This is a genomic window from Enterococcus sp. JM9B (assembly GCF_009933265.1).
In the GTDB taxonomy this organism is placed as follows: Bacteria; Bacillota; Bacilli; order Lactobacillales; family Enterococcaceae; genus Enterococcus_C; species Enterococcus_C songbeiensis.
The window spans coordinates 1-57,671 of record NZ_MAEK01000003.1 but is presented as its reverse complement, the minus strand read 5'-3'; the positions used below and the strand labels follow the sequence as shown (position 1 = coordinate 57,671).

Here is a 57,671-nt window from a genome sequence, read left to right as displayed (position 1 = left end):
TATCGAGAAGAGGTCTAAAATGAAGAAAATTGCATTATTTCCCGGAAGTTTTGATCCGTTTACTAATGGTCATTTAGAAACCATTGAACGGGGCGCCAAACTTTTTGATGAACTGATCATCGGCATTTTTGTCAACACGAATAAAAAAAGTTTTTTTACATCAGAGGAACGAAAACGACTGATTGAAAAAAGCGTTGCTCACTTAGAAAATGTTCGAGTCATTGCTCAGGAAACAGAATTGACAGTTGTGACGGCAAAAAAATTAGGGGCCAACTTTTTATTGCGTGGGGTTCGAAGTGTGAAAGATTACGAATATGAAAAAGATATTCAGATGATGAACCACCATCTTGCACCAGAAATCGAAACGGTCTTTTTATTGGCCAGTCCGGAATACAGTCACGTTAGCTCCAGTCTTTTAAAAGAGGTTTTGCATTTTGGTGGCGATGTTCAAAAATATTTTCCACCAAATGTATACCAAGAAATTGTAAAGAAGCGTGATTCTAGTGAAAAATAAAGTATCGTTAAAACGACTCCTCCTGTTGTTGGCTGCCTTAATCCTTGCCGCCTGTGCAATTATTCCTACATCGTATTATGTGGAAGCGCCGGGAGCTACGATTGATTTGAAGGAATTGATTACTGTCAATGGTAAAGAAGACGAGGCATCTGGTTCCTTTTCCTTAACCTCAGTAGGAATTCGACAAGCCACAGTTTTTCGGATGATTAAAGCCAAGCTTACAGATTTTGAAGATTTGGTCAGTGAAAAGGAATTGCTTGGGGGAGCCACAGATGATGAGTACAATCGAATTCAAGCTTTTTATATGGAATCCTCACAAAATACTGCAATCGAACAGGCTTTAAAATTAGCAGACAAAGACTATACGATGAGCTATAAAGGTGTTTATGTATTGGGTGTCGAAAAAAATTCCGATTTTTACGGAAAAATTGGAATCGGTGATACGGTTACGGCAGCGGATGGTCAGTCGTTTAAAAGCAGTGAAGAATTTATGAAATATGTTCAAAATCAAAAAATCGGACAAAAAATGCAGGTTACCTATTTGCAGGATGGCAAAGAAAAAACAGCAGAAGGAAAACTGATGAAGTTACCCACGACTGGTAAACCAGGAATTGGTATCACGTTGACAGATCATACCGAAGTTTCCAGTCAGGAAAAAATCAACTTTGATTTAGACAATATCGGAGGGCCTTCCGCTGGCTTAATGTTCACTTTGGAAATTTATGAACAATTGACAGATAAAAATCTGCGACAAGGAAAAGAAATCGCCGGAACCGGCACCATCAGCACTACAGGAGAAGTTGGTCGTATTGGTGGGATTGATAAAAAAGTTGCCAGTGCCAGCAAGAGCGGTGCCGAAATCTTTTTTGCACCGGATGATGATGTATCAGATGAGCCAAAACTAAAATCAAACTATGAAGAAGCTAAAGCAGCGGCTAAAAAACTGAAGACAAAAATGAAAATCGTTCCAGTGAAAAATGTTCAGGATGCCTTGGATTATTTGGAATCTTTGGCTGACTAACTTTTTAGCGGAAAAAGACACGTGGACTGCAGAATATGCTATAATTTTTTTGAAGGAGAGTGAATCGTTTGGAAATCCAAAGACAAAAACCTGTCGTGGAAGCGTATCATTATGATCAACGTGTTCCTGACAAAGAATATCAAACTGAATTAAAGGTGGGCTTTGCCCCATTGGAAGCAAGTGAACCGAATTATCCTAAGACCAACAGTATTTTGGGTGCAAGATTGGAATTTCGTCTTGTGTTTGATGCCTTTATTCTTGCAGGAAGAGTAAGTCAAATCAATCATGTGATCAACCGTCAAATCAAAGCACAAGAAGATGTCACAAAAGCAGAAATCGATGAATTGGTCGCTCCTTTGTTTGATATCGTGAAGCGCTTGACCTACGAAGTAACGGAGATTACAACGGATGAACCGGGTATCAAATTGAATTTTAAATCAGAACCTGAAACGGAACAGTAGGGGGAAAGAAAAATGTTTAGTACAGAAATGCAGATTATGCTGTATGTAACAGATGTCGATGCTTCGGTAAAATTTTGGGAAGCCTTGGATTTTGTTGTTGTTGATCGCCAAGAAGTTGATGGAACAGCAGTAGTTGAAATTGCCTCTTCTGAAAATGCGCAAGCGCGGTTTGTGTTGTATGATCGAGAATTCATTATGCAGCATTCACCGGAAGTTGCTTCCAACACACCGTCAATTATGTTTTTTGCCAAAGACGTTCTTTCATTGTATAAAAAAATGCAGGGATTAGGTGTCACAGTAGGCGAAATGGTTCAACTCGAAGAACGATTAGTCTTTAACTTTGCTGACAATGATGAAAATTATTATGCTGTCAGTGAACTAAACTAAAAAATGAAAAAGGAGCTGTTCACAAGGAACGGGTCCTTTTTCATTTTTTAGAAAATCCTGCTTGGTCCGTTGCAATCGCACCAGTCGCTACGGCTTCTTTTAATTCTTTTGTCACACGTTGGAATGTCTGTTTTAGTCGATTCACGCAATTCCTCGCTTCCATTCTTCTTTTAGTATACCTGTTTATCAAGGAAAGAGAATGTTCCGCAATGATTTTTACTTTTTGTTAAGAACCGATAAAACTAAAAATGGGTAATTTTTTTACTATTTTTGCGAATTTGTTATACTAAAGAAAAAGAAAGAAGCGATGAAGATGAAACCTTACGTGTTTGCCATCAGCGATATTCATGGAGAATATGATTTATTTGTTAAAGAAGTGGCAAATTTTGACCCGACATTGCATCAGTTGGTGCTGATTGGGGATTTGAACGACCGAGGACCTCATTCTAAGGAGTGCTTCTTATTAGGGAAAGAACTGGTTGAAAAATATGGAGCCATTTATTTGCGGGGGAATCACGAAGAATATTTTTTGCAATTTTTGGTTCACCCAGAAGATTGGTTTCAAGCGTATCTTCGAAATGGTGGCAAAGAAACGATGGAAAGTCTGCTGCATAAAGGCGCCACGGAGGAATATTCTCCTACCGAGATTGCGATGATGATTCGCAGCCGCTACTCAGAATTAGTTGCTTTTTTAATCGAGCGTCCTTTGTATTATGAGTGGAAAAAGTATATTTTTGTACATGCCGGTGTCGATTTAACAAAAAAAGATTGGCATGATACCAGTGACCATGATTTTATTTGGATCAGGGAACCTTTTCATGAGGGAAAAAACAATACAGGGAAAACCATCGTCTTTGGTCATACAATTACACCAATGCTTCATGGCGATATGCAGACGACTGATTTGTGGCTATCAGATAATAAAATCGGCATTGATGGGGGAGCAGTTTTTGGCGGTTCCGTTCACGGTGTGGTATTTGATGAAAAAGGTATTCTGCAAGATATCGAGTATCAAAATCTGCGAGGACCTTGGCAACCGGATTTTTAATTTTTCCCATCAACAGGACATACCGAGAGGGTTTGAGTTGTAGATTTGACTGCTGCAACTCTTTTTTTGTGGTAAAATAACTCAGTAAAAGGAAAGGAATGTAGAAATAAAATGGCAGAGATGATGAATCAAGAAATCCTTCTTTTATTACAAAAAGAATTGACACAATATACGAAAGCACAGCAGACAAAGGTTTTGACTTTGCTGCATGAAGGCAACACGGTTCCTTTTATTGCACGCTATCGAAAAGAAGCAACCGGGAATCTTGATGAAGTTCAAATTCGTGAAATCGAAGAACGGTATAATTATTTAGAAACGATTGAAAAACGGAAAAAAGAAGTTCTGCGTTTGATTGATGAACAAGAAAAATTAACGCCGGAATTGACCCAAGCTATCACGCAGGCAACCAAGATGCAGCAAGTGGAGGATCTCTATCGTCCCTATAAACAAAAACGCCGAACCAAAGCAACGATTGCCAAAGAACGGGGTCTTGCACCGTTGGCAGAATGGCTACTGACATTTCCGTTAAAGGAAGATGTTTTTCAAAAAGCATTAGAATTCGTAGGCGAAAATGAAATCACTACTGGGGAGGAAGCTTTAGCCGGTGCCCATGAAATTTTGGCAGAACAATTTGGTGATGAAGCAAAATTCCGTACCTGGATTCGTTCGTTTACTTTTAATAAAGGAAGCTACACCAGCAGTGTGAAGGATCAGGAGAAGGATGAAAAAGGAGTTTATGAAATGTATTATGATTTTGCTGAGCCCATCAGTAAAATCGTTTCACATCGGATTTTAGCCACGAATCGAGGAGAGAAAGAAGATATTTTAAAAGTTTCGCTAGTCGTGGATGAGCAAACAATTTTTGACTATCTTCAACGGCAACTAATTAAAGATAGCCGTTCAGTGGCGACTCCTTTTGTTACAGAAGCCTATCAAGATGCGTATAAACGGTTTATCGGTCCAGCAATCGAGCGGGAAATTCGTAATGAATTGACGGAAAAAGCGGATGAGCAGGCAATTCATATTTTTGGTGAAAATTTGAGAAACTTGCTATTACAGTCACCTTTGAAGGGGAAAGTCGTGCTTGGTTTTGACCCTGCCTATCGAACTGGGTGCAAGTTGGCGGTTTTAGATGCCACAGGAAAAGTGTTGGCAATTGAAGTGATTTATCCTCATAAACCAGCCAATCAGGAAAAACGCAAAGCTGCCGGTCCTGCTTTTATTCGTTTGATTGAAAAATATCAGGTGGACATGGTTGCGATTGGAAATGGAACTGCCAGTCGTGAGTCTGAGCAGTTTGTCGCCGAGCAATTAAAAACAGTCTCTCGGGAAGTTTTTTACGTCATTGTAAATGAAGCCGGAGCCTCTGTTTATTCTGCCAGCGATATTGCTCGGGGAGAATTTCCTCATTTGCAGGTAGAAGAACGCAGCGCAATCAGTATTGGACGTCGATTGCAAGATCCGCTTGCTGAATTAGTGAAGATTGACCCCAAAGCGGTGGGTGTCGGGCAATATCAACATGATGTTTCACAAAAACGTTTGGCTGAACAATTGGATTTTGTTGTTGAAACAGCTGTTAACCAAGTAGGAGTAGATGTGAATACTGCCAGCCCACAGTTGTTGCAACACGTTTCCGGACTGAATAAAACGACTGCACAAAATATTTTCACCTATCGTGAAGAAAATGGGGCGTTCACTCAACGAACACAATTAAAAAAAGTTCCTCGCTTAGGACCAAAAGCCTTTGAACAAGCTATCGGATTTTTACGCATTCCAAATGGCAAAAATATTTTGGATAATACAGGCATTCACCCAGAAAGCTATGGGGTTGCCAAAGAAATTCTTGCTCTGCTGGATGTATCCCTTGGAGAATTAGGAACGGAAGCTGCTAAAGAACGGCTTTCAAAAGTATCGGTCAATGATTTGAATGGGAAAATTGATGCCGGTAAGGAAACCTTGAAGGATATTTTAGCGGCATTGTTGCAACCGGGACGGGATATGCGAGACGAAATGCCAGCACCATTGCTACGAAAAGATGTGTTGACGATGGAAGATCTGCAACCGGGAATGGAATTAAAAGGGACCGTTCGGAACGTAATTGATTTTGGTGCTTTTGTCGATATCGGTGTGAAGCAAGATGGACTGGTTCATATTTCCAAACTAAGCAATCAATTCGTGAAACATCCCAAAGATGTGGTTGCAGTGGGAGATATTGTTACGGTTTGGATTGAACAAGTAGATTTAAAAAAAGGACGCATCAGTTTGACGATGCTTGATCCTGGAAAATCAAAATGACCCAAGAAGAATTACAACAGTTAGTGGAAAAAATTTCCTTAGAAAGTTTCCATCGTCCGTTTCTTCATCGTGCGCTTTTTAACACTCGCTTGCGAACAACCGGCGGACGGTATCACTTGTCAGATCATCATTTAGATTTCAATGAAAAAATGTTTTTGTCAGCGGATAAGTCAGCTATCGTGGGAATCATCAAACATGAGTTGTGTCACTACCATTTGCATTTGCAAAATAAAGGGTATCGCCATAAAGATCAAGATTTTAAAAAATTATTGGCAGAAACCGGTGGCAGTCGTTATGCCCCAGCGACAGTTGGAAAACAGTTGACGTATCAGTGTCAACAATGCGGACAAAAGATAAAAAGACAGCGAAAAATCAATACCCAACGTTATGTTTGCGGCCGTTGTAGAGGAAAATTACAATTGCTACAAACAGATGTCCAGCCTTTAGAAAGTGTGTCGTGAGTTTGACGATTCATTAAATTCGGATAAACTCGTTGAAATTTTGGAGGATTTGTTAGATAATGATGGTCGTGTCAATGTATGAAAGAAGAATACTCTATCGAGCAGAGGCAAATCGAGAAAAGAGGATATAGAATAAATGAAAAACGATAAATTGTATCATTTTGTTGGAATCAAAGGTTCAGGCATGAGTTCTCTTGCATTGGTCCTTTTTGAAAAAGGCTATCGCGTACAAGGCTCCGATGTGGAAGAATATTTCTTTACACAAAGAGATTTAGAAAAAAATCATATCAAATTACTACCATTTAGTGCAGATAACATTCAAGAAGGCATGATTGTGATTGCCGGAAATGCTTTTCCTGATACCCACGAAGAAATTGTTCGGGCAAAAGAATTAGGTCTTGAAGTGATTCGTTATCATGATTTCATCGGGCGTTTCATTCAAGATTATACCAGTATCGCAGTCACCGGTTCCCACGGGAAAACCAGTACTACCGGTTTGTTGGCTCATGTGTTGAGTGGTGTTCGTCCAACCAGTTATTTGATTGGTGATGGAACTGGACACGGTGTACCGAATGCAGAATTTTTCTCGTTTGAAGCCTGTGAATATCGTCGGCATTTCTTAGCCTATGCACCTGATTATGCAATTATGACGAATATCGATTTTGATCATCCTGATTATTTCAAGAGTATTGAGGATGTATACTCCGCATTTCAAACGATGGCTAGCCAAGTGAAAAAAGGTATTTTCGCTTTTGGTGATGATCCATATCTGCGGAAATTGGAAGCAGATGTGCCTATTTATTACTATGGGGTTAATGAAAACGACGACATTCAAGCGCGAAATATCCAACGGACAACAAAAGGATCAGAGTTTGATGTTTACATCCAAGACAAATTTATCGGACATTTTGAATTGCCGGCTTTTGGACAACACAATATTTTCAATGCACTAGGTGTAATTGGTATCTCTTATTTGGAAGGAATTGATATGCAAGAGGTTGCAGATGAAATGCTTTCTTTCCAAGGTGTTAAGCGCCGGTTCAGTGAAAAAAAAGTTGCTGATATGACCATTGTAGACGATTATGCGCATCATCCTGCTGAAATTAAAGCAACGATCGACGGTGCTCGTCAAAAATACCCAGACAAAGAAATCATTGCCGTTTTCCAACCCCATACCTTCACACGAACGATTGCTTTAATGGATGAATTCGCAGAAGCCTTGGATTTAGCTGACCATGTTTATTTATGTGACATTTTTGGCTCTGCACGGGAAACGAAAGGCAATGTCAAGATTGAAGATTTAGGAGACAAAATCCAAAAAGGCGGACAAGTAATCAAAGAGGAAAATGTTTCGCCCCTACTTGACTATGAAAATGCAGTAGTTATTTTTATGGGTGCCGGTGACGTTCAAAAATTTGAATATGCTTATGAAAAATTATTGAGCAACACGACACGGAATGTTCTGTAATTTTTAATGATAAAAACCACTTAGAAAAATTTCTAGGTGGTTTTTTTACAACCGTCATTGGCTATGGCCAGTGAGGGGCGTCGAATGAAACGAAAGTCCCCTTTGATTTATTATGGAAGAAACCTTCGAAAAGTCTTGCTGTATTTGTTGAAATTGGGGTGTCTGGATAAATTTGCCACAATTAAATTCTTTTATTTTTTCACTAATGGTCGTGTATTGAAACAAAAAAATCAGGGATATCTTTTGATTCCTTAATTTCTATCGCAAAAACTTGCACTTTTGGCGGGTTCTGATAGAATTAGATTATTAAAAATGGTAGTTGGAGGAACGACATTTTGCAGATAAACAAACCGAAAAAACTTGGGAAGACCATCGAAGAAATCGAGGAGGGTGATTCGTTATCCTTAACAGAATCGCTAGAGGATAATCAGTTGCTTTTATATTTAGGGTTAACGAATGATTCGAATCCTTTATATATACAGCATGATTTTGCTTCTCATACTGAGTATCAACGTCCGATCGTACCATCTGTTATGTTGATGGGTATCATCACTAGTGCAATCTCAAAACATTTACCTGGTCCGGGTTCTCACGTGGTGAACTTTTCCGTGAATTTCATTGAACCAGTCTATCATTATGAAACCTTAACTTTTGAATTTGAAGTTATCAAGGTAGATAAAATGAAAGATGTTGTGACGATTTCAGTAGAAGCTACGAATACAGAAGAAAATCGGGTATTAGATGCTGTCGTTATGGTACAGCCGCCAATTTTACAAGAAAGTAGTGAAGAAAATGAATAATATGAACCATTCAGTTGCCGAAGCAAGTGGGTTGAACCGCTTCTATTCGAAAGTATATTTGTTTTTTGCTGCGGGACTTGGTCTTAGCAGTGTTGCTTCTTATTTATGTTCTACCGTGTTTCAATATGAAACGTTGAACTTTGTCAACAATTTTCCATTAGGTTTTATGGGTCTATGGATTATTCAAATGATTTTAGTTGTGGTCTTAGGAAGAAAGGCGAAAAAGAATCCTTCCTTGACGATTGCCGGTTACATTGTTTTTTCTCTGTTAATGGGAATCACATTATCCATTACTTTGATGACCTACAATGTCGGAACGATCGTTCAAGCATTTGCTGCCGCAGCGGTTACGTTTACCGGTGCCGCATTGATTGGAATCTTCATTAAAAAAGATTTAAGCGTTGTTGGTCGCGTGGCTATTATTGGTGTTTGGGGAATCATCGGGGTTTCCTTGATGAATGGTTTCTTTTTCCATAGTGCTGGTGCAGATTTCTTGCTGTCAATCATGACGGTAATCATTTTTGCTGGATTAACAGCCTACGACAATCAAATGATTCGCAGATTTTACAGTGAAACACAAGGCGAGAATACTGGTGTTGCTGCCTTTGTAGCGTTGCAACTATATCTTGATTTTATGAACATGTTTTTGGCGTTGGTCCGTATTTTCGGAAGAAACGACTAACCCTCAATACACTTAACAGACAAAAGGACAAAATCGACTTTGATTTTGTTCTTTTTTTTCACGCAGAAATTGGGATTATCAGCTCAAAACAATGCAATCAAAGGATATCTTTGTTAGAATAAAGAAGAACTTTTTTAGAAGAGGAGCTAACAAAAATGGCTAAAAAGAAACTCTTATTAGTAGATGGAAACAGCGTGGCTTTTCGCGCGTTTTTTGCCTTGCACAATTCATTGGAACGTTTTACAAATAACAATGGGTTACATACAAATGCAATCTATGCCTTCAATACAATGTTTGAAAATGTTATGTCAAAAGAAAAACCGACACACGTATTGGTAGCATTTGATGCGGGCAAGACAACCTTTCGAACCGAAATCTATCCGGAATACAAAGCGGGACGATCAAAAACACCAGGGGAATTTCGGGAACAAATGCCTTATATTCGAGAACTGATCAGTGGATTAGGGGTACAGCATTATGAATTGGAAAATTATGAAGCAGACGATATTATTGGCACATTGGCAACCCAAGTAGACAAGAATGAATTTGATGTGGTCATTTTATCAGGAGATCGGGATTTGACCCAATTAGCAACAAACGATATCAAAGTTGCCATTACTGTCAAAGGTGTCAGTGAAATCGAAAACTATACACCAGAACATATCGCAGAAAAATATGATGGATTAGAACCGAAACAAATCATCGATATGAAGGGGTTAGCCGGTGATACCGCAGATAATATCCCCGGAGTGACGAAAATCGGTGAAAAAACTGCGATTAAATTGTTGAAGGAATACGGATCAGTTGAAGGTGTTTATGAAAATATCGACAGCTTGAAAAAAAGCAAAATGAAAGAAAATCTGATCAATGATCAGGAGCAGGCCTTTTTGTCAAAACGTTTGGCAACCATTAATGTCAACGCCCCGGTCGATGTTTCGATTGATTCGTTGGAATATCACGGAAAAGATTTAGATAAGTTGGTTCCTTTTTTCAAGGAAATGAATTTTAAATCTTTCTTAGATAAGCTGAATGTTGTTGATACGCATGAAATGGAAGATATTCATTTTAATGTCGTTGATCAATTTACCGAGGACATGTTTGCTGAAGATATGGCACTTTATGTTGAAATGTTGGGAGAAAACTACCATTTAGAAGATATCGTTGGTGTTGCTTGGGGATCAAAAAAACAAATTTATGTCACTAGTAACGAAGAAATTTTTGAAAATCCTTTTTTCAAAAAATGGTTACTGGCAGAAAATCAAAAGAAAGTCTATGATGCAAAACGGACGTATGTGGCATTAAAGCGCTATGTGACCCGTCCACAAGGAATCACTTTTGATGTCTTGTTGGCCGCCTATCTTTTAGATACCAATGACAATAACAATGATATCGCTGGTGTAGCAGCCCATTATGACTATACCGATATTCAATCAGATGAAACAGTTTATGGAAAGGGTGCAAAAAAAGGACTACCGGAAGAGGAAGAACTTTTCTATGCCCATTTATCTCGGAAGGTCAAAGCAATTCATTGGTTGAGTGAAAAATTAGACCAGGAATTGACAGAAAAAAATCAGAGTGAGTTGTTCTATCAAATGGAATTGCCTCTTTCAAAAATTTTGGCAGAAATGGAAATTGCTGGAATCAAAGTGGATGCTACTCGTCTGCATACAATGAAAGGTGAATTTTCTCGTCGTCTACAGGAAATTGAAGAAAAAATCTATCAGGAAGCAGGAACAACCTTCAATATTAATTCGCCGAAACAATTAGGCGTGATTCTTTTTGAAAATATGGGCTTGCCAGTTATCAAGAAAACAAAAACCGGCTATTCTACAGCGGTGGATGTACTGGAACAATTGCGAGAACAAGCACCAATTGTAGAGGACATTTTAAATTACCGTCAAATCGCCAAAATCCAGTCTACCTATGTGGAAGGCTTGCTGAAAGTGATTCAAGGCGACGAGAAAATTCATACCCGCTATGTGCAAACTTTGACTCAGACGGGGCGATTAAGTTCTGTAGATCCTAATTTGCAAAATATCCCGATTCGTTTAGAAGAAGGACGGAAGATTCGCCAAGCGTTTGTCCCTCGAAAAAAAGACTGGTTGATTTATTCTTCCGATTATTCACAAATCGAGTTGCGGGTATTGGCGCATATTTCCGATGACACTCATTTAAAAGAAGCGTTTATTGAAGGACAGGATATTCATGCCAGTACCGCGATGCGGGTTTTTGGGATCGAAAAAGCCGAAGACGTGACACCAAATATGCGACGTCAAGCCAAAGCTGTCAATTTTGGGATTGTTTATGGAATTTCTGATTATGGACTTTCACAAAATCTGGGAATTTCTCGAAAAGAAGCGCAACAATACATCGATACGTATTTTGAAAAATATCCTGGTGTGAAACAATACATGGAAGATATCGTTCGTGATGCAAAAGACAAGGGCTTTGTTGAAACCCTTTATCATCGCCGTCGATATCTGCCGGATATCAATGCTCGGAATTTTAATCTGCGCTCTTTTGCTGAACGGACTGCCATTAATACACCAATCCAAGGCAGTGCTGCCGATATTTTAAAAATTGCGATGATCGAATTAGATAAGCGAATGAAAAAAGAAAAACTTGAAGCAGTTATGCTGTTGCAAGTACACGATGAATTGGTATTTGAAGTACCGGAGACCGAGTTGGAGACTCTTGATCAGCTAGTCAAGGAAGTCATGGAGTCAGCAGTTGCGTTGAGTGTGCCGCTGATTACCGATAGCAGTTGGGGTACCACTTGGTACGATGCAAAATAGAAGGTGAAGAAAGTTGCCAGAATTACCAGAAGTAGAAACAGTTAGAAAAGGCTTAGTTCATTTAGTTAAAGGAAAAAGAATCGATAATGTAGACGTTCGTTGGACCAAAATCATCGAAGCCCCGGAAGTTCCCACGTTTCAAGAGCTAGTAAAGGGGCAGACGATTGAAGATATTCAGCGTCGCGGCAAATATTTGATTTTTAAATTAACAGATTTTGATTTGATTTCCCATTTACGGATGGAAGGAAAGTATGAATTTTTTGAATCGAATCCGATTGTGGATAAGCACACCCATGTGATTTTTCATTTTTCAGACGGAACACAATTACACTATCATGATGTTCGTAAATTTGGACGTATGGCGCTGGTGGGGAAAAATCAAAGCGAAACTTATAAAGGAATTCTACGATTAGGACCAGAACCTTTACCGGAAACGTTCACGTTGGCAGGTTTTACAGAACAACTAAAAAAATCCCATAAAGCGATCAAACCATTACTTTTGGATCAGCGATTGGTTACCGGTTTGGGAAATATTTATGTCGATGAAGCTTTGTGGCAAGCTAAAATCCATCCTGAACAGCCAGCAAATACATTGACGGATAAAGAAGTAAAAAAGTTGCGACAAGCAATCATTGAAGTTTTATCCAAAGCAGTTGCTGCTGGGGGCACAACGATTCGAACTTACTTGAACGCACTAGGGGAAGCAGGGAAATTTCAGCTTTCATTAAACGTTTATGGTCAAACTGGTAAGCCTTGTCCTCGATGTGGCACCCCAATCGTAAAGTTAAAAGTCGCTCAACGGGGTACGCATATTTGTCCAACCTGTCAGAAATTGAAGGTGTAGAAATGAAAAAAATTCTTGGTGTTACCGGTGGAATCGCCACTGGTAAAAGCACGGTAGTTGATATTTTTCGCGCCCATGGTTTTCCTATCATTGATGGTGATCTAATTGCACGGGAGGTCGTGGTTCCTAATAGTCCTGGTTTAGCAGCAATCGTCGGAGCCTTTGGGAAGGAAATTCTTACTGAAGAAGGAACCTTGGATCGTAAAAAACTTGGAAGAATCGTTTTTCAAGAGGAAGCAAAATTAAACTTGTTGAATCAGGTATTAAATCCATTTATTCGCTCGGAAATTTTACGGCAATTACAGGAGGCGGAGGCACCCTTAGTTATCGCTGATATTCCGCTATTATTTGAAGGGTATTACGATCAATATGTGGATCAGGTCGCTGTTGTTTATCTTCCCGAGTCCTTGCAGGTCCAGCGTTTGATGGAACGGGATAACTTCTCTCAAGAGAGCGCTATGCAGCGTATCCGCAGTCAAATGCCTATCGACGAAAAAAGAAATCGGGCAGATATCGTATTTGATAATCAAGGAACTCGACAACAAACAAAAAAAATCGTTGAGGATTGGTTGAGGCAAAATCAATTCATTTGAGTCATTTCGTCAGTTTCGTTCAAAAATTTTGTTCATTTTACTGAATTTTGTTACACTTTAGATAGGAACAAAAGGAGGAAGGACGCATGGGAACGATCAAAGATGAAAAAGATAAATTGGTAGGCGGCGCAAAGGAAAAATTTGGCGAATTAACAAAGAATGAAGAACTTTCAGAAGAAGGAAAAAGTCAAAAAGAAGATGCCGAAAAAAATCTTGAGCAGCGAAAAAAAAGAATTGAAGAACTTGAAAATCTTCATGATGAAAAACAAGCGAACATTCAGGATGGTACCAAAGATCAAGTGGGTCGTGACCTGAAAGAACACGCTGTCCCAACGGAGGAAGACTTGAAAAATAAAGATCGTTTGGAAGAAGAACGCTTGAAACATTATACCGGAATTGAGGAAAAACTCTAAGTTTATCGAAAATCTTATTAGTCATTGACTAGTAAGATTTTTTTTTAATCTGTCCAAAAAAATTGGTAAAAACTAAAAATTCTATCAAATCGATTGATTTCTGTGAAATTTCAAGTCAAACTCCCACCGTTGAAAGGATTTCATGTTATAATTAACCAAGAAATAAGTCGATAAATTGTAGACTTTAGCTAAAAATTTAAAGAATAATGAGGTGGAATCATGCGTTGTCCAAAATGTCACCATAACAGCTCCCGTGTTATTGATAGTCGTCAAACAGATGAAGGGCGAACCATTCGCCGCCGTAGAGAATGTGAAAACTGCGGGTTCCGTTTCACGACTTTTGAACGAATTGAAGCAGCACCCCTTTTAGTGATTAAGAAAAATGGCGAACGGGAAGAATTCAGCCGAGATAAAATTTTACGTGGATTGATCCGTTCGGCGGAAAAACGTCCAGTTGCAATGGAACAAATGGAAGAAATCGTCGACCATGTGGAAAATCGCGTCCGGAGTTTGGGCGTTAATGAAGTATCAACTAACTTGATTGGCGAATATGTCATGGAGGATCTCGTTGATGTGGACGAAATCGCCTATATTCGCTTTGCAAGTGTTTACCGTCAGTTTAAAGATATGTCTGTTTTTCTTAAGGAGTTACAGGATATCGTTGAAAAAGCGAAAGCTTCTGACCACAAAGAGGAGTAATTAAAGGAGGACTTTTTTTGGAAAGTGCCTGGTATGAAGTTCAGCCGAAAAATATTTATCAAGCAAAAAAAGCCTTGCCGCTGACACAAGACGGAGAAAAATCATTGGTTTATTTATACCAGCCAATCATCGGCGGCGATGCCATGAGTTTGTATTTTTGTCTGTTGGGGGATGCAACGGAAGAACAAGAATTGACTCATTTAGATTTGCTGAATGGCATGGATGTTGGTCTACCGCGTTTTTTTCAAGCAAGAAAGCAACTTGAAGGTATTGGTTTGTTGCGAAGCTATCAAAAAGACGATTCAGAATTTGGTAAGATGCTGTTGTATGAATTGTTTGAGCCCTTACATCCGCAAGCGTTTTTCAGAGAACAGTTAACGGCATTTTTATTGCTAAGCAAGGTGGGAGAACAGAAGTTTCAACAACTTATCCGTCGTTTCCGCCCAAAAATGATTTCTACAGAGGGCTACCAAGAAGTAACGCAGAAATTTACAGAGGTCTATTCTTGGACGGAAGCCGAATTTGGAAGACAGGAAACTACTTTGGATCATGTATCTGGAACATTTTCTACTTCAAATGAAAATCTGCCGCAACTTGATTCTTCCAAATTGGATTGGGCATTTTTGTTGGATTTATCTGAAAAAAAATTTATTGCTTCAGAGGCATTTACAAATGAATTAAAACAAAAATTGACCTTGTACCATGATTTATATGGCTATAATGAACTAAAATTAAGTGAATTACTGGGGCAGGCGGTTTCTCTTTCTGATGGGTCGATAAATGAAAAGACCCTAGAAAAGGCAGTTCTTGAAGATGCTCAGATTATTTATGCCAAAAATGCCACACCCATTGATCCTGAAAGCACGCCGCAAGTTCGTCGAATGAATACATTGAAGCAACAAGGCTATTCTGACAAGGACTTGGAGATGATCCAACAAAGTGAAGAATTAGCGCCAATGGAATACTTGACTGCTATCAAACAAGCAAAAAAAAGTTTTGTCGCAAAAAATGAAGAATGGCTGGTGCAGGATTTGATGCAAAAATCGCCTTTGCCAAATAGTGTGATTAATATTTTGATCAATTATTTGTTGGTTGTTCAAAATAAAAGTGCGCTGATTCCAGCGTTGGCGAATCAAATTGCGACGGATTGGTCTGAAAAAGGCATTCGTTCCCCAGAAGATGCTATCAAGCATGTGCGGGAACTTGCGAAAAATAAATTACAGAAAAAAGCAACCCCGGCTTATTCTCGTCAAGGACAAACAGTCAAAAAACGGGAAGAAATGCCGGATTGGTCTGCAAAAGCTACGGCGAGCGATCCAAAACGAAAAGCCGAGATCGATCGAATGATGAAAGAGTACTTCGATGATGGAGAAGGTGAAAACTAATGGAAGATGTTGGAAAAAATATCGATAAAATGCTGAATCGACGAAATTATCGTTCGCAATACAGCGAAATGATGGATTCTGTCCTGAAAGATCCCGATGTTACCGCATTTTTATCCGAGCATAAGGATAAATTGACCCCAGAAGATATTGAAAAAAGTTACGCAAAAATTTATGAATTCGTTCAAGAAAAACGAAAATTTGAAGTTAACGATCCCACAATGATTGCTCCCGGTTACGAGCCGCAGTTGACTCTGAATTTTCATTTTGTTGATGTGACTTATGTGCCGACACAAGCCTTGATTGAGCGGAGAAAAATAGAAGAAATCAAAAATCGCATCAGTACGATCGATATTCCTAAAGATATTCGGGATGCAACGATGAAAAGTTTCGATAAAACGGTGGAACGGGAAGAGGCGCTTTTTGAGACAATGCGCTTCATCCGCAGTTACGAAGAAAATCCGAAAACCTTTCATAAGGGGCTGTATTTAGCGGGAGACTTTGGTGTTGGTAAAACGTATTTGTTGGGAGCAATGGCAAATGAGCTGGCCAAACGGGGCTTCACGTCCACGTTGGTTCATTTTCCGACCTTTACCTCACAAATTAAAAGTGCGATTGCCGATAATACAGTCAATGAAAAACTTGATCGAGTCAAAAAAGCCAATGTATTGATCTTAGATGATGTTGGGGCAGATTCAATGACCTCTTGGACGAGGGATGAAGTCTTTGGGGTGATTTTGCAATATCGCATGCAAGAACAACTCCCAACCTTTTTTACCTCCAACTTAACAATGGAGGGCTTGGAAAAACACCTGAGCATCACAAAAAATGCAGATGAGCCGCTGAAAGCCAAACGAATCATGGAACGTATTCGCTATTTGACAAAAGAAATCATCATGTTGGGAAATAATCGCCGAAATGGCTAGGAAAAGGAGCCTGTTATGAAGACCCCTATTTTTCTTTTATGCACTTTATTTTTATTAGCTGCCTGCACTGAGCAAAAGCAAGCAGCGCCTAGTACTGCTGAAACGCAACAAACAACACAATCAACAACTACCAGCACACAAGAAGGAGAAACGATGAAGACCCATTTCACTGGAAAAATCGTTGAGGAAATCGAGGAAAATTCTGCGGATCAGACGGTTCGAATTTTTTTGAAAGAGCTGGAAGCCATCAGTGACCCGGAAACTATTTTACCGAATTTTCAAGAGGGAGTTATTTTGCACGTGCCGGAAGAAAAAATGCCAGATGCGAAAAAGGGAAGCACTGTGGACGTCGTGTTACAAGGAATACCAATCATGACGATGTCGATTCCACCACAGATTCCCGGAAATTCCATTGAGCAAGTCACCATTCGTCAATAATAGATTCAGAAAAACTGAGGATTGCCCAAAAGGTAGCCTCAGTTTTTTTATCGTTGACTGATTTTTTCTTCTTTTCAATGTTATAATAAAAATGTTTAATAGAAATGAAGTACCTAGAGATAAAGGAGGTCTATATGAACGAGCAAACACTATCCTTACGCTTACAGCGAGTGGGTGCAGCAGTACCTCTCGGAGCTCGTTTAGCAGATATTGGCTCAGATCATGCCTATCTGCCGGTGGCGCTGATGCTGAAAGATAAGATTTCTTTTGCTGTGGCGGGAGAAGTCGTCAAAGGGCCTTATGAATCGGCACATAAGCAAGTACTAAAAAATGGCCTGTCAGAAAAAATCATCGTCCGTTTGGCGGATGGTTTAGCTGCAATCCAGCCAGAAGATCAGATAACGGCGATTACTATCGCTGGTATGGGAGGAACTTTGATCCGTTCGATTCTTGAAAATGGTTTTATTTCCCAGCAGCTTTCTGGAAAGGAACGTCTGATTTTACAACCGAATGTTGGGGAACCGGGGTTACGATTTTGGCTGATGAAAAATAAGTACCAGATCATTCATGAGGAAATCATTGAAGAACATCAAAAAATCTATGAATTGATCGTGGCTGAAAAAGCAGTAGCAGAACCAACTTATAGTGAACAAGAAATTTTCTTTGGTCCTTTTTTACTTAAAGAAAAAAACAGTGTCTTTCAAAAAAAATGGCAGCGAGAAATGCAGCAAAGAAAACGGGTCTTGACTCAGTTGAAGCAGGCAGAAGAATTACCAAAAGAAAAAATTCAGGAAATTACACAGCAACTACAATGGATTCAGGAGGTTTTGGAGCAATGAGCGTTTGGGGAACGACCTTTATCCAACGATTTGAAGAGTATTGCCCATTATGGCTGGCTGAATCGGGAGATCCGGTAGGTTTGCATTTGGGAACCTTGGAAAAACCGGTTCAACGCGTGATGATGACCCTTGATGTGCGTCCAGAAGTGGTCGCAGAAGCCATCGAAAAAAAAGTGGATCTGCTGATTGCCAAGCATCCACCAATTTTTCGACCAATCAAACGCTTGACCACCGATGATCCTCAGCAAAAAATGTATATTGATTTAGTAAAAAATGATATTGCCGTTTATGCAGCACATACCAATATGGATATCATTTGGGGTGGTTTGAATGATTGGTTCTGTGAAATGTTAGCCATTGATGTGGAGGACTTTATGACGCAGACCCATCAAGTTCCGTTTAAGAAATTAGCGGTCTATGTACCGACAGAAAATGCTGCTGCAATGCGACAAGCTCTTGGTGATGCCGGCGCTGGTAAACAGGGCAATTATCATCACACCAGTTATTCGATGACTGGTACAGGACGTTTTACTCCTACTGCTGAGGCGCATCCGGCAATTGGTCAGGCAAATCAAGAAGAGGAAGTTCAGGAAACACGAATCGAAGTTATTTTTCCTGAAACAAAAGAAGCTGCTGTTTTGCAGGCGATGTATATCGTTCATCCTTACGAGGAACCGGCTTTTGATATCCTACCTTTAAACAATCTGCCAATGACCTATGGAATCGGTCGGGTGGGGATGCTGGAGAAGCCTTTGACGATCAACGAATTGTGTGAACGAGTAAAAGATGTTTTTGAATTAGAAGGCTTGCGCTTGATTACCGCTGATCCAAATAAAACGGTTCAACGAATTGCGATTTGTGGTGGCAGTGGAGAAAAGTTTTATGAAGATGCACTGAAAAAACACGCCGATGTGTATATTACTGGTGATGTTACGTATCATATTGCCCACGACATGCAAGCAAAGGGATTGACGGTCATTGATCCAGGGCATAATATTGAACGTGTATGCATTCCCAAATTTATAGAAAAAATGAATGAATGGAAAGCGGAGGAGCAATGGACCATCGAATGTATTCCATCGATGACAAATACGAATCCCTTCCAATTTCGATAGGAGAGAAAAAATGTACGAAAACTTATTACCTCGTTTTTTACGGTATGTAAAAACAGAAACGCGTTCTGACGCAACCAGCGGTAAAACACCGTCAACACAGACACAGGTGGATTTTGCCCAAGTGTTGAAAAAAGAATTGGAAGACCTAGGTCTGCAAGAGGTTGTTTATAATGAAGCAAATGGCTATGTCATTGCAACCTTGCCAAGCAACACAGAGAAAAAAGTTCCAACGATCGGTTTCATTTCTCATATGGATACAGCAGATTTTAATGCGAAAAATGTGAATCCGCAAATCATTGAAAATTACGATGGCGAATCAACGATCCAATTGGATGAAGAAGGAAAATTCACTTTGAATGTTCAAGATTTTCCTAATTTGCGTAACTATCGTGGAGAAACATTGATTACGACAGACGGCACGACTTTATTGGGCTCTGATGACAAATCTGGAATTGCAGAAATCATGACCGCAATGGAAATTCTACTTAAAAATCCTGAAATTAAGCACGGGGCAATTAAAGTTGCCTTTGGACCAGACGAAGAAATCGGTGTTGGTGCAGATAAATTTGATGTAGAGCAATTTGGTGCAGACTATGCCTATACGATGGATGGTGGTCCAGTTGGTGAATTACAATTTGAAACCTTCAATGCTGCACAAGCAGAAATCACCATTCAAGGAAAAAATGTTCATCCCGGAACGGCAAAAAATACGATGATCAATGCACTGCAATTGGCTATTGATTTTCAAAATCTACTGCCGGCAGAAGAGGTACCGGAAAAAACCGAAGGATACCAAGGTTTTTACCATCTGATGTTTTTAGAAGGAACACCCGAAGAAGCAAAAATGAGCTATATTATTCGGGATCACGATCGTACTAGCTTCGAAGCCCGGAAAAATAAATTACTAGAAATTCAAACGAAACTGAATGAAGCTTTCGATCAAGAACGAATTTCTATTCATATGTATGATCAATACTATAATATGCGGGAAATCATCGAAAAAGATATGAGTATTGTGGAAATCGCCAAACAAGCCATGATTGATTTGGGAATTAAACCAATCATTGAACCTGTTCGTGGTGGAACCGATGGATCAAAAATTTCTCAATTGGGTACACCAACACCAAATATTTTTGCTGGTGGCGAAAATATGCACGGACGATTTGAATTTGTCAGTTTACAATCGATGGAAAAAGCGACAGATGTCATCGTGAAAATTGCTGAATTGAATGCAAAGTAATGAATGAATAAAGAGCTAAACGAGCCCGGCTTTCTAAAAAGTTTAATGGGCCGTTTGGTTCTTTTTTTTAAAGCATCTTTTTTAACTCAAAGAATCTTTGCAACTCTTTAAATTTTACGGTATCCTGTAATGAGGAATTGGAGGAAACGAAGAACCTATGAATGAATTTTTACGGGCACCACTTTACTTATATTTTATTTTGATCAATCTTTATGTTTTTTTCCTAATGGGCTACGATAAGCATCGAGCAAGAAAACAACAATGGCGTATTCCGGAATCAAATTTGTTATTTATGGGCGTTGTTGGTGGCGGATTAGGCGGATTGTTGGCGCAGCATATTTTTCACCACAAAACCTTAAAGCGAAAATTCACCATTTGCTTTATTATTGGGATTTTGGTGGATGTCGCGTTGGCAATATACGTTTTGTAGGAGTAGATCATGAAGTCAAATTCAAAAATTAAGCTGATTATCAATATTGCCTTACTCGTAGCCATCTTTGGTGTGATGTATTATTTGTTGCGGGGCTCTTTAACTGAAATTTTTATCGAATTGAAAGACACCAGTTTAGCCGTTGTTTTAGGCGTACTTTTTTTAGGAACACTGTATCAAGTGCTTGAAGGATATTCAATTAAAGAGATTGCGACGGTCTTTCAGCCGCGATTTCGTGGGATAGATGGACTTTGGACCGCAAGTTATTCTGCTTTTTATCGTTTCATAACCTTTGGCGCAGGAACTTTGATTTCTGAGGTTAATTTTTATCGAAAAAAAGACCTTCATATTTCTCAAGGAATTGGAGTCACAGCACTGCATATGATTATGTACAAAGCGGCTGTTTTGACCTATGCGCTTGCGGGGCTGATTATTCAATTTTCACTTTTTTATGCTCATGCGCCCAAAATGATTCCCTTTATTCTTGCCGGCATGATTTTAACCTTTGTCATTATTGCTTTTCTGATTATTTTGTCAGTAAGTGTGCGACTTCAAGTTCTATTTGTTCAAATCAGTCACCGATTGTTCAAATCAGAAAAATTACGAGGAATCGTGGATAAATGCAATGTTCAGATTTATTCTTTGCGGGAAACGATGTATCGGGTGTTGAAGGATCGGACGGCAATGTTGCGAATCTATTTATGGAATCTGATAAAGCTGATTGCATGGTATTTGATTCCTTATGTTGTGTTAGTTAACGGTCATCCAGAATTAGACTTTTTATTGAGTTTTGCATTGATCAGTTTTACTGTGATTTTAGCAGGAGTCATTCCTTCACCAGCAGGTATTGGTTCTTTCGAATTTGTTTATCTGCTATTGTTTCGTCCGCTTGTCGGTACGGTTGATGCAGTCTCTTCCATGCTACTCTATCGCTTTGCCTCCTATATCTGGCCGTTTTTGATTGGTTTTGTGTATATTTTGGCAGAAAAAAGAAAAGTGATCCGCACGGAAATCAAAGAAATAAAAAAAGAGAATAGTACAGAAAGCGAGTGAATTCTTTGGTTTTTCAACCAAGGAATTTTTTTGTTCATAGACAGCAATTGTTTTGACCATATTTGACCAAAGGTGTATAATTTATTTTGTGAGAGAAAGTTGCTCTTACAAAAGATGGGAGGAAATTTTATGAATATAGAAAAAATGACAAGCACACTGCAAGAAGCGATTGCAGAAGCACAACAAATTGCCATTACTCGTCACCATCAAGACATTGATATTGCTCATTTATGGAAAATTTTCTTACAGCCAAATCATTTTGGTCGTAATTTTTATACGGATGCCGGAGTAGATGTTGACGATTTTGAGATCAAGGTCGATGAATTATTGGATCAGGCGGCAACAATTGAAGGCGGCAACGTGCAGTACGGACAAAGCATGAGTCAGAACCTTTTCAATCTGCTTTCGGAAGCAGATCGTTTGCGGGAAACTTTTCAAGATGATTACTTGTCTACAGAGATTGTATTGTTGTCTTTGATGCGCTTAAAAAATCATCCTTTGACAAAATATTTACTTAATCATGGAATCAATGAAAAAGAATTACGTAGAAATATTGAAGAAATGCGAGGTGGAGACCGAGTGACTTCACAAAATCAGGAAGAACAATACAAAGCCTTGGAAAAATATGGGGTTGACTTAGTTCAACAAGTAAAAAATGGCAAGATGGATCCGATTATCGGTCGAGATGAAGAAATTCGGGACGTCATACGAATTTTATCCAGAAAAACCAAAAATAATCCAGTGTTGATTGGTGAGCCAGGTGTCGGAAAAACCGCAATTGTGGAAGGATTGGCACAACGAATCGTAAGAAAAGATGTCCCGGAAAATTTAAAGGATAAAACGATTTTTTCCCTGGATATGGGAGCCCTAATTGCTGGAGCGAAATTCCGCGGGGAGTTTGAAGAACGTTTAAAAGCAGTTTTAAAAGAAGTCAAAAAATCAGAAGGACATATTATTCTGTTTATCGATGAAATTCATAACATCGTTGGTGCTGGAAAAACAGAAGGCAGTATGGATGCCGGTAATTTATTGAAACCCATGCTGGCTCGTGGTGAATTGCATACGATTGGTGCGACCACATTGGATGAATACCGTCAATACATGGAAAAGGACAAAGCACTTGAACGACGTTTCCAAAAAGTACTCGTGAAAGAACCGACTGTTGAAGATACGATTTCGATTTTACGGGGACTAAAAGAACGCTTTGAAATCCATCATGGGGTGAATATTCACGACAACGCGTTAGTTGCAGCTGCAACTTTGTCTAATCGTTACATCACAGATCGTTTCTTACCGGATAAGGCGATTGATTTAGTGGATGAGGCTAGTGCAAGTATCCGCGTGGAAATGAACTCCATGCCTACTGAATTAGATCAAGTGACACGTCGGTTGATGCAGTTGGAGATTGAAGAGGCTGCATTGAAAAAAGAATCTGATGATGCTTCTAAGAAACGCTTAACAATTTTACGGCAAGAATTGGCAGAACTTCGAGAAGAAGCAAATGCCATGAAAATGCAGTGGGAAACGGAAAAAGAAGAAGTCAACACAATTTCTAATAAACGAGAAGAAATTGATAAAGCAAAGCATGAGTTGGAAGATGCAGAAAATAATTATGATTTGGAACGGGCAGCTGTTTTACGACATGGAACGATTCCTCAATTAGAAAAGGAATTACATGAGCTGGAAGAAAAAGGCAAAGCAGAAGGCGTTCGAATGGTTCAAGAATCTGTGACTGAAAATGAAATTGCGGCAGTTGTTGGCCGTTTGACAGGTATTCCGGTGACGAAATTAGTTGAAGGAGAACGGGAAAAACTATTAAAATTAAACGATACCCTCCATCAACGGGTCATTGGGCAAGATGAAGCAGTGGATGCCGTGTCAGATGCAGTCATCCGGTCACGTGCAGGCCTGCAGGATCCTAATCGTCCCCTTGGTTCTTTCTTGTTCTTAGGACCAACTGGTGTCGGGAAAACGGAATTAGCCAAAGCATTGGCAGAAAATCTGTTTGACTCAGAAGAACATATGGTTCGAATCGATATGAGTGAATACATGGAAAAACATGCTGTCTCTCGTCTAGTTGGTGCGCCTCCAGGCTATATCGGCTATGAAGAAGGAGGACAGCTAACAGAAGCGGTTCGTCGCAATCCTTACACGATCGTCTTGCTGGATGAAATTGAAAAAGCCCATCCAGATGTTTTCAATCTGTTACTACAAGTATTAGATGATGGCCGTTTGACGGATTCTAAAGGTCGTGTGGTTGATTTTAAAAATACTGTGTTGATTATGACCAGTAATATTGGTTCACAATTATTGCTGGATGGCGTAACAGAAGAAGGAAAGATTCCTGAAAATGTTGCTGATTCAGTGATGGGCCTATTACGAGGACACTTCAAGCCAGAATTTCTGAACCGGATTGATGATACAATTTTATTTACACCATTAAGTTTGGACGATGTAAAAGGAATTGTGGAAAAAATCATCGCCCAATTGTCCCACCGATTGGAGGATCAAGATATCCAATTGGAGATTACCGATGAATCAAAAAGCTGGATCGCAGAAAATTCTTATGAACCGGCCTATGGCGCACGCCCATTGAAACGCTTTATCACGAGAGAGTTAGAAACACCGTTAGCAAAAGAAATCGTTTCTGGACGAGTATTACCAAAGTCGAAAGTTACGATTAGTTTGTTAAATGATCAATTGGTTTTTCAAAATAGCGAACAGGAATAACCAAAAAAATGGCAAGGATCAGATAATTGATTCTTGTCTTTTTTTGTCCAAATAAAAATTCTGAATCTCTCGACAAGCGAATGGTTTGGCGGAAAAACTTCTTTACTTTATACTGAAATAAATGGGGTAAAGAAAGGAAATGAAATGAAAACTTTTATAGATATGCTTCTTGATCGGAAAGACGAATTGCTTTCAGCAACTTTCCAACATCTTTCTATTTCGATTATTGCACTTTTGATCGCAATTATTATCGCAGTTCCTTTGGCGATTTGGTTGGCAAATTATAAAAAAGCGGCAGAGGTTATGCTGCAAATCACCAGCGTTTTACAAACAATTCCTTCATTGGCACTGTTGGGACTATTGATTCCTTTTGTCGGTATCGGCACTGCGCCAGCATTGATTGCATTGGTGATTTATGCGTTGTTGCCGATTTTTCAAAATACGTATATTGGTTTATCAGAAATTGATCCTTCCATTGAAGAGGCGGCGGTGGCATTTGGTATGTCTCGGATGCGCCGCTTAATCAAAGTGGAGCTTCCCATCGCGCTGCCGGTAATTATTTCCGGAATTCGGACAGCATTGGTTTTGATTATTGGTACCGCCACTTTAGCAGCGCTGATTGGTGCTGGTGGACTAGGAACCTTTATTTTATTAGGTATCGATCGGAATACACCGATGCTCACATTGATCGGAGCTATCAGCTCTGCATTATTGGCAATTTTGTTTAGCAGTTTGATTCGTTTGCTGCAAAATTTAAAACCTCGCTATACGTTACTGACTTTAGCTGGATTGATTTTTTTGATTGGTGGTGTTTCTATTTACCAAACAGGAGCTTTTCAAGGAACCACGGTCACAATCGCTGGAAAATTAGGCTCAGAGCCGGATATTTTGATTAATATGTATAAAGAATTGATTGAAGAAGAAAATCCTGAAATTCAAGTCGAATTAAAACCAAATTTTGGTAAAACGAGTTTTTTATTTAGTGCTTTAGAGCACAACCAAATCGATATTTATCCGGAATTTACCGGTACGGTCTTAGAAAGTCTAGTCAAAGTTCCTGAAGGAGATCAAGGAAAAGCCTTTTCTTCGGAGGAAACCTATGAGAAAGCCAAAACATTGCTGACAGACCAGTATCAGATGACGTTTCTTGAACCTATGGCTTATCAAAATACTTATGCATTGGCGATGAAAGAAGCGTTTGCCAAGGAACATCAAATTGAGAGCATTTCAGATTTGATCAAAATACAAAATCAAATCAAAGCTGGTTTTACGTTGGAATTTATTGACCGTTCAGACGGGTACAAAGGAATTCAGGAGAACTATCAATTGGATTTCCCAAGCGTTCAAAGTATGGAGCCGGCTTTGCGTTATCAAGCCATCAATAATGGAGACATTAATCTAATTGATGCCTACTCGACAGATAGCGAAATCCAACAATATAAACTGGTTACGCTAAAGGACGATCAACATCTTTTCCCACCTTATCAAGGTGCACCGTTGATGCAAAAAGAATTTGCAGAGAAGCACCCTGAAGTCGTCAAAGCATTAAATCGTCTAGCTGGAAAAATTACCGAAGAACAAATGATCTCCCTCAACTATCAAGTCAATGTGGAGAAGAAACAACCTGAAAAAGTTGCCCGCGACTTTTTGCTTGAACAGGGTTTGTTGAAGGAGGCAGAAAAATGACCGAGATAATTGCATTTAGAAATGTGGAAAAACACTACGGTGAAAAGATCGTAATCGATCAGTTGAACCTCAGTATCCAAACCGGAGAAATTTTCGTTTTGGTGGGGCCTTCAGGAAGTGGGAAGACCACAACGTTGAAAATGATTAATGCGTTGACCGAACCTACGGAGGGGGATGTGTATTTTAAAGGAAAACGGATCAAGGATTACAACCTGCAAAAAATGCGGTGGCAGATGGGATACGTTTTACAACAGATCGCATTATTTCCAACGATGACGGTAAAACAAAACATAGAAGTTATTCCAGAAATGCTTGGCTGGGAAAAAGAAAAACGTAAAATGGATGTGGATCGATTATTAAAATTAGTTAATTTGAATCCTGAACAGTATCGCAACCGAATGCCTCGAGAACTTTCCGGCGGGGAGCAGCAGCGAATCGGAATTTTGCGGGCGATTGCTGCCAATCCAGAAGTAATTTTGATGGATGAACCCTTTAGTGCGCTTGATCCGATTTCTCGTTCCTCCCTCCAAGAGCTGGTTTTGCAGTTGCATGAAGATTTGGGCACCACGATTGTGTTTGTTACCCATAATATGAAAGAAGCCATCAAATTGGGGGATCGAATTGCAGTCATGCGCAACGGACGGTTGATTCAATGCGACACGCCAGAAAAAATTATTGCAGAACCCAAAACGAAATTTATTGAAACCTTTTTTGAGGAAACTGGTGAGGATGAAGCGGCGCTTGTGACGGTTCGACAAATGATGCAGGCTGGTTTTTATCAAACGACTGTTATGAAAAAAGAGCAACCAATAATCACTGAAGATACCACTCTACAGGAAGTTTATCGTGTTTTAGCGACTGCCTCAAGCGTGAGTATTAAAAGAGGACAGGAAGTAGTTGGACAATTATCAGGACAAGATGTATTTGCATTTTTGAGTCGAAAGGAGGAGGCAGATGAAGAAAGCTGATGTTGTTGTTATTGGTTCTGGGGTTGCTGGATTGAGTGCTGCTTTTGGCTTAAAGGAAAGTGGACATTCCGTCATTATTGTTGAAGAAGATTTATGGGGTGGAACCTGTCCAAACCGCGGATGTGATCCAAAAAAAGTTCTGCTTGCAGCAGTTGAAGCGCAAAAGAGCATCCAACACCTGCAAGGAAAAGGATTTTCAGAAACACCGACAATTAATTGGCAGGAGTTGATGGCGTTTAAACGGACTTTCACCCAGCCTGTTCCTAAATCCCGCCAAAAGTCATTAGAAAAATCCGGGATTGAAACGCTTAAAGGAACTGCGCGTTTTTTGGATGAAAATCATCTGCAGGTAAGGGAAGAAATTATTGAGGCCAAACAATTTTTGATCGCTAGTGGGCAACGTCCAACGTTATTGGCAATCAAAGGAAAAGAATATTTTAAAACCAGTACCGATTTTCTTGATTTGGATCAGTTACCAAAAAGAATTGCTTTTGTTGGCGCTGGCTACGTGGCAATTGAGCTGGCAACGATCGCTAGTGCTGCCGGGGCAGAAGTGTCTATCATCCATCATAATGATCGACCATTAAAAGCATTTGATGAAGAATTGGTTGCTGAGTTAATGAATCAACTAAAAACCCAAGGACTCTCTCTCAATTATGATATTTCTTTAGATGAAATCGAAAAAACAGAATCAGAAACGTATCTGCTTAAAGGAAATAAGTTTCAGCTTGAAAGTGACCTTGTCATTTGTGCTACCGGTAGAATTCCAAATGTCGAGACGTTGCAATTGGAAAATGCTGGTGTTCAGTATGATCAGCATGGAATTATCGTAAATGAATTTCTACAAACGACAACCCAAAATATTTTCGCTTGTGGGGATGTTTTAGCTAAAAAAATACCCAAATTGACACCAGTGTCTACCTTTGAAGCCAACTATGTTGTGAAAACAATGGAAAAAATCGAGAAAGGAATCAGTTACCCGGCAATTCCAACAATCGTATTCGGTAGTCCAAAATTGGCTCAGGTAGGCATTCCTACAAAAGAAGCTTTGGAAAATGGCCAACAATTTACGATTGTAGAAAAAAATTTGACAGAATGGTTCACCTATCATCGAATCAATGAACCAATTGCTAAAGCAAAACTGATTTTCGAAAAAAATCAGCTTGTAGGAGCCAGTACGTTGAGTACTCACGCCGATGAGTTGATCAATTTACTCGCACTTGCGATTGATAAAAAAATAACCGCAGAAGAAATCAGTAGTTTTATTATCGGCTATCCATCTGTTGCCAGTGACTTGTCATATTTAGTATAGGAGGAGAGCAATATGGAATTAATCAAGATTCGGAAAAATCCGCAATTAGTTGTTTCAATTACGAAAGAAATGACGAATGCAGAGGTATTTGATTGGATTGGTGAAAGTTTCATGAAATTAGCCGATCATATTGAACGAGAAAAAGCGCAAATTGCCGGTCTGCCGTTTGTTTCTTTTAAAAAACTTGATGAAAATGGAAATATTGCTGCTGCGAAGGTGATGATCGAGATTGGTATTCCTATTGATCACGAAATCAATGACACGATTGAAATCATTTGTTACCAAATGGCGGGCTATAAAGCGATCCAAGGAACATTTACTGGAAGTGACGATGATTTGGCACTGGTTTATTCTTTGATGATTGACGAAATAAAAAAGGGCGGACGGGAATTTATGCATCAAAGTTATGAATATTATTTGACGGATGCTTCGGCGAACGCAGAAGAACAAATGACGATGTTGGAAATACCATATCGCTAGACCACACCTAATAACGAAGTAGTCAGTTGCAGGATTTTGCGGCTGGCTTTTTTGTTGCTCGACAACGAAGAAAAAAGTCGTATAATAAAAAAAAGAAAGTAGTGAGACAATTTATGAAACTTGCCATTATGGGGGGGACCCCCGTTGATACTCGAATGGGCGCCGCTTTAATCGCAGATTTAAAGGTTGATGTAATTCAAACGCCTATTTCGAAAAATCCTAGCGAACAAACTTTTTTTCAAACACAACCTTATGAAAAAAGAGAAAGACAGATTCGTAAAAAAATTGACGAGCTGTTGGAACAAGACGTTACTGCACTTTTTGTGTACTGTAATTCCCTTAGCGGCTCCATTGATTTTGATCAATTAGCCGTTGACTATTCGTTGCCAATCATCACACCTTTTCAAGTCTACCGGCAATTAGCAGGGAAGTATAAGAAACTGGGCGTTTTGGCAGCAAATGCACAAGGAGCTGCGGGAATTGAAAAAGAATTGGTGCAAAGCAATCCACAGATTGAAGTTTTTAGTGTAACCAATCTTTCTTGGGTCAAAGCAGTAGAGGCAAAAATCCCCAGCAAACAAATTGTAGAAAGCTTTGGATTATTGGAGACAACCGATTATTTTCCAAAAAATAAAATTGAAGCAATCTTGATTGGATGTACTCATTTTCCTTATTTTCTTGAGGACTATCAATCACGAACCCCGATTACCTGTATTAATCCCGATGATTTTCTAAGAGAAAAATTGCAGGAAATTGCAAAAAAAAGGTGAGCCCATTTACTGGACTCACTTTTTTTATAATTTTCGAGCTTTTCGTTCTTTTTCCGGTGCCTTTTGCAAACGATAGGAAAGAAAATATTCTGCTTGGCCTCTACTTTGGATTGCGGCAAAAACCGACATAATCAATGCTCCCAACGTATTGGTAAAGAGATCCCCCATGGTATCCATTAACGCTGCTCGACCAATAAACGCCTGTCCTGCAACTGTTTGATACCGTTGCAGATTCATTCCGCCAAATTGGTCACAGGCAAATTCCCAAAATTCCCAAATCACACCACACAATCCGGCAAAGGCAAAGCCGAATAATAGAAATAACCAAGGTGAGATTCTTTTTACATCAGCATCTCGTAAGAAAATTCCGATCAAACCATAACCAACTGCCGTCAATACCATTGGACTAACGGTGTGGAGGATTTTATCCCAAAAATTAACAATCAGAATCATGTGAAGACAGGTTCCAAGAAAAACAGAAATCAAAAGAAAGAACCAGTAAAAATAAACAGTCGCTTCTGGCATTCGAATACGAATCAGTTTGTAGATGATTTCCGGTAAATAAATAAGCAGGATGCCGGCAAGACATTCAACCACAAAGACGATGGCTTGATTTTGTGGAAATCGCCCAGTAACCAGCTCCCAAATATTGAAAATCAAAATACCGATTCCTAAAACTGTCATGCCCAATTGAATCTTGCGATAGGTTACTGTCATGAGTTATCTCCTTCCACAAAGCGGGCGACACCTTGGAACAGGTTTTCTTCAGAGGCAAACACTGCACCGTTTAATTTTATTAAACCGACTGTATACAAATTCGTGTAATGAAATTGATTTTCAGCAACTTGTTGTAAGGCATCAATTTTTTTGGCATTGGTTGCTCCTTGCTGCCGGGAATCCGTGTAAAGACCTAATATCGGAATACGATTGGCATAGGCAACACCAATTTCTGAAGCAACGCCGGCATCAATGGATAAACCGTCTAATAAAGCAATCATCAACTGACTTTCTACAACTTTTTCTGTATCTGCTAAGGCAATCATCTTGCTGTCAGCATAAGCAGTTTTATCATTGATTGCCGCATTTTCCTGAGGCAAATAAATTTCCAGTTGCGGATGGTTTCTTCGCAACTTTTTTACCAACTCCGCATTATAAAGTAAGTCACTTTTCGCAAACATAGGTGCTGCAAAATAGATTTTCATTCCTATCACTCCAACTACTAGTTTTTACTTTTTATCAGAGTTCTTTGAAAAAAAGACATCTGATAAAAGCAAATCGATTTTCAATTCTCAGTATACCAAAGGCAACTGTATTTTGCTCGAATTTGATGGTGAGAGGAGTGGAAAAGTGTATAAGTAATTTAATTTACATAATATTTTTATGGTTCTGATTTCAATTTCACATGAAAATTGTCTCAAAATAAAAAATCTTCTTGCATTGTAATAGAAGGAAAGGGATAATCAAGCTAGTATAGAATGAACGTATTTTTAAGGAGCATAGCCATGAATAGACGGTAGAATTCTTCACTTGGAAATAAACGAAAAAAATTGAAGAACGAAAATTTCGTTTCTTCTAAGTGAAGGTGAAAAAATTGAATAAGCATTCTTTTATTAAATTACTTGCAGGACAAACGATAGCTAATATTGGTGATACGCTGTATACGATTGCCATGATAAGTTCAGTGTTTGCGATGACTCACTCGGTGTTTGCCGCAGCAATCGTGCCTGTTATCATTACTGGAAGTATGGTTTTATCAGGTTTATTGACACCGTTGATTATCGTACGTGTCTCTTTGACTCAGCTTTTGAAGAGTCTTCAACTTTGCAAAACAGTGTTTTTGTTTGGCTTGGCTATTTATCTGCAACTTTCTTCCTCTGTTCAATTACTTGTTTTGTTTGGTTTCATCAGCTGTATTGCTTTTTTAGATGGATGTGCGGATCCAGTCGCAACAGCATTGCTGCCCCATTATGTAGCAAAGGAAAATCTGATGCGAGCCAATAGTATTTTCAGCACGTTGCTGCAAATTGTTAGCATTGGTAGTTGGGCGGGTGGTTCCTCTTTATTGATTCTTTTTTCGGTTTCAAATTTAGTCTGGTTGGATATGGGAATCTTTCTGATAGCGACATCATTGTTTTGGTGGCTTCCTCAAGTTGAAAACAAAATAGAATCCAAAGAAAGTGAGTGGAAGAATTTTTCAGTTGGATGGCAAGAAATTCGACAGCAGCCGCTTCTTCGCACAGTGGTTTCGATGGATATTCTTGAAGGAGTTGCAAATACGGCATGGGTGTCGGCGGTAATTTTATCCTTTGTAAAAGACGTTCTTCACGTAACAGAAAATTGGTGGGGCTATATTAATGCAACTTTTTTTGCAGGTGCTTTATTGGGAAGCCTTGTTGTGATGCGTTTAACGGGAAGAACTACGAAAAAAGCAACGTTGATCTGGCTAGGTTCCTTAGGTGGTGCGCTGGTAACATTTTTAGTTGCCCCCGGTTGGCATCCGGTGTTTGTTCTTTTTTGCTCTGTTTTGGTGGGTGTCTTTTCTCAAATCAAGAATATTCCTCAGTCCACTGTGTTACAGCAACATATTCCAAATGAAAAACTTGTTGCCGTTTATGCCGCAATGAATGTTCTCTATACAGGAACTTTTGCTGTGGCATCACTTATCGCGGGTTCTATTTCCGATCTTTTTGGTGCACAGACAATCTTCCTATTATCAGGGATTTTATTATTACTTGTCGCAGTGATGGCAAGAAAAAAATATCAGCTATTTGACGAATAAGAGAGTAAATAGAATCTGAGAATTGTCTCGGGTTCTATTTTTATTGATTTATTGTTACAATAAGAGCAATAATTCGGACGTTTATTTCAAAAGACAGGAGGAATTTTCAATCATGATTCGAATGAAGCTTTTAGGTGTAATCATTGGTCATTCGGATGGAAAGACCGGTATTTTAGTTCCCACACCCAAATGGTTCTATGGCTTAATCGTTTTTTTGCTCATTGTTGGGATTGTTTTTTTAGTGAGAAAGAAAAAATAGCTTTTTTTCACGAATAAGAACTATTTTAAAAACTTTCCTCAGAACAATTTCTTTTCTGAATCACGGATAAAGGATGACTTATCCTATTTGCGTTGGTATAATAAAGAAGTTGATTAAAAGAAATGAGGAAACACATGAATATAGAAGAAATGAAGAAAAGACGTGAAAAGATCCGTAATTTTTCCATCATCGCCCATATTGACCACGGGAAATCTACATTAGCAGATCGAATTTTGGAGAAAACAAATACTGTCACGACTCGTGAAATGCAAAACCAGTTACTTGATTCAATGGATCTTGAACGGGAGCGGGGCATTACAATCAAGTTAAATGCCGTGGAGTTGAACTATACCGCTAAAGATGGCGAAGCATATATTTTTCATTTAATTGATACCCCGGGGCATGTGGATTTTACCTACGAAGTTTCTCGTAGTTTAGCTGCCTGTGAAGGTGCGATTTTAGTGGTGGATGCAGCGCAGGGAATCGAAGCTCAAACATTGGCAAATGTTTATTTAGCATTGGATAATGATTTGGAAATTTTACCAGTTATCAATAAAATTGATTTGCCGGCCGCTGATCCTGAACGAGTACGCAAAGAAATTGAAGATGTCATCGGAATTGATGCCAGCGAAGCTGTTCTTGCCAGTGCCAAAGCGGGAATCGGTATTGAAGAAATTTTGGAACAAATCGTCGAATACGTTCCTGCACCAAGCGGTGATTTAGATGCACCGTTAAAAGCACTGATTTTTGATTCTATTTATGATTCTTATCGAGGGGTTGTCCTGAATGTGCGAGTTATGGATGGGGTCGTGCGTCCTGGCGATAAAATTCAAATGATGAGTAACGGAAAAACGTTTGATGTGACCGAAGTTGGCGTTTTTTCACCAAAGGCAGTTCAACGGGACTATTTAATGGTTGGAGACGTTGGGTATATCACCGCCGCAATCAAAACGGTTCAAGATACGCGGGTTGGGGATACCGTGACCTTAGCAAACAATCCAGCAGAAAAAGCATTGCATGGCTATCGAAAAATGAATCCAATGGTTTTTTGTGGGTTGTATCCAATTGATACTTCCCGTTACAACGATTTGAGAGAAGCCTTGGAAAAATTACAATTAAATGATGCTGCGTTGCAGTTTGAACCGGAGACATCTCAAGCACTTGGTTTTGGTTTCCGCTGCGGATTTTTAGGGTTGCTGCACATGGACGTTGTACAAGAACGTCTTGAACGAGAATTCAATCTTGAATTGATCACAACAGCACCATCAGTAATTTATCATGTGAATAAAACAGACGGTACTCAAGAAATCGTGGATAATCCGGCTGATTTTCCAGATCCAGTGACAATTCAAAATGTGGAAGAACCTTACGTAAAAGCGCAAATTATGGTTCCAAATGATTTTGTTGGTGCAGTGATGGAGCTTGCGCAACGAAAACGTGGTGATTTTGTAACGATGGATTACTTGGATGACTATCGGGTAAACGTTGTCTATGAAATTCCTTTGTCAGAAATCGTTTTTGATTTCTTTGATAAATTAAAATCCAGTACAAAAGGCTATGCTTCATTGGATTACGAAATGTCAGGCTATCGCCCAAGCAAGCTTGTGAAGATGGATATCTTGTTGAATGCCGAAAAAGTGGATGCCTTGAGCTTTATCGTCCATCGTGATTTTGCATTTGAACGGGGAAAAGCGATTGTTGAAAAACTAAAGAAACTGATTCCTCGCCAACAATTTGAAGTACCGATTCAGGCTGCTATCGGACAGAAAATCGTTGCTCGTTCCGATATCAAAGCCTTACGAAAAAATGTGTTGGCAAAATGTTACGGCGGAGATGTATCCCGAAAACGCAAATTGCTTGAAAAACAAAAAGAAGGCAAGAAGCGAATGAAACAAATCGGTTCCGTAGAAGTACCACAAGAAGCCTTCATGGCAGTTTTGAAAATGGACGACCAAAATGAAACGAAATAGCTTGTTTCTAGATGAAAAACCTAATAAATCAACCTTTTCGAGTGGCGTAAAAAGCGTGATTTACCTGTTTAAAAAAGTTTAAACTGTCATATGGTTGTCACGACTTAACAAAAAAGGACAAAAAAGGAATATTTTCCTTGAGGATTTTTACTTGTCAGCGTATGATGAAAGCATCTCATAAGGAGGTGCTTTTTTCATGCAATCAAATAATGATGAGTTAATTCAAATGGGAAATCTTTTAAAAAAAGTTAGACTTTCAAAAATGTTAACCCAAGAAGAATTAGCAAAATTATCAAATATTTCTCAAGCTACAATTGTTAAATATGAAAATGGTTTACGTAGCATATCTAAAAAGAGTGACAAAGTTTTAAGTGAAGTTCTTGGTGTGGATTCTTTTATCAAACATTTGGACGAAAAAAATTGGCAAATCCTGATAGATTTAAAAAAATATCAATGCATCAATAATTTTTCTCGAGAGGAATTGTCTAAACAACTAGATATTGAGATTTCTCTTCTTAATAAGTTTTTGAATAAAAGTCGTCCATTATCCAAAAATGCAGTTCAAAAGATTACTCAGCTGTTAACTAATGATGGAAAAGAAATTTTGATGGATATCAAACAAGATGATGGTTCGTTTAAATTACCTATTGTCGATAAAATAGCAATGGGGGGACGAATTCAAGAAATTCGTAAAAATCGAGGTGAGAGCCTAGAAAAATTTGGTAAGAATTTTACTCGACCTGCAGGAAAGAATGTTGTGACGAGATGGGAAAAAGGGATAAATATTCCCGATATCGAAAGACTGATGAATGTTGCTTATTTGGGTAAAGTAACTGTTCCTTATCTTTTATATGGAGATACCTTCAGCAAGATGTTAAAAAATGGAAATAAGGTTAGTAAGTTTGAAAAATTAGACCCTTTCCGAATGGGCTTAAGACTTCGAAAAATTCGAAGGGATTATCGATTGGAAAGAGAAGACTTTGGAAAGTTTTTTTCACCGCCTATTACAAAATGGTCGATGGATAGATATGAGAATGGAAAAGATATTCCGAATACGGATCGCATCATTCAATATGCCTATATCGGAAAAGTTTCTTTGGAGTTTTTGATTTATGGCATTTGATGGTTATTGAAATGAATAGTTTTTAAACACTTGAGGCATTCAGAAATGGATGTCTCTTTTTTATTACCAAAAAACGAAAGGAGATTTATTTTATGAAAAAGCCAAGATTTAAGAATTGGCGCTTGTTTGCGACGTTAGCTTTATTAGGTCAAACACTCGGGGGATCAATTAGTCCGATGATTGCTTTTGCCGAGGAAATCACCCATCCACAAACGGTAACGGTTGAACTGGATTTAGCGCATCAATATGCAGTTGAAGGCACCTTTAGTGATGGTCGTCCCATGTCAGAATTCACCGTTCCGCACTATGCTGTGTACAATGGCGTGAAGCAAGATATTTTCTGTATTGAACCAGGGGTGCCGATTTACAATGAATTCACACCAGGTTATGAGAAAAATCCATTACCGGATATGTCAGAAAAAGCAAAGCTAGTTTCTGTTTTATGGAAAGAAGCCGGTACGGATGTGGATACTCATATCGTGGCTCAGAAAATGATCTGGCAAGAAGTCAATGGCTACACGCTACACTCCATCAAACGTTCCGATGGTAGTGCAGTAAATATCGGGGCTATTGAGGCGAAAATCAATCAGGCCATTGCCGATTATCAGAAGAAACCTAGTTTTCATAATTCCACAGTGAAAACAGTGTTAGGTCAATCGACTACTGTGACTGATACAAATGGCTTGAATTTATCGGAGTATGATGAAGTTGTCGAAAATACCGCAAATATTGATTATCGTGTGAATGGGAATCAATTAGTCATCACACCTAATACCAATTCAAAAGAAAGTGGTGTGTTGACGCTTAAGAAATCTGCTGGTACGGGAACACCGGTCGCCTATGAGATGGCTGGTCAACAAACCCTGATGGCCGGGGCAATTGACAAACCGAATACCTACACAATCAAAATTGATGTAGAAATGGAAGGTTCTTTGAAGATCAAAAAGGTTGATAAAGAATCAAGCGATGTTGTACCAGGAACGGTTTTCCATTTAGATTTTGGAAAAGTGTTACCCGCAAAAGATGTAACTACTGACAAAGAAGGGATTGCGACATTAGATGGGATTCCTCACGGCACAAAAGTAACCATTACTGAAAAATCAGTGCCGGCGCCTTATACGATTGATACCACACCTATGACGGCTACGATTAAAGCAGGTGAAACCATTTCTGTGACTTCAAAAAATACTCGAGAAAAAGGTCAAATCATTCTGGTTAAAACCGGAGTTGAAACAGGAAATGATCTTTGGAACGACAATTATTCTTTATCTGGCAATACGTTTGCCATTCGCAAGGATAGCCCAACTGGTGAAATCGTCCAAGAAATGACCACGGATGAAAAAGGTCATGCGGAAACACCAACAGAGATTGCCAATGCGTTGGAATTGGGAACTTACTACGTGACCGAAACCAAAGCCTCTAATGGTTTCGTGAATACCTTCAAACCCGTAAAAGTCGAATTGAAGTACGCCAATCAAACTGTGGCCCTCGTTACCAATAATGTAAAAGGGCAAAATCAAGAAATTACTGGGGAAACCACTTTGACGAAAGAAGACAAAGATACTGGAGCTAAAACACAAGGTAAGGCAGTCTTCGAGGGGGCTGAATACACTTTGTTTACTGCTAAGGATAAAAAAGCTGTTAAATGGAGTGAGGCTTTTAAACCAGAACTAGTGGAAGGAAAGAAAGCTTCTGATGAAACCGTGACTTTGACTTTAGATGAAAAGAATCAAGTTGGTATTAAACACTTAGCCATCAATGAGTATTACTGGCAAGAAACCAAAGCACCTGAAGGATATACTTTGGATGAAACGAAGTATCCTGTATCCATCAAAAAGATGGATGATAACGAAAAAAATGCCGTAATTACTCGAGAGCTTACGGCAAAAGAACAAGTCATTCGCTTTGGCTTTGATTTCTTTAAATTTGCTGGATCAGCTGTGGGCACTGCCGAAATTGGCTTCAATGATCTGGCCTTTAAAGTGTCGCCATTGGAAGGGACCAATGAAATTACCGGTGCCGAAGATGAAGCGACTACAGCTTATAACGAGCAACTAGGTTTTGATGGCTATGGCAAATTTGAAAATCTTCCTTATGGGGATTATTTACTTGAAGAAGTAGAAGCCCCAGAAGGTTTTCAAAAAATTACGCCTTTAGAAATCCGTTCCACTTTTAAAGAAAATAAAGAGGATTACACCAAGAGTGAGTATGTCTTTACCATTACCGAACAAGGCCAAAAACAACCAATTAAAACGGTGACCGTTTCTTACGAGAAACTGACGAACAAAGAATTCTCCGTTAGTTTGAACCGTTTGATGCTCTATGATTTGCCTGAGGAAGAAGATAGCCTAACTTCCCTTGCGACTTGGAAAGACGGAGAAAAAGAATTGACGACCCTTGATTCTACCGAGCTAGTTGATAAATTGAGCTATAATCTACATGAAATCAAAGAAGACTGGTATGTGGTAGCGCAAGCCATTGATGTAGAAGCCACAAAAGCTGCCCAAGAAAAAGATGAAAAAGCCAAACCAGTGGTGATTACCGAAACAACGACTACCTTGGGGAACAAAGAGAAAACAGGAACTTGGGAAATTCTGCATAAATTAACGACTGAACAAGTCTTGGATAAAACGATTGTCTTATTCAATTATGTTTATGAAAGTAAGGAAGCTTTTGAAGCTGGCGATGAACCAGTCGCAAAAGATGCTAGTTTGAATAATCAAGCGCAAACGGTTAAGAGTAAGATTGACCGGCATGTTTCCATTCAAACAAAAGCCCACCTAGAAGATGGTTCTCAGACTTTCACTCATGGTGATGTGGTGGATATGTTTGATGACGTGTCTATTATCCATGATGTACTGGATGGTTCAAAAGAAGCCTTTGAAACCATTTTGTATGCGTTGCTTCCAGATGGTATGAACAAAGAAATTTGGAAATCTGGCAAGATTGATTACGAAGTGAATGACAAAGAATTCACCAAAACCGTGCTTGCAGAAAAAGTCGATACCAGCAACTATCCAGAAGGAACTAAGTTTACTTTTGCGGAAATCAATTACGATAAAGATGGAAACATCAATGGCAAACACAATGAAGATTTGAAAGAAAAATCTCAAACCTTAACACCAAAAGAAGTTCCGACAACACCTAGCACACCAGAACAACCGGAAACACCGACTGTTCCAAGTGACTCTCAAGAATCTAGTCCCACAGTGAAGACTTTCCCTCAAACCGGGGAGAAAAATTCCAATGTACTCTTGTTCGTTGGCTTTACCTTAATCTTTGCGACGGCTGGCTATTATTTCTGGAATCGCAGAAACTAAGGTGATGGAATGAAACAAGTAAATCCTAAGAACCAACTTGCACGACCGCCTCCTAACAAAAGTGGTCGTGTTATTTTTGTATCCAAAACTAGAATGAAAAGAGGAAAAGAATATGGAATTGAAATTTGTCGTACCAGATATGGCTGAAACGTTTGGAAAACTAACTTATGGTGGCGAAGGAGAAGTACTAACAGAAGGATACGGTCGGAATACCACCGTAATTGGTCGAAGTTATCACTTGTTTTCCAGTAAACAACGAGCAGATGACATCGAAGTGGTAGTAGCTGCGGAAGCCGGTGAAAAGGATTTTGACCAAGATCAACCGCTAAAAGCCGTTAATCCCCACTTGGTTGCCAAGGGCTATGAAATCGAGAACCGTGGTTTTACCGATTACGTGTTGTATGTCGATGATTTAGTGAAAGCATAGGAGGAAAAAAGATGAGATTAACAGAAGGTATTGTCGTAGATTCCGGATTAACGTTTGGGAAATTGCGGTTTTCCGCATTGCGCCGGGAAGTACGGAAACAAAATGAGGATGGAACGGTTAGTAACGAGGTGAAAGAGCGGACTTATAATTTGAAATCCTCGGCTCAAGGTCGAATGATTCAAGTAAGTATTCCGGCCAATGTGCCCTTGCGAGAGTTTGCCTATGATGCAGAAGTCGAATTGGTGAATCCGATTGTGGATACCGTCGCCAATTATGTTTTCCGAGAAGGAACCACCGTCAATTGGTTCATCAAAGCGGATGATTTGGTACTGAAACGCCCACAAAATCAAGGGGATTCGACCAATCAAAAGGAAGGGAAGAAATAGGTGAGAACTATGGAAATTGATGTTGAACATATTTTAGATTGTCTAGATCAATACGGCAAAGGAGAACTGACCGAAGAACAACTCACGAAAGCTTTGACCTATGATGAAAAAATGTTTTTGATTATGCATCAAGGTTTACTGGAGGTAGATCCTGATAGCAAAGAAGACTTTGATGTACTGGACTGGTTAGGGGAAGAAGATTCCTTCTTTATGGTTGTCGAAGTAAATGAAAATCTATGTCGGCAGGCAGAATCAGTCTTAGAAGAAATCGGTGTGGAGATGACGGATGCCATTGAAAGCTTTTTAAAGCAACTAGTAGAAACCAAGCAACTTCCTATTGTAGCAAAAGATTAGGGATGATCATTGAAATTAGCCCGATAAATTACATTGGGCTTTTTTCGATTGGAGGTGAAGAGAGACGTGCAATACAAAGGACATCGCATACGAGCAGGAGATCAGCACTTGGTTTATCACTTTGTTTTGGGGTGGTTAATTACCTTATTCATCGGTTGGATGGTCATCTTTTATTTTCAAAAGCTTAGGCGGCTAGATTTTTCTAGTCTATCCCTTTCTACAATTGAAATTGCTTGGTCTATGAAAGATTTAGTCCGTTTACTTGGAAGTCTAGCACTTTCAGGAAGCATGTTCTTGCTTTACATTCACTTTTTCCACGATCATTGGCGAAGTCTGTGGCATCGACAAAAGCTAGCTCGGATGATTCTAGAAAACCATTGGTATGAAGTGAAGCAGACCCAAAGCGAGGGATTTTTCAAAGATATTAATAGTAGTCGAACCAAAGAGAGTATCAGTTATTTCCCAAAAATTTATTATCGTATGAAGGACGGTTTGCTTTCGATTCGCGTCCAAATTTCACTGGGAAAATATCAAGATCAGCTCCTGAAGTTGGAAAAAAAATTGGAAAGCGGGCTGTACTGTGAGCTGGTGGAAAAAGAACTCAAAGATTCTTATGTAGAATATACACTGCTTTACGATATGATTGCCAATCGGATTGGGATTGAAGAGGTGGTGGCAGAAAACGGTGCTTTGCGATTGATGAAAAATCAAGTGTGGGCCTATGATTCCTTGCCGCATATGTTAATCGCTGGCGGCACTGGTGGCGGGAAAACGTATTTCCTGCTCACGATTATTCAGGCACTACTAAAATCTGAGGCAGAACTGTTTGTCCTTGATCCCAAAAATGCGGATCTGGCAGATTTAAGTACGGTGATGCCCAATGTCTATTCCCAAAAGGAAGAGATTACTGCTTGTGTAGAAGATTTCTATGAACGCATGATGGCTCGTAGTAAGTCCATGAAAGAAATGCCAGACTACAAAACAGGAGAGAATTATGCCTATCTTGGTCTTCCGCCAAACTTTTTGATTTTTGACGAATACGTGGCGTATATGGAGATGTTAACGACGAAGGAAAGTGCGGTAATCTTGAACAAGCTCAAACAAATCGTCATGTTAGGTCGTCAGTCTGGTTTCTTTTTGATTCTAGCTTGTCAAAGACCGGATGCGAAATATTTGGGCGATGGGATTCGCGATCAATTTAATTTCCGTGTGGCTTTGGGCCGCATGAGTGAGCTGGGGTATTCCATGATGTTTGGCGAGGTCGATAAAAACTTCTTTATGAAACGAATCAAGGGTCGAGGGTATGTGGACACAGGAGGAAGTGTGATTGGTGAGTTTTATACGCCATTAGTTCCAAAAGGGTATGGTTTTTTGAGTGCCATCAAGCAAATAGTACAATCAAAAGATAAATGATAGATAAAGGAAAAATTATCATTCTAGTTTATCATGTTGTAAGTATGATAAACTAGCTTTGAAGGTGTCAGGAGGTGCAATAGAAATGACAGAGGATTATTCTTTACAATATGCCGAGGAGAACAAGAAGGTATTGATTTCTTCTATTACTGATGGGAAAGAAAAAGAGGAAGAAAAGACTGCCATTTTTATGGCTGGAAGTCCTGGGGCTGGCAAGACTGAGGCTGCACAGACTTTGACGGCGTTGAATAGTAATCTTTGTGTGATTGATGCTGATAAGTTTCGAGTATTATTTCCAGGTTATGTTGGGAATAATTCAGATGAATTTCAACGAGGATCATCACTTTTGGTAGATGCCTCGCTCGATTTAGTTCTTAAAAAGGGCTATAGTTTTATTCTTGATGGTACTTTTGCGACCTCTAAGGTAAACCAAAATATTGAACGGGCACTCAAAAAGAATTACAATGTGCTTGTCTATTATGTTTATCAAGATCCATTTATTGCTTGGGACTTTACTAAAAAGCGAGAAGAAGTTGAAGGACGTTTTGTTCCTAAAGAGCGTTTTATAAATGCTTTTTTCCAATCAGGAAAAAATTTGATACGTGTGAAAGATCAATTTCAAGATCAAGTGACAATCAATATCATGGTGAAGGATTTTCAAAATACAATTTCTGATTTTCTGATGGATATTGATAATGTTGAGTTGACATTGCCAATCAGTTATACAAAAGAAAGATTGGAGGAAGAGCTACATGACTGAGAAAGAAAAAGTTGAAGAAATTATGGCAAAGTATAACCGTAACTTTTCCACCCTACAGAAGAATGCTTCTGCCAAAGAGTTAAAGACAGTCTTCAAATTTGTGGCAGATGAATCCAACCGAAAACAACGTGAATTGATTGGTTTGGATGAAGAAAAATAAACTCGAAATGAGAATAGTTGTAGAAGCCAAGAGCGAAAAATGTTCTTGGCTTTTTTCTTTGCAATGAATGAGGTGATTTATGACATTTTTAGATTTATTCGCCGGGATTGGTGGCTTTCGCTTAGGGATGGAACAAGCGGGCCACCAGTGTATCGGTTTTTGTGAAATTGATGAATTTGCTCGACGGAGTTATAAGGTAATTCATGATACAAGTAAGGAGGTGGAAATGCATGACATCACAAGTGTATCAGACGAGTTTGTTCGATCACTCGGACCAGTGGACATCCTTTGCGGCGGATTTCCGTGCCAAGCTTTTTCAATTGCGGGAAAGCGGCAAGGATTTTCCGATACTCGAGGTACTTTATTCTTTGAAATCGCTCGGTTCGCCGCTCTTCTCCAACCTAAGTTTTTATTCCTTGAGAACGTCCGGGGATTACTCAATCACGAAGGAGGGGCTACGTTCGAGACGATCCTCCGAACGCTGGATGGATTGGGGTATGATGTGGAATGGCAGGTGCTTAACTCAAAGGCCTACGTTCCCCAAAGCCGCGAGCGAATATTCCTTATCGGACATTCTCGAGACGCATGTACCGAACAAGTATTTCCTATCATTGGATCGTCTGCAACATCTGATCAAAACATCAGAAACTTGTTAAATATCAATCCTTCTAACCATGGAATGGGTGGACAAGTCTATGGGCCAGATGGTGTGGCCCCAACGTTAACAGGCGATGAAGAAATCAAAATTGCGTTACCAGCAAATGAAGGCATATCGCTGGCGGGGATGTTGCCGGGAAATTTTGAACAAGGCAATCGCGTTTATGAAGTAACTGGAACAGCCCCCACCTTATCAACGAAACAAGGTGGAACGAAGATTATGATTCGAAAAAATAAAACAGAATACCAAGAGGTGAAGCCAGGGGACAGTGTAAACCTGGCTTTTCCTCATTCCCAAAGTCGTCGAGGTCGTATTGGCAAACAAAGTGTGCATACCTTATTAACAGGAGATCAACAAGCGGTCGTCACGGATCAGTATCGAATTCGCAAGCTTACGACAAGAGAGTGCTGGCGGCTTCAAGGCTTTCCTGACTGGGCATTTGACCGAGCAGCTCAAGTCAATTCAGATAGTCAATTGTATAAACAGGCCGGAAACTCTGTGACAGTTCCGGTCATTTTGGATATTGCCAGAAGATTAAAGGAGGTGGAGAGGCATAATTTATGATGAGTTGATTGGGGAAATCTACTGGGTGATTGGTAAGATTCAGTCAGATTCAGAACTGGAAGAAGAATTACGCCGGCTCAATTTTGATATTTGCAAAAATGGGGTGAAAGTCCCTGGTGATTCATATGTAATGGACGAGGAAACCGATGCTCGAATGGAGCTGAATCAAGTCATCAGTGAATTGGAACGGATTGCGGATCATGCAAAAGAACCGAATATCCGTCAAGACTTGTTTGAGATTAAGGCGGAGTTGGAAATTGGGGGCATTTCCGAGGAGTAACCGCCAAATAAACCACTGATAGGCGCTGACCACGGGGGATTTGCGAAGCAGAAATCCTCCGTGGTGCTGTGCCTGTTCATGGTCGGCGCTAGCCGGCCATGATGTCTCACCCCCCGTATCTAACAGGGGGGTACAAAAACATAAAAAATAAGCAAGCAACGATTAAGAATCGTTATTGTAGCAAGGATAATACGCAATTTATACAGGTGTTAACTGATTTGAAAAAGTTAACACCTTGAATTTGGAGGTGAGAACTTGGCACAACGGAATTTAGATTATCGGTTACTAAAAGACCGACGTAACGAATATGGTGTTTCACAAAATAAATTAGCTACCGCCTGCGGGCTTAGTCGCCCGTACTTAAACCAGATAGAAAACGGTGGCGTAATTGCATCTACAAAAACCATGAGAAAAATTTTTGACCAACTGGAAAGTTTTAATCCCGATTTGCCTTTGACGTTACTATTTGACTATGTAAGGATTCGATTTCCCACAACGGACGTGCGTAAAATCATTCAAGAGTTTCTCCATCTGAAATTTGATTATATGCTCCATGAAGATTACGCCTTTTACTCCTATCAGGAACAATACGTCATGGGTGATATTGTGGTGATGTTGTCCCATGAAGAAGATAAAGGTGTTCTTTTGGAATTAAAGGGGCGAGGTTGTCGGCAGTTTGAAACTTTTTTACTCGCTCAAAAGCGTAGCTGGTACGACTTTTTCGAAGATTGTCTAAAGGCCGGTGGCGTGATGAAACGGCTGGACTTAGCAATCAATGATCGAGTTGGCTTGTTGGATATTCCTGATTTAACGAAAAAATGTCAGAAGGAAGAATGTATTTCCTTGTTCCGGACATTTAAAAGTTATCGTTCTGGGGAGCTTTTGAAACCTGATGAAAAGGATGGTATGGGCAATACCTTGTATATTGGAAGCCTCAAGAGTGAGGTTTATTTTTGTTTGTACGAAAAAGATTATGAGCAATATATCAAGCTTGGAATTCCTTTAGACCAGACGAAAACGAAGAACCGCTTTGAGATTCGGTTGAAAAATGATCGTGCTTATTATGCGATTCAAGATTTGTTAAAAGGTCGTAGCATTGAAAGTACCACCTTTTCCATTATCAATCGTTACTTGCGATTTGCGGATAAGGTGGAAGGAAAACGGCGAACCAACTGGCCCTTGAATGAACAATGGGGTCGCTTTATTGGACGGAATCGCAAGGAAATCCAATTAACCTCTGAGCCGAAACCTTATACTATCGAACGAACCTTGAATTGGCTTGGACGACAAGTCGCTCCTACGTGGAAGATGGCCAAGGAGTTGGATCGGTTGAATCAGACAACCTATATTCAGAATATGGTACAAAATGCACGCTTATCAGACCGGCATAAAAAGATTTTGGAGCAACAAAGTATGGCAGTCGAAAACTTGATTATATGAAAAGAGGAATTGTGATGGGAATTGTAAAAGATATTTTATTGGTATTTGGTGGCAGTATGCTTGGTGTTACCGTGATGTGCTTGATGAATGCAAGTGCAGCGACGGATCGAGCAATGGAAAAGAAAGGAAAGTGACGAGATGAATTTCGGACAAAATTTATATCAATGGTTTTTAACCAATGCACAATCTTTAGTTTTACTAGCGATTGTGGTCATTGGTCTATTTTTAGGATTTAAGCGGGAGTTTTCCAAACTGATTGGTTTTTTGGTGATTGCCTTGATTGCGGTAGGACTGGTTTTTAATGCTTCTGGTGTGAAAGATGTCTTACTCAATTTGTTTAACCGAATTGTTGGTGCTTAGGGGGAATCACTATGGAACAGATGCGTGTTTATGTTGTGAACCTTGGGAAATATAACGAAGGTGAGTTGGTGGGGGCGTGGTTTACCCCACCTGTCGATTTTGATGAGGTGAAAGAACGGATTGGATTAAATAATGAATATGAGGAATATGCGATTCATGATTATGAGTTGCCCTTTGAGATTGATGAGTATACACCAATTGAGGAAATTAATCGGTTGTGTAGCTTAGCGGAGGAACTTGAAGGAACATCGATTGGTGAGGTTGCTTCAGAGATTCAACATGCATTCTTCAATTCTTTTGAGGAAATGGTGGAGCATGTGGATGATATTATCTGTTATCCGGATTGTAATGATATGAGTGATGTGGCGTATTATTTGATTGAAGAAACAGGCGCTTTGGGAGAGCTTCCTATACACCTACAAAATTATATTGATTATGAAGCTTATGGCCGAGACTTGGAAATAGGTGGAAATTATTTGACTACTAGTCGTGGTGTTTTTGAATATTGTATATAATATAACAAATATATTTCCTTGACTAAAAGGGAGAACGAGTGTTCTAATATGTAAAGGGGATGTTTTAGTAAAATAATTAATAAAATTAACGGGTTGTATATATATATCTTAAATATGGTTTAAACTGATTTTTTTATGCTGTATAGCAAGCATTCCAAAGAAGGTGTTATAATAATAACAGCACTTTCAAGGAGGCACAATTATGGGGATAGATGAGGCGTATTTGAATTATCAAGCAGATGTTTCTGGAGCACGTTCAAAAAATCGCTTTTCATTTGAAATTTATTGGGGAATTGATAAATTTCTACATGAGTTAGCTATTTCATCTGATTTCACAATGGTTTTTGATTATGTTTGTGATATTGAAATTCATCATCCAGATCGGTTCGAATTTTTTCAAGTTAAAACAAAGAATGCTAAATCATATACTATCGGATCCCTTACAAAGAAAGATTCAAAGAAAAATAATTCAATAATTAGTACCTTATATCAAATAAGACATACCGAATATGTTGCCGGTCACCCAAAATCTAAACTAGCTATTGTATCTAACTTACATTTAGCTGTACCAGGTAACTCAAAATTACCTAACTCGGAATTTCAATTAAGTCTGTTGGATGAAAAAAATAGAGAATCAATTCTGAAAGCTATTAGAGCTGAATTTCCTGATGAAGAAATCGATTTATCAGATATTTTTTTTATTAATAGTGATTTAAATATTTCTGCATATAAAGATACGATGGTAGGCCGTGTTAATTCTTTTTTCATTCAGATGTTTGGTGAAGATCCTATTAAACCTGGAGCATTATTAAATCTTTTAGCGGAAGAGGCACAGTTAAAAGCAAATTATGAATTTTCTATTACTTCGCGTCAAGAAGTATTAGAAAAAAAAGGTCTTTCATCAGATCGAGTAAATTTGATTATGGGGCGGTATGCAGAGCAATCCTTTTCTATTGCAGAACAGTGTAAAAAATATATCCAAGATTCTGTGATGAATATGGGGAAAAGGTTGAAATATTTTTCTATGATTCCTGATGTAATTTCTCGGTTAAGAATGGATTATTATTGGCAAGAGCTTGAAGAGAAAATAAAAAAAGATGTAATCGCTAAAGCAAGTGATTTAGAGGCAGATGAAATGTTCAGCTTAGTGAGGCAGTTCATTGAGATTACCGATGTAGATTTTCCAGTTGAATTCTCTTTAGAAGAGATAGAGCTGTTATCTTTGGTAGTTTTGATTAAATTGGAGGAGGTTTTATGATGACGAAGTCGCTGATTGTGAAAAATATATATCTGTTCTCAACAGCATCACAAATGGCAAAGAAAGTATCTTTTACTTCAGGAATTAACATTGTCACCTCTGATCAGGAAGATGGTAATCAGAGAGGGAAATCTCTTATTTTAAAGAGTATTTTTCATACTTTAGGTGCAGATAGTTTTTTTGATGACAATTTAAAAAAAGATTCTGTTACTTTTGTTATAGATTTTATGATCAATAATAGTGAATTTACTATGTTGCGATTAGGGAAATTTTTCAAGTTGTTTGATTCTGAAAAAAATCTATTACTAAGTACGGATATAAGAACAGAGTTGGCTGAGAGGCTGTATTCGTTGTTTGACTTTTCAGTTTATCTACCATCAAGGGATGATAAAAAGTTAATGATTGCTCCGCCGGCATTTGCGTATATGTTGAATTTTATTGATCAGGATCATATGAAAGGAAGCAAGTTTGAATCTTTTTCTGGTTTGGGGCAATTTACAAGATTTCAAGAAGCATTGCTGTATACACATTTTGGTTTGTTCAATCGGGAATATTTTGATTTGAGACTTAAACAAGATGAGTTGAAAGAAAAGTTGAAAGTAAGTGATAATGAACTCGTAACTATTGGGAATATGTTGAAAAAAATTGATCAAGAACTACCAGAAGCTGTTCCAGAGCAAGTAGAGGCATTGCGAGAAGAGTTGAATCGGCAGGAAAAGAAATATAGGATTATATACGATGATTTAAGAAAAGTAAAAAATGAACTGGCAAACCTTAGAAGTAATCAAGTGAATATTATTAAAACCTTGGAGGATGTCAATAAGCGTAAACGTCATGAGGTTAGAGATATAAATCATGTATTGGAAAAACATTCTTGTCCATTATGTCAGCAGGATTTAGAAGATACATTAGATGTACGTATGGTGAAAAATATCAATATCGAAGATTTGTCGCAAGTAAGTCTTGAACTACAACGACTTATTTCAGAAACCAATCGGCATATTGAAAAAAAGGAGCATGTTTATAGTAAACATCTTTCTAGATTAAACGGGTACAATATGCTGCTTAAAGGAACGAAAGAGAGTCATGATGAGATTCTGAAGATACAGGGATATTCTGATCTTAAGACTAAGTTAGAATTAGAATGGGCGGAGGAAGACTTATATAATAGAAAAATCTCTAGTGAAAATAATGATGTAAGCAAGAAGTTGAGAGCATATTCAAAAAAGAAAAAAGAAGTGAACGCCTTTTATTATAAATCTATGAAGCAAGATATCGTAAAATTTGGCTTGAAAGAAATACCAGATTCATCCATTGAAAAAGTTGAGAAAAATGTAAAAGCTTCTGGTAGTAATAAACCTATTGCAACTGTAATTTGGTATATGAATTTATTAAAAATAAAAAATGAATTCAATCCTGAAGCAATTGAATTTCCAATTGTTATGGACAGTCCCAACCATGGTGAGCTTGATGATCAAAAAAAGGAGACTCTATTTGAGTATATTTTTGAAAATATTCAAACTGATACTCAGTGTATCCTTTCAACTTTAGGGTTTAATCGAAATGAGTACGATGATGATTTAGAACTGAATATTATTACGCTTAATAATGACAAGTATCAACTCATGAATTTTAATGACTATCAAGATAATAAAGAGTATCTTTCAATGCTCATAGATAAGTAATAACAAAGAACTGCAGTGTGTACACTGTGGTTCTTTATTTTAAATTGAGGTGAAATATGAAAAAAATAAAAAGTTATACCAGTATCTGGGCAGTTGAAAAAGTCATTTATGCGATTAATGACTTTCAGCTGCCTTTTCCTGTGACCTTTAATCAGATGGCTTGGTTTGTTTTATCGTTGTTGTTTGTCGTCGTATTTGCCCATGTGCCTCCACTATCTATGATAGAGGGGGCCTTTTTAAAATATTTGGGCATACCGTTGGCGATTACTTGGTTTATGTCCCAGAAAACCTTTGATGGTAAGAAACCATTTGGGTTTTTACGATCTTTCATCAGCTATCACTTGCGGTTCAAGGTCACTTTTGCAGGAAAAAAAGTCAAAGAACAGAAAAAACGATGGGATGAACCCATTACCATAGTGAGGAGTGTGAACTATGTATCCGATTAAGTATATTGAAAATAATCTTGTCTTTAACCAAGAGGGAGAGTGTTTTGCCTACTATGAACTAGTGCCCTATAACTATTCCTTTTTATCGCCTGAACAGAAGTATCGAGTGCATGATAACTTTCGTCAATTGATTTCTCAAAACAGAGAAGGTAAGATTCATGCCTTACAAATTGCTACAGAAAGTAGTATTCGTGCCACGCAAGAACGATCGAAAAAGGAAATTACCGGTAGACTCAAAGAAGTAGCGAACCATCGAATTGATTTACAGACAGATGCATTAGTATCCATGATTGGTGATAGTCAGATTGATTATCGCTTTTTTATTGGCTTCAAACTGATTGTGACAGATGAAGAGGTTAATCTAAAGAGCCTCAAAAGCTCTTTCTTTTCTGGGCTTCAAGAATTTGTCTATGGAGTGAATCAACATTTGATGGGTGATTTTGTTTCCTTATCCAATGAGGAAATTTGCCGCTATTCTAAGCTTGAAAAATTAATGGAAAGTAAATTAGCGCGGAGATTTAAAGTCAGACGAGTCACACCCAGTGACCTTACGTATTTGATTGAACATATCTATGGTGAAAAAGGCACACCGTTTGAAGAATATGAATTCCAGCTACCAAAGAAAAAGCTGAAATCAGAAACGCTGGTGAAACGTTATGACCTACTACGTCCCACTCGTTGTTTGATTGAAGAAAAGCCCCGTTACTTACGGATGGAACATGAAAATCATGAATCGTATGTAGCGTATCTAACAATCAATACGATCGTAGGGGAGATGGAATTTCCTTCCTCAGAACTTTTCTATTACCAGCAACAACAATTTACATTCCCAATCGACACGAGTATGAATGTAGAAATCGTGACGAACAAAAAGGCATTAGCTACCGTTCGCAATAAGAAAAAGGAATTAAAAGATTTGGACAACCATGCTTACCAATCCGATAATGAAACGAATGCCAATGTCTTAGATGCGTTGGATTCCGTGGATGAATTGGAAACTACCTTGGATCAGTCGAAAGAATCCATGTACAAACTGAGCTATGTGGTTCGGGTGAGTGCGGAATCAGCGGATGAATTAAAACGCCGCTGTGATGAAGTGCTTGATTTTTATGACGATACCAATGTAAAACTAGTCCGGCCCTTTGGCGATATGATGGGCTTACATGAAGAGTTTTTACCTTCAAGCAAACGCTATATGAATGACTATATCCAGTATGTTACGTCTGACTTTTTGGCGGGACTTGGTTTTGGGGCTACTCAGATGCTAGGAGAATTAGAAGGCATTTACTTTGGCTACAATGTAGATACGGGGCGTAATGTTTATCTCAAGCCGGCTTTGGCTTCACAAGGAGTCAAGGGTTCAGTTACCAATGCGCTAGCTGCCGCTTTCCTTGGTTCTCTTGGCGGTGGAAAGTCCTTTAGTAACAATCTCTTAGTCTATTATGCTGTCCTTTTTGGTGGTCAAGCTGTGATTGTCGATCCAAAAGGTGAGCGAGGTGGCTGGAAAGAAACCTTGCCAGAAATTGCGGATGAAATCAATATTCTTAACTTGACCAGTAAGCTAGAAAACCAAGGTCTACTTGATCCTTATGTGATTATGAAGAAAAAGAAGGATTCGGAAAGTTTAGCGATTGATATCCTAACCTTTTTAACAGGAATTTCCAGTCGAGATGGCGAGAAGTTTCCTGTTTTACGTAAGGCCATTCGTACCGTTACACAGAGTAATCAACGAGGATTATTACAAGTCATTAACGAACTTCGAAACGATGGCTCACCAGTCGCAGAAAATATCGCAGATCATATTGAATCTTTTACCGATTATGATTTTGCCCATTTGCTTTTCTCAGATGGTTCGATTACCCAATCGATTAGTTTAGATAAACAGTTGAATATCATTCAAGTAGCGGATCTGGTTTTACCTGATGCGGAAACGACTTTTGAAGAATACACCACCATGGAACTACTCAGTGTTTCGATGCTGATTGTTATTTCAACTTTTGCCTTGGATTTTATCCATAGTAACAGAGAAATCTTCAAGATTGTGGACTTAGATGAGGCTTGGTCGTTTCTTCAAGTGGCGCAAGGAAAGACACTTTCTAATAAGCTCGTTCGTGCTGGTCGGGCCATGAATGCCGGTGTCTATTTTGTCACTCAAGATAGTGATGACCTACTGGATGAACGCTTGAAAAATAATATCGGATTGAAGTTTGCTTTTCGCAGTACCGATATTCATGAAATCAAGAAAACCTTGGAATTCTTTGGATTGGATCAAGAAGATGAGAGCAACCAAAAACGTCTACGAGATTTGGAAAATGGCCAATGCTTAATGCAAGACTTGTACGGCCGAGTCGGTGTGGTTCAAGTTCACCCGGTCTTTGAAGAACTCTTCCATGCCTTTGATACCCGCCCGCCGGTTCAAAAGAGAATGGAGTGAGGGGATGAAAAAGAAATTTCTTCGGATTGCGGGAATGATCGCAATCAGTTTCTGCACGATTTTACTTCTTCTCAGTCTGATTGGTACGGTCGCGGAGGCAACAGGACTTGTTGATGATACAGTGAAAGCCGGAAATCTTTATTCCCAATATTCTCTAAACAACTACCAATTAGATTTCTTTGTCGATAGTTCCTGGGATTGGTTACCTTGGAATTGGGGGGATGGCTTGGGAAAGAGTGTGATGTATGGTCTTTATGCTATTACCAATTTTATTTGGACGGTTAGTTTGTATCTGTCGAATGCCACGGGTTATGTGGTTCAAGAAGCCTATAAGTTAGATTTCATTTCAGATACGGCTGAAAGTATTGGGAAGAATATTCAAACACTCGCTGGCATAAACGAAGATGGTCTTCAAACTTCTGGGTTCTATTTTGGGTTTCTGTTATTGATGGTTTTGGCATTAGGAGCTTATGTGGCATACACCGGATTATTAAAACGAGAAACTACGAAAGCAGTGCGAGCAGTCATAAATTTTGTAGTGATTTTTCTACTATCAGGATCATTTATTGCTTATGCACCTACCTATATCAGGAAAATCAACGACTTTAGCTCGGATGTTAGTGAGGCTGCCCTTAGTTTAGGTACCGAGATTGTGGTCCCCAATTCGGAAAGCCAAGGAAAAGATAGTGTGGATTTGATTCGGGATAGCTTATTCTCCATTCAAGTCCAACAACCGTGGCTACTATTACAATTTGATGATTCCAACATAGAAGAAATTGGGGAGGAGCGAGTCAACAAGATTTTATCTGTCAGTCCAGATGAAAATAAAGGAAAGAATCGAGAAGAGGCAGTCAAAGCGGAAATTGAAGAAAACGACAATGCGAATCTAAGTATCACCAAGACCATGAACCGATTAGGGACTGTGGTCTTTTTGGTGTTGTTCAACATTGGTATCTCCTTCTTTGTTTTTCTACTGACAGGGATTATGTTATTCTCGCAAATTCTCTTCATTATCTTTGCGATGTTTCTACCTATTAGCTTTTTGTTGTCCATGTTGCCAACTTATGAAAGTTTGGGGAAAAAGGCGATTATTCGCTTATTCAATACGATTATGATGCGAGCGGGAGTGACCTTGGTTATCACCACGGCATTCAGTATTTCTACCATGTTTTTCAATATTTCAGCGACCTATCCCTTCTTTATGGTAGCATTTCTGCAAATTGTGACTTTTGCCGGGATTTATTTCAAATTGGGGGACATTATGAGTATGTTCAACCTCCAAAGCAATGATAGCCAGTCAATGGGCAGACGTGTCATGCGGAAACCGCAAATGTTGATGAATCGTAAACTACGGCAACTTAATCGAAATGTTGGGCGAACATTGGCTTTTGGTGGTGGTGCAGCAGTTGGTGGGAAACTAGCAAAAGATCAATCAAAAACCAGATCGAAGTCTTCTGGTTGTTCTCCACGAAAGAATCCATCATTATCTAACAATAAAGAGGTAATATCTGACCCGAATAAGGAAAATCCAATCTCAAAAAATAAGAAACAATCTCGAATGAATTTGGCCGGAAGAAAAATCGGCAAGGGACTAGATACCCAATCAATGGTAAAAGCCAAAGCACAACAAGTAAAGGATCAAGTAAGGAATACACCAACTAATTTGAAATACAATCTGCATAAAGAAATCGAAAAGACGAAAAAAGCACCAGAAGAATTCAAGCGTGGACTTGTCCAAGAAAAAGCGAATCGAGCGGAGTTGCGAGAAAAACAACGACAACGTAGAGATGAAAAAATGGCTGAAAAGCGGAAAGTATTGGGAAATTCAGCAAATCGTCATAGAAAAGGTAGGAGCAATGTTCCGATAAAAGAGGAATCCAAATCTCAGAAAAGTAAGATACCAAAGAATGTACCAGCCAATCGAATTGTAAAAATGAATTCGAATCCTGAAATCAAAAGAAGACTCTCAAATCAAAAATTGAGTACGAAAGAAAATAATCAACCAGTAAGAAAAGTGACTCCTATCCAACAGGCGAAGAAGCGATCTATTCTTGCAAAAGCAGGCAATCGAAAAGTACAAAAAAGAGTGAGTCATCCTCCAAAACTAAGGCCGGGTGAGACTAAATGACCATAAGAAATTTGAGTACAATCTCGTTGGCAATCCTGACGATTTCTTTTATGGGCATCTTGATGTGTGTCGGCTTATTATTTGGTGAGGATAGTGAAGGAAGCAACAGTTCTGGTACCTCTCCCGGTGGCAGTAGTGTCTCAGAAGAAGTATTAAAACATCGGTCACTGGTAGAAAAGTATGCCAAGGAATCGGACATTTCAGATTATGTACCGATTCTTTTGGCGATTATTCAAGTGGAGTCGGGTGGTACAGCAAAAGACGTGATGCAAAGCTCTGAATCAGCTGGCTTACCACCTAATTCTTTAGATACCGAGGCATCCATTAAACAAGGGTGTTTCTATTTTGCTTCTCTGGTTAAACGAGCCAAAGAGTTAGGCTGTGATCAAGATAGTATCATCCAAGCCTATAATTATGGTGGCGGCTATATAGATCATGTCGCAAAAAATGGAAAGAAGCATAGCTTTGCTTTGGCGGAATCCTTTTCAAAAGAAAAATCAGGTGGTCAAAAAGTTGATTACCCCAATCCAATCGCCATTAAAGAAAATGGCGGGTGGCGCTACAACTACGGAAATATGTTTTATTGTTTGTTGGTGAAACAATATCTGATCACGATACAGTTTGATGATAAAACAGTCCAAGGGATTTTTGACGAGGCATTTAAGTATGAAGGAACGGCTTATGTATTTGGTGGATCAAGTCCCGCAACGGGTTTTGATTGCAGTGGCTTAACCCAATGGTGTTATGCCAAAGTTGGCCTGAAACTTCCACGAGTGGCTCAGGATCAGTATGATGCCATGAGTCATATTGACCTAAAAGATGCCAAGCCAGGAGATTTAATTTTCTTTCACTCAACTTATGATGCTGGTACTTACGTGACTCATGTCGGCATTTATGCAGGAGAGAATCGGATGTTTCATGCGGGAGATCCAGTGGGCTGGACGAATCTTACCGAACCCTATTGGCAGCAGCATCTTATTGGAGCAGGGCGATATAAATAAGAGAAAAGAGGAATGAACATGAAGATAAAAATTGAACGAAGCCAGAAGGAGAAGACTCCAAAAAAGAAGAAAGAACGAGTAATTACAGTGGGCAAGCATCGAAAAATGGTGCTTGTCCTTTGGTTTTTATTGTTTTGTAGTCTCGCTTTTGGGATATACAAAAATTTCACAGCGATTGATCAGCACACGACTCATGAGAAAGTAGTTGTGAAAGAAAAAATAGTGAATACTTCTGGGGTTGAGAACTTTACGATGGATTTTGCGAAAGAGTATTTTTCATGGAAGAATGACAAAGAAGTCATTGAAAAGAGAATGGATAATCTTGGGCAGTATCTTACAGAAGAGGGATTATCCCTAGCTCAAGATATGGTTCGAGCGGATATTCCCACTAGTTCCGAAGTTCAAGCAGTAAAAATTCTAGATGTTGAGAAGCACTCAGAAGAATTTATCGTTTCCTTTTTAATCAATCAAAAGGTCACAGAAGAGAAAAAGGCACAACAGGGTTCTTCTGCATATCGAGTGACGATTTTTGAAGATAAAAAAGGCAACCATATTGTGACGAGTCTGCCTACCATGATTGCAAAACCAGAAAAGGCACAATATAAAGAAAAACAAGTAGAAAGCGATTCAGAAATTGATGCCAAAACTACGGAAGAAATTACTGAGTTTTTAGAGACGTTTTTCAAGATTTATCCAACTGCGTCTGAAAAGGAAATTGAGTACTTTGCTGAAAGTGGCGCGATACAGCCAATTAATACAAATTTAAAACTTGTTGAACTGGTTAGTCCTGTTTATCGACAAAAGGGAGAAAATATTCAAGTTTCGATTATGGTGAGGTACCTTGACGATGCTTCAAAAGTAATGAATAGTTTTCAATATTGTTTTATTCTACAAAAGTTGAGGAATTGGAAAATCATAGATGCATATTAAATTAGGAAAAAATGTATTGCTTTGAATTTATCTGCTGGAATTTGATAATATACAAATATAGGAAACTTATTTACTCAAGATAGGTGATATCAATGGATTACATTAGATAAATTTATTGAAAAAAGGCTAAAAAATAATCATGAGACCATATTTGATTTAGAAAAAGAAAGATATTAATCTACAAGATTGCGTGAACTATGTATTTGAATATTTTAATACTTACATCAACCTTGACGAAGCCCAATCCTTACAAATTGAAAACAGTGAAAAAATGGAAAGGTATTAAAACAAGCCCATAAATATTCAAACAATGTGCAGAAATAGTTTATTATTAATATAAAGCGAAAAAAATATTTTAGCGTTTTATTATATAACAAATAAAAGAATCGATACTTGAAATTTCAAGTATCGATTTTTTTCAGTATTTATAAATACTGTTTTGCTTTTCTATTATGGATAAATCATAATTACGTTTGTTATTGACTATTTCATTGTAGACAGTGAGTATGTTCTCAAAATCTTTTGGTGTTGGATTTGAATGGACGGATACTACGCTGCATTCTGGAATGAATAATGAAGGAAGATTGGTTATCAAAAGATCATACTTACACATTTTTTCTTTGACTGAAGTAAGGGTGGTAGCGTCGATTATGTCTACATTCACTCGAGTTTTTAAATGATACATAATATCTTCTTTCAAAAAAATACAGTGTTCATAACTCGTATTGAAAAAAAGGCCTGTCTTAATAGTTGGCGATTTTTGTTCCAATTGATCAGATAATGAGTCCCATGAAGTGACTATCATAAATAATGGATAGATGTCAATAAAGTAGACACGAAAAGAGCAGATACTTACAGATGATTAAAGTACTTTTCTTCCATTTCGTTAGGTGTAAGCATATCTAGAGTGCCATGAGGTCGCTGTGTATTATAAAATCCTTCGATATATTCAAAGCAAGAAAGCTGTACTTCTTGAAGGGTTGAAAATGTTCTTCTATTGAGCTCCTCTTTCTTCATATATTTAAAAAAAGATTCAGTCACAGCGTTATCCCAAGGATACCCCGGTTTCGATAAAGACTGTGTGATTGGTTGACTGTCTAGATATTTTCTAAACAAAGACGAAGTATATTGTGATCCTTGATCTGTGTGAAAAAGGACAGGCGATTCTAAT

The 57,671-nt window shown here is 38.8% G+C and carries 58 protein-coding genes (1 of these 58 running past the window's edge); 55 read left to right on the top strand and 3 right to left on the bottom strand.

The window, feature by feature from the left end; genetic code table 11:
* The 31 genes from rsmD to BAU16_RS00505 form a co-directional block, all read left to right on the top strand.
* Window positions 1–18: the final stretch of a 16S rRNA (guanine(966)-N(2))-methyltransferase RsmD gene (rsmD, locus tag BAU16_RS00655; RefSeq protein ID WP_137605297.1), read on the top strand. It extends 537 nt beyond the left edge of the window; the window shows 18 of its 555 coding nt (coding positions 538–555); its start codon lies beyond the left edge, outside the window; its stop codon occupies window positions 16–18.
* Window position 19: 1 nt separating this feature from the next.
* Window positions 20–514: a pantetheine-phosphate adenylyltransferase gene (gene coaD, locus BAU16_RS00650; RefSeq protein WP_048605103.1), complete on the top strand. Its 495-nt coding sequence runs from the start codon at window positions 20–22 to the stop codon at window positions 512–514.
* Window positions 504–1,535 (top strand): SepM family pheromone-processing serine protease, encoded by a 1,032-nt coding sequence (locus BAU16_RS00645; RefSeq protein ID WP_048605104.1) that lies wholly within the window; start codon window positions 504–506, stop codon window positions 1,533–1,535. Before coaD ends, BAU16_RS00645 begins: the two co-directional genes overlap by 11 nt.
* 68 nt (window positions 1,536–1,603) lie before the next feature.
* Window positions 1,604–1,996 carry a DUF1149 family protein gene (locus BAU16_RS00640; RefSeq protein ID WP_048605105.1) on the top strand — a complete coding sequence of 131 codons (393 nt, stop codon included), beginning with the start codon at window positions 1,604–1,606 and terminating at the stop codon, window positions 1,994–1,996.
* A 12-nt stretch (window positions 1,997–2,008) separates the two neighbouring features.
* Window positions 2,009–2,383, top strand: coding sequence for a VOC family protein (locus BAU16_RS00635; RefSeq protein WP_048605106.1), 375 nt, complete (start codon window positions 2,009–2,011; stop codon window positions 2,381–2,383).
* A 313-nt stretch (window positions 2,384–2,696) separates the two neighbouring features.
* Window positions 2,697–3,431, top strand: coding sequence for a metallophosphoesterase (locus BAU16_RS00630; RefSeq protein ID WP_048605107.1), 735 nt, complete (start codon window positions 2,697–2,699; stop codon window positions 3,429–3,431).
* A gap of 111 nt (window positions 3,432–3,542) precedes the next feature.
* On the top strand, window positions 3,543–5,726 hold the full coding sequence (locus tag BAU16_RS00625) for a Tex family protein (RefSeq protein ID WP_137605299.1): 2,184 nt from the start codon (window positions 3,543–3,545) through the stop codon (window positions 5,724–5,726).
* Window positions 5,723–6,187, top strand: coding sequence for a SprT family protein (locus BAU16_RS00620; protein WP_137605300.1), 465 nt, complete (start codon window positions 5,723–5,725; stop codon window positions 6,185–6,187). Before BAU16_RS00625 ends, BAU16_RS00620 begins: the two co-directional genes overlap by 4 nt.
* A 136-nt stretch (window positions 6,188–6,323) precedes the next feature.
* Window positions 6,324–7,655, top strand: a complete 1,332-nt coding sequence (gene murC, locus BAU16_RS00615; protein ID WP_137605301.1) for a UDP-N-acetylmuramate--L-alanine ligase — start codon at window positions 6,324–6,326, stop codon at window positions 7,653–7,655.
* An 84-nt stretch (window positions 7,656–7,739) separates the two neighbouring features.
* Entirely contained in the window at window positions 7,740–7,910 is a 171-nt protein-coding gene (locus BAU16_RS00610) for a hypothetical protein (protein ID WP_161526181.1), read from the top strand.
* Between the two features lie 80 nt (window positions 7,911–7,990).
* Complete coding sequence (locus tag BAU16_RS00605; RefSeq protein ID WP_048605112.1) at window positions 7,991–8,455, top strand: MaoC family dehydratase; 465 nt, start codon at window positions 7,991–7,993, stop codon at window positions 8,453–8,455.
* Window positions 8,448–9,137 carry a Bax inhibitor-1/YccA family protein gene (locus tag BAU16_RS00600; protein ID WP_137605905.1) on the top strand — a complete coding sequence of 230 codons (690 nt, stop codon included), beginning with the start codon at window positions 8,448–8,450 and terminating at the stop codon, window positions 9,135–9,137. The genes BAU16_RS00605 and BAU16_RS00600 overlap by 8 nt, the downstream gene beginning before the upstream one ends.
* A 155-nt stretch (window positions 9,138–9,292) precedes the next feature.
* On the top strand, window positions 9,293–11,932 hold the full coding sequence (gene polA, locus BAU16_RS00595; protein ID WP_137605906.1) for a DNA polymerase I: 2,640 nt from the start codon (window positions 9,293–9,295) through the stop codon (window positions 11,930–11,932).
* Between the two features lie 13 nt (window positions 11,933–11,945).
* The gene (mutM, locus tag BAU16_RS00590) at window positions 11,946–12,776 is read left to right on the top strand and encodes a DNA-formamidopyrimidine glycosylase (RefSeq protein WP_048605115.1); all 831 of its coding nucleotides are present in this window, start codon (window positions 11,946–11,948) and stop codon (window positions 12,774–12,776) included.
* Between the two features lie 2 nt (window positions 12,777–12,778).
* On the top strand, window positions 12,779–13,369 hold the full coding sequence (gene coaE / locus BAU16_RS00585) for a dephospho-CoA kinase (RefSeq protein ID WP_137605907.1): 591 nt from the start codon (window positions 12,779–12,781) through the stop codon (window positions 13,367–13,369).
* Window positions 13,370–13,455: 86 nt separating this feature from the next.
* Complete coding sequence (locus BAU16_RS00580) at window positions 13,456–13,782, top strand: CsbD family protein (protein ID WP_161526180.1); 327 nt, start codon at window positions 13,456–13,458, stop codon at window positions 13,780–13,782.
* A gap of 219 nt (window positions 13,783–14,001) precedes the next feature.
* Window positions 14,002–14,481, top strand: a complete 480-nt coding sequence (gene nrdR, locus BAU16_RS00575) for a transcriptional regulator NrdR (protein WP_048605118.1) — start codon at window positions 14,002–14,004, stop codon at window positions 14,479–14,481.
* A gap of 17 nt (window positions 14,482–14,498) precedes the next feature.
* Window positions 14,499–15,866, top strand: a complete 1,368-nt coding sequence (locus BAU16_RS00570) for a replication initiation and membrane attachment family protein (RefSeq protein WP_161526179.1) — start codon at window positions 14,499–14,501, stop codon at window positions 15,864–15,866.
* Window positions 15,866–16,789: a primosomal protein DnaI gene (gene dnaI / locus BAU16_RS00565; RefSeq protein ID WP_048605120.1), complete on the top strand. Its 924-nt coding sequence runs from the start codon at window positions 15,866–15,868 to the stop codon at window positions 16,787–16,789. The genes BAU16_RS00570 and dnaI overlap by 1 nt, the downstream gene beginning before the upstream one ends.
* A gap of 15 nt (window positions 16,790–16,804) precedes the next feature.
* Window positions 16,805–17,227 carry a hypothetical protein gene (locus tag BAU16_RS00560; RefSeq protein ID WP_048605121.1) on the top strand — a complete coding sequence of 141 codons (423 nt, stop codon included), beginning with the start codon at window positions 16,805–16,807 and terminating at the stop codon, window positions 17,225–17,227.
* A gap of 134 nt (window positions 17,228–17,361) precedes the next feature.
* Complete coding sequence (locus BAU16_RS00555) at window positions 17,362–18,066, top strand: tRNA (adenine(22)-N(1))-methyltransferase (RefSeq protein ID WP_161526178.1); 705 nt, start codon at window positions 17,362–17,364, stop codon at window positions 18,064–18,066.
* The gene (locus BAU16_RS00550) at window positions 18,063–19,181 is read left to right on the top strand and encodes a Nif3-like dinuclear metal center hexameric protein (protein WP_337248002.1); all 1,119 of its coding nucleotides are present in this window, start codon (window positions 18,063–18,065) and stop codon (window positions 19,179–19,181) included. Before BAU16_RS00555 ends, BAU16_RS00550 begins: the two co-directional genes overlap by 4 nt.
* A 10-nt stretch (window positions 19,182–19,191) precedes the next feature.
* Complete coding sequence (gene pepT / locus BAU16_RS00545; RefSeq protein WP_137605910.1) at window positions 19,192–20,421, top strand: peptidase T; 1,230 nt, start codon at window positions 19,192–19,194, stop codon at window positions 20,419–20,421.
* Window positions 20,422–20,578: 157 nt separating this feature from the next.
* Window positions 20,579–20,851, top strand: coding sequence for a DUF1294 domain-containing protein (locus BAU16_RS00540; RefSeq protein WP_048605125.1), 273 nt, complete (start codon window positions 20,579–20,581; stop codon window positions 20,849–20,851).
* 6 nt (window positions 20,852–20,857) lie between these two features.
* On the top strand, window positions 20,858–21,904 hold the full coding sequence (locus BAU16_RS00535; RefSeq protein WP_371851522.1) for a lysylphosphatidylglycerol synthase transmembrane domain-containing protein: 1,047 nt from the start codon (window positions 20,858–20,860) through the stop codon (window positions 21,902–21,904).
* Between the two features lie 129 nt (window positions 21,905–22,033).
* Complete coding sequence (gene clpB / locus BAU16_RS00530; protein ID WP_137605912.1) at window positions 22,034–24,634, top strand: ATP-dependent chaperone ClpB; 2,601 nt, start codon at window positions 22,034–22,036, stop codon at window positions 24,632–24,634.
* Between the two features lie 144 nt (window positions 24,635–24,778).
* Window positions 24,779–26,320 carry an ABC transporter permease/substrate-binding protein gene (locus tag BAU16_RS00525; protein WP_161526176.1) on the top strand — a complete coding sequence of 514 codons (1,542 nt, stop codon included), beginning with the start codon at window positions 24,779–24,781 and terminating at the stop codon, window positions 26,318–26,320.
* Window positions 26,317–27,288, top strand: coding sequence for an ABC transporter ATP-binding protein (locus BAU16_RS00520; RefSeq protein WP_137605914.1), 972 nt, complete (start codon window positions 26,317–26,319; stop codon window positions 27,286–27,288). The genes BAU16_RS00525 and BAU16_RS00520 overlap by 4 nt, the downstream gene beginning before the upstream one ends.
* A complete protein-coding gene (locus BAU16_RS00515; RefSeq protein ID WP_137605915.1) occupies window positions 27,275–28,600 on the top strand; it encodes a dihydrolipoyl dehydrogenase family protein in 1,326 nt (441 codons plus the stop codon). Before BAU16_RS00520 ends, BAU16_RS00515 begins: the two co-directional genes overlap by 14 nt.
* A 12-nt stretch (window positions 28,601–28,612) precedes the next feature.
* Window positions 28,613–29,080: a GyrI-like domain-containing protein gene (locus BAU16_RS00510; protein WP_048605131.1), complete on the top strand. Its 468-nt coding sequence runs from the start codon at window positions 28,613–28,615 to the stop codon at window positions 29,078–29,080.
* Between the two features lie 113 nt (window positions 29,081–29,193).
* A complete protein-coding gene (locus tag BAU16_RS00505; protein WP_048605345.1) occupies window positions 29,194–29,850 on the top strand; it encodes an aspartate/glutamate racemase family protein in 657 nt (218 codons plus the stop codon).
* 24 nt (window positions 29,851–29,874) lie between these two features.
* On the opposite strand, the gene BAU16_RS00500 is transcribed toward BAU16_RS00505, so the two are convergent.
* Window positions 29,875–30,567 (bottom strand): hypothetical protein, encoded by a 693-nt coding sequence (locus tag BAU16_RS00500; protein WP_048605132.1) that lies wholly within the window; start codon window positions 30,565–30,567, stop codon window positions 29,875–29,877.
* On the bottom strand, window positions 30,564–31,052 hold the full coding sequence (locus tag BAU16_RS00495; protein WP_137605076.1) for a nucleoside 2-deoxyribosyltransferase: 489 nt from the start codon (window positions 31,050–31,052) through the stop codon (window positions 30,564–30,566). The genes BAU16_RS00500 and BAU16_RS00495 overlap by 4 nt, the downstream gene beginning before the upstream one ends.
* A gap of 389 nt (window positions 31,053–31,441) precedes the next feature.
* Here BAU16_RS00495 and BAU16_RS00490 point away from each other — a divergent pair, with 389 nt between their 5' ends.
* The 24 genes from BAU16_RS00490 (at window position 31,442) to BAU16_RS00380 (ending at window position 56,500) form a co-directional block, all read left to right on the top strand.
* Window positions 31,442–32,629, top strand: coding sequence for an MFS transporter (locus tag BAU16_RS00490; RefSeq protein ID WP_137605218.1), 1,188 nt, complete (start codon window positions 31,442–31,444; stop codon window positions 32,627–32,629).
* Window positions 32,630–32,741: 112 nt separating this feature from the next.
* Window positions 32,742–32,888 (top strand): hypothetical protein, encoded by a 147-nt coding sequence (locus tag BAU16_RS00485; RefSeq protein ID WP_156171215.1) that lies wholly within the window; start codon window positions 32,742–32,744, stop codon window positions 32,886–32,888.
* 134 nt (window positions 32,889–33,022) lie between these two features.
* On the top strand, window positions 33,023–34,858 hold the full coding sequence (lepA, locus tag BAU16_RS00480) for a translation elongation factor 4 (RefSeq protein WP_161526175.1): 1,836 nt from the start codon (window positions 33,023–33,025) through the stop codon (window positions 34,856–34,858).
* Between the two features lie 196 nt (window positions 34,859–35,054).
* The gene (locus BAU16_RS00475) at window positions 35,055–35,981 is read left to right on the top strand and encodes a helix-turn-helix domain-containing protein (protein ID WP_161526174.1); all 927 of its coding nucleotides are present in this window, start codon (window positions 35,055–35,057) and stop codon (window positions 35,979–35,981) included.
* Window positions 35,982–36,073: 92 nt separating this feature from the next.
* Window positions 36,074–39,301 carry a fibrinogen-binding MSCRAMM adhesin Fss3 gene (gene fss3, locus BAU16_RS00470; protein ID WP_161526173.1) on the top strand — a complete coding sequence of 1,076 codons (3,228 nt, stop codon included), beginning with the start codon at window positions 36,074–36,076 and terminating at the stop codon, window positions 39,299–39,301.
* A 112-nt stretch (window positions 39,302–39,413) separates the two neighbouring features.
* The gene (locus tag BAU16_RS00465) at window positions 39,414–39,728 is read left to right on the top strand and encodes a YdcP family protein (protein ID WP_010754277.1); all 315 of its coding nucleotides are present in this window, start codon (window positions 39,414–39,416) and stop codon (window positions 39,726–39,728) included.
* Window positions 39,729–39,739: 11 nt separating this feature from the next.
* Complete coding sequence (locus BAU16_RS00460; RefSeq protein ID WP_161526172.1) at window positions 39,740–40,114, top strand: YdcP family protein; 375 nt, start codon at window positions 39,740–39,742, stop codon at window positions 40,112–40,114.
* A gap of 9 nt (window positions 40,115–40,123) precedes the next feature.
* Window positions 40,124–40,468 carry a type II toxin-antitoxin system RelB/DinJ family antitoxin gene (locus BAU16_RS00455; protein ID WP_161526292.1) on the top strand — a complete coding sequence of 115 codons (345 nt, stop codon included), beginning with the start codon at window positions 40,124–40,126 and terminating at the stop codon, window positions 40,466–40,468.
* 66 nt (window positions 40,469–40,534) lie between these two features.
* Window positions 40,535–41,881 carry an FtsK/SpoIIIE domain-containing protein gene (locus BAU16_RS00450; RefSeq protein ID WP_161526171.1) on the top strand — a complete coding sequence of 449 codons (1,347 nt, stop codon included), beginning with the start codon at window positions 40,535–40,537 and terminating at the stop codon, window positions 41,879–41,881.
* A gap of 85 nt (window positions 41,882–41,966) precedes the next feature.
* Window positions 41,967–42,641 (top strand): zeta toxin family protein, encoded by a 675-nt coding sequence (locus BAU16_RS00445; RefSeq protein ID WP_161526170.1) that lies wholly within the window; start codon window positions 41,967–41,969, stop codon window positions 42,639–42,641.
* Complete coding sequence (locus BAU16_RS13500) at window positions 42,634–42,801, top strand: hypothetical protein (protein ID WP_202621220.1); 168 nt, start codon at window positions 42,634–42,636, stop codon at window positions 42,799–42,801. Before BAU16_RS00445 ends, BAU16_RS13500 begins: the two co-directional genes overlap by 8 nt.
* A 79-nt stretch (window positions 42,802–42,880) precedes the next feature.
* Window positions 42,881–44,023 carry a DNA (cytosine-5-)-methyltransferase gene (gene dcm, locus BAU16_RS00440; RefSeq protein WP_161526169.1) on the top strand — a complete coding sequence of 381 codons (1,143 nt, stop codon included), beginning with the start codon at window positions 42,881–42,883 and terminating at the stop codon, window positions 44,021–44,023.
* Window positions 44,013–44,303 carry a hypothetical protein gene (locus BAU16_RS00435; RefSeq protein WP_161526291.1) on the top strand — a complete coding sequence of 97 codons (291 nt, stop codon included), beginning with the start codon at window positions 44,013–44,015 and terminating at the stop codon, window positions 44,301–44,303. The genes dcm and BAU16_RS00435 overlap by 11 nt, the downstream gene beginning before the upstream one ends.
* A 255-nt stretch (window positions 44,304–44,558) precedes the next feature.
* Entirely contained in the window at window positions 44,559–45,743 is a 1,185-nt protein-coding gene (gene mobT, locus BAU16_RS00430; protein ID WP_161526168.1) for a MobT family relaxase, read from the top strand.
* On the top strand, window positions 45,740–45,877 hold the full coding sequence (locus BAU16_RS00425; protein WP_202621219.1) for a DUF3789 domain-containing protein: 138 nt from the start codon (window positions 45,740–45,742) through the stop codon (window positions 45,875–45,877). Before mobT ends, BAU16_RS00425 begins: the two co-directional genes overlap by 4 nt.
* 4 nt (window positions 45,878–45,881) lie before the next feature.
* Complete coding sequence (locus BAU16_RS00420; RefSeq protein WP_002298822.1) at window positions 45,882–46,103, top strand: hypothetical protein; 222 nt, start codon at window positions 45,882–45,884, stop codon at window positions 46,101–46,103.
* 11 nt (window positions 46,104–46,114) lie between these two features.
* On the top strand, window positions 46,115–46,618 hold the full coding sequence (locus BAU16_RS00415) for an antirestriction protein ArdA (RefSeq protein ID WP_161526166.1): 504 nt from the start codon (window positions 46,115–46,117) through the stop codon (window positions 46,616–46,618).
* Window positions 46,619–46,820: 202 nt separating this feature from the next.
* Entirely contained in the window at window positions 46,821–47,876 is a 1,056-nt protein-coding gene (locus tag BAU16_RS00410) for a dsDNA nuclease domain-containing protein (RefSeq protein ID WP_161526165.1), read from the top strand.
* Complete coding sequence (locus BAU16_RS00405) at window positions 47,876–49,561, top strand: hypothetical protein (protein ID WP_161526164.1); 1,686 nt, start codon at window positions 47,876–47,878, stop codon at window positions 49,559–49,561. The genes BAU16_RS00410 and BAU16_RS00405 overlap by 1 nt, the downstream gene beginning before the upstream one ends.
* 56 nt (window positions 49,562–49,617) lie before the next feature.
* The gene (locus BAU16_RS00400; protein WP_161526163.1) at window positions 49,618–50,007 is read left to right on the top strand and encodes a conjugal transfer protein; all 390 of its coding nucleotides are present in this window, start codon (window positions 49,618–49,620) and stop codon (window positions 50,005–50,007) included.
* A complete protein-coding gene (locus BAU16_RS00395; RefSeq protein ID WP_161526162.1) occupies window positions 49,994–52,441 on the top strand; it encodes an ATP-binding protein in 2,448 nt (815 codons plus the stop codon). Before BAU16_RS00400 ends, BAU16_RS00395 begins: the two co-directional genes overlap by 14 nt.
* Window positions 52,442–52,445: 4 nt before the next feature.
* Complete coding sequence (locus tag BAU16_RS00390) at window positions 52,446–54,569, top strand: FUSC family protein (protein ID WP_161526161.1); 2,124 nt, start codon at window positions 52,446–52,448, stop codon at window positions 54,567–54,569.
* On the top strand, window positions 54,566–55,570 hold the full coding sequence (locus BAU16_RS00385) for a bifunctional lytic transglycosylase/C40 family peptidase (protein ID WP_161526160.1): 1,005 nt from the start codon (window positions 54,566–54,568) through the stop codon (window positions 55,568–55,570). The genes BAU16_RS00390 and BAU16_RS00385 overlap by 4 nt, the downstream gene beginning before the upstream one ends.
* Before the next feature lie 18 nt (window positions 55,571–55,588).
* Window positions 55,589–56,500, top strand: a complete 912-nt coding sequence (locus BAU16_RS00380; RefSeq protein ID WP_161526159.1) for a conjugal transfer protein — start codon at window positions 55,589–55,591, stop codon at window positions 56,498–56,500.
* An 852-nt stretch (window positions 56,501–57,352) separates the two neighbouring features.
* Here BAU16_RS00380 and BAU16_RS00370 read toward each other — a convergent pair.
* Window positions 57,353–57,671: integrase core domain-containing protein (locus BAU16_RS00370; protein WP_161526158.1), on the bottom strand; the 319-nt coding region annotated here is incomplete at its 5' end.

Excerpts from the sequence above, each read along its gene's own strand:
- coaD (WP_048605103.1), top strand. The coding sequence starts at position 20 with ATGAAGAAAATTGCATTATTTCCCGGAAGTTTTGATCCGTTTACTAAT.
- BAU16_RS00635 (WP_048605106.1), top strand. The coding sequence starts at position 2,009 with ATGTTTAGTACAGAAATGCAGATTATGCTGTATGTAACAGATGTCGAT.
- BAU16_RS00630 (WP_048605107.1), top strand. The coding sequence starts at position 2,697 with ATGAAACCTTACGTGTTTGCCATCAGCGATATTCATGGAGAATATGAT.
- BAU16_RS00625 (WP_137605299.1), top strand. The coding sequence starts at position 3,543 with ATGGCAGAGATGATGAATCAAGAAATCCTTCTTTTATTACAAAAAGAA.
- BAU16_RS00620 (WP_137605300.1), top strand. The coding sequence starts at position 5,723 with ATGACCCAAGAAGAATTACAACAGTTAGTGGAAAAAATTTCCTTAGAA.
- murC (WP_137605301.1), top strand. The coding sequence starts at position 6,324 with ATGAAAAACGATAAATTGTATCATTTTGTTGGAATCAAAGGTTCAGGC.
- BAU16_RS00610 (WP_161526181.1), top strand. The coding sequence starts at position 7,740 with ATGAAACGAAAGTCCCCTTTGATTTATTATGGAAGAAACCTTCGAAAA.
- BAU16_RS00600 (WP_137605905.1), top strand. The coding sequence starts at position 8,448 with ATGAATAATATGAACCATTCAGTTGCCGAAGCAAGTGGGTTGAACCGC.
- polA (WP_137605906.1), top strand. The coding sequence starts at position 9,293 with ATGGCTAAAAAGAAACTCTTATTAGTAGATGGAAACAGCGTGGCTTTT.
- coaE (WP_137605907.1), top strand. The coding sequence starts at position 12,779 with ATGAAAAAAATTCTTGGTGTTACCGGTGGAATCGCCACTGGTAAAAGC.
- BAU16_RS00580 (WP_161526180.1), top strand. The coding sequence starts at position 13,456 with ATGGGAACGATCAAAGATGAAAAAGATAAATTGGTAGGCGGCGCAAAG.
- nrdR (WP_048605118.1), top strand. The coding sequence starts at position 14,002 with ATGCGTTGTCCAAAATGTCACCATAACAGCTCCCGTGTTATTGATAGT.
- dnaI (WP_048605120.1), top strand. The coding sequence starts at position 15,866 with ATGGAAGATGTTGGAAAAAATATCGATAAAATGCTGAATCGACGAAAT.
- BAU16_RS00560 (WP_048605121.1), top strand. The coding sequence starts at position 16,805 with ATGAAGACCCCTATTTTTCTTTTATGCACTTTATTTTTATTAGCTGCC.
- BAU16_RS00555 (WP_161526178.1), top strand. The coding sequence starts at position 17,362 with ATGAACGAGCAAACACTATCCTTACGCTTACAGCGAGTGGGTGCAGCA.
- BAU16_RS00550 (WP_337248002.1), top strand. The coding sequence starts at position 18,063 with ATGAGCGTTTGGGGAACGACCTTTATCCAACGATTTGAAGAGTATTGC.
- pepT (WP_137605910.1), top strand. The coding sequence starts at position 19,192 with ATGTACGAAAACTTATTACCTCGTTTTTTACGGTATGTAAAAACAGAA.
- BAU16_RS00540 (WP_048605125.1), top strand. The coding sequence starts at position 20,579 with ATGAATGAATTTTTACGGGCACCACTTTACTTATATTTTATTTTGATC.
- clpB (WP_137605912.1), top strand. The coding sequence starts at position 22,034 with ATGAATATAGAAAAAATGACAAGCACACTGCAAGAAGCGATTGCAGAA.
- BAU16_RS00525 (WP_161526176.1), top strand. The coding sequence starts at position 24,779 with ATGAAAACTTTTATAGATATGCTTCTTGATCGGAAAGACGAATTGCTT.
- BAU16_RS00520 (WP_137605914.1), top strand. The coding sequence starts at position 26,317 with ATGACCGAGATAATTGCATTTAGAAATGTGGAAAAACACTACGGTGAA.
- BAU16_RS00515 (WP_137605915.1), top strand. The coding sequence starts at position 27,275 with ATGAAGAAAGCTGATGTTGTTGTTATTGGTTCTGGGGTTGCTGGATTG.
- BAU16_RS00510 (WP_048605131.1), top strand. The coding sequence starts at position 28,613 with ATGGAATTAATCAAGATTCGGAAAAATCCGCAATTAGTTGTTTCAATT.
- BAU16_RS00505 (WP_048605345.1), top strand. The coding sequence starts at position 29,194 with ATGAAACTTGCCATTATGGGGGGGACCCCCGTTGATACTCGAATGGGC.
- BAU16_RS00500 (WP_048605132.1), bottom strand. The coding sequence starts at position 30,567 with ATGACAGTAACCTATCGCAAGATTCAATTGGGCATGACAGTTTTAGGA.
- BAU16_RS00495 (WP_137605076.1), bottom strand. The coding sequence starts at position 31,052 with ATGAAAATCTATTTTGCAGCACCTATGTTTGCGAAAAGTGACTTACTT.
- BAU16_RS00485 (WP_156171215.1), top strand. The coding sequence starts at position 32,742 with ATGATTCGAATGAAGCTTTTAGGTGTAATCATTGGTCATTCGGATGGA.
- lepA (WP_161526175.1), top strand. The coding sequence starts at position 33,023 with ATGAATATAGAAGAAATGAAGAAAAGACGTGAAAAGATCCGTAATTTT.
- BAU16_RS00475 (WP_161526174.1), top strand. The coding sequence starts at position 35,055 with ATGCAATCAAATAATGATGAGTTAATTCAAATGGGAAATCTTTTAAAA.
- fss3 (WP_161526173.1), top strand. The coding sequence starts at position 36,074 with ATGAAAAAGCCAAGATTTAAGAATTGGCGCTTGTTTGCGACGTTAGCT.
- BAU16_RS00465 (WP_010754277.1), top strand. The coding sequence starts at position 39,414 with ATGGAATTGAAATTTGTCGTACCAGATATGGCTGAAACGTTTGGAAAA.
- BAU16_RS00460 (WP_161526172.1), top strand. The coding sequence starts at position 39,740 with ATGAGATTAACAGAAGGTATTGTCGTAGATTCCGGATTAACGTTTGGG.
- BAU16_RS00455 (WP_161526292.1), top strand. The coding sequence starts at position 40,124 with ATGGAAATTGATGTTGAACATATTTTAGATTGTCTAGATCAATACGGC.
- BAU16_RS00445 (WP_161526170.1), top strand. The coding sequence starts at position 41,967 with ATGACAGAGGATTATTCTTTACAATATGCCGAGGAGAACAAGAAGGTA.
- BAU16_RS13500 (WP_202621220.1), top strand. The coding sequence starts at position 42,634 with ATGACTGAGAAAGAAAAAGTTGAAGAAATTATGGCAAAGTATAACCGT.
- dcm (WP_161526169.1), top strand. The coding sequence starts at position 42,881 with ATGACATTTTTAGATTTATTCGCCGGGATTGGTGGCTTTCGCTTAGGG.
- BAU16_RS00425 (WP_202621219.1), top strand. The coding sequence starts at position 45,740 with ATGAAAAGAGGAATTGTGATGGGAATTGTAAAAGATATTTTATTGGTA.
- BAU16_RS00420 (WP_002298822.1), top strand. The coding sequence starts at position 45,882 with ATGAATTTCGGACAAAATTTATATCAATGGTTTTTAACCAATGCACAA.
- BAU16_RS00415 (WP_161526166.1), top strand. The coding sequence starts at position 46,115 with ATGGAACAGATGCGTGTTTATGTTGTGAACCTTGGGAAATATAACGAA.
- BAU16_RS00410 (WP_161526165.1), top strand. The coding sequence starts at position 46,821 with ATGGGGATAGATGAGGCGTATTTGAATTATCAAGCAGATGTTTCTGGA.
- BAU16_RS00405 (WP_161526164.1), top strand. The coding sequence starts at position 47,876 with ATGACGAAGTCGCTGATTGTGAAAAATATATATCTGTTCTCAACAGCA.
- BAU16_RS00400 (WP_161526163.1), top strand. The coding sequence starts at position 49,618 with ATGAAAAAAATAAAAAGTTATACCAGTATCTGGGCAGTTGAAAAAGTC.
- BAU16_RS00395 (WP_161526162.1), top strand. The coding sequence starts at position 49,994 with ATGTATCCGATTAAGTATATTGAAAATAATCTTGTCTTTAACCAAGAG.
- BAU16_RS00390 (WP_161526161.1), top strand. The coding sequence starts at position 52,446 with ATGAAAAAGAAATTTCTTCGGATTGCGGGAATGATCGCAATCAGTTTC.
- BAU16_RS00385 (WP_161526160.1), top strand. The coding sequence starts at position 54,566 with ATGACCATAAGAAATTTGAGTACAATCTCGTTGGCAATCCTGACGATT.
- BAU16_RS00380 (WP_161526159.1), top strand. The coding sequence starts at position 55,589 with ATGAAGATAAAAATTGAACGAAGCCAGAAGGAGAAGACTCCAAAAAAG.